We start from the raw sequence: 57,671 nt of genomic DNA, 5'->3' as shown, positions 1-57,671 counted from the left end.
CTAGACGGAACAGCAGCTTGCCATCCTTGGTCAGGGGCTGGTTCACGTCGGCCACGGCGCGCAGCGCGCCATAATTGCCCGCCTGCAGCTCGACGCGCCCGAATGCCGACGCCTCTGGTGTCTTGCTGGTCAGGTTCACCAGCCCCCCCGGTGTGGAATTGCCATAGAGCACCGATGCCGGCCCCTTGACGATATCGATCCGGTCGATGCGGTTGAAGTCGGTTTGCGGCATCGAATAGGGACCGGCGAGCAGGCGCATCCCGTCGAGGAAGACGCCCGGCGTGAAGCCGCGCAGCAGCAGCTGGTCGTACCGGCTGACGGTGCCGCCACGCTGGTTGACGGCGACGCCTGCGACATAGCCGAGCGCCTGGTTGATCGACAGCGCGTTGCGCAGGGTCAGCTCTTCTTCGGTGATCACCGTGATCGTCTGCGGCGTCTCGATCAGCGGCGTATCGGTCTTGGTGCCGGAAGCCGTGCCCTTCGCTGCCACCCCGGTGACGACGATCGCTTCGCCCGCACGCTGCTGCGCATCCTCCTCCTTGGTTTCGTCCGCAGCGGTGCGCGCCAGCACGCCGACCGGGGAGGTGAGCGCGGCAGCGGTGAGTGCGAGCAGAGAGAGGCGGCCGCGAAGGCGGCTGGCCGAAATGCGCATGAGGGTTCCCCGTTTTGTTATTGATACCGATTCGCAGTTGCGGTTAATGACGTTCCGCGGCGATGGCAAGCGATGCGGGGAGCAAGCGTGGATGCACGACGAACATGACAGGACACGCCCTCCACGGGGAAGCATGGCGCTGGCCGGCCGGGGCGTCACGGCGGCGATCGGCGGTTATGCGGCGGCGGCCGCAGGCTGCGCCCTCGCCGCGCGCATCCTTCCCCTGCCCCGCGTCGAAGCGACCTTGTGGGCGATGCTGGCTTCCTTCCCCGTCTATGCAGCGCTGGCACTATGGGCGTTTCATACACGCAGCCCGGGTCGGGCGATGGCATTGGTCTGGGGCCTAGCGGCAGCCTGCACCGCCGCGCTCTTCCTGCTGGGCGTGCGGCCATGAGGACGCCGTCGTTCCGCCAATCCATGGCCCGGATCCATGGCTGGATGGGCCTGATCGCCGGCTGGATCCTGTTCGCGATGTTCCTCACCGGCACCGCCAGCTATTTCCGGCCGGAAATCACGCGCTGGATGCAACCAGAGGTGCGCGCGACGCCGGCGACACCGCCGGTCGCGGCAGGCAGCGCGTTCGCCTATCTCCAGCGCACCGCCCCGCAGGCCGCGCGATGGACCTTGTACCTGCCGGACCAGCGGACGATCGCGACCCGTGTCTTCGTCCGCGACGGCGATGTCGTCAAAGCCAAGCCCCGCGCCAAGCGCCCCCCGCGCCGCGAGGTGCGACTGGATCCGGTGCAGGGCACACCGCTCCACGCCCGCGACACCCGCGGCGGCGAACATTTCTACCGCTTTCATTTCCAGTTGCAGCTGCCGCATCCCTGGGGGCGCTGGCTCGCGGGCGCCTGCGCGATGTGCATGCTCGGCGCGATCCTCTCGGGCGTGATCACCCACAAGCGCATCTTCGTCGACTTCTTCACGCTGCGCTGGGGCAAGGGGCAGCGCAGCTGGCTGGACGCGCACAACGTATCGGCGGTCGTCGCACTGCCGTTTCACGCGATGATCACCTATACCGGGCTGGTCACGCTGATGGTGATGTACATGCCCTGGCCGATCGTCGCCAATTACGCCAAGCCCGCCCTGTTCGCGAGCGAGGCGGTCGGCGCCGCGCCCGAGGCGCCCCGCAGCGGTACCCCCGCGCCGCTCACTCCGGTCGCGCCGCTGGTGGCAACCGCGACCCGGGCCTGGGACGGCAGCCCGCCAGCGCAGATCGTGGTGACCAACCCCAATGACGCGAACGCCCGCATCACCCTGTTCCGCACCGCCACCGACCGGCTGAGCGCGCGGGGCGGTGCGATCACCTTCTCCGGCGTCGACGGCCACACGATCGCATCCTCCCCGCCCCCCGGTCCCGCAGCGCGAACGGCGGCGGTGCTGCTGGGGCTGCATCTGGGCTGGTTCGCCGATACCGGCCTGCGCTGGATCTATTTCCTGCTGGGCGCGAGCGGTGCGGCAATGGTCGGCACCGGGCTGGTCTTGTGGAGCAGGAAGCGGGTCGAGGCGCGCAGCGGCGTATGGGGGCAAAGGCTGGTCGAGCGGCTCAATGTCGCGGTGATCGCATGCCTGCCCGCAGGCATGGCCGCCTATCTCCTCGCCAACCGGCTACTTCCCGCCGACCTTCCGGGACGCGCCGACCTGGAGGTCGCCGCAATGTTCTACACTTGGTTTGGCCTCGCCCTGCTCGGATGCCTGCGCCCGGCCTGGCGGGCATGGCGCGAGTCCTTCGCCATCGCAGGCACTGCCTGGGCAGCAATGCCGGTGGTGAACGCCCTGACGACCGATCGGGGCCTGCCGCACGCGCTGGCGGCGGGCGACCGCCTGTTCGCATCCTTCGACTTGGCGTGCCTTGCGCTGGCCGCCCTTCTCTTCTTCGCCGCCCGCAAGACGGGAAAGGCGAGGCGAACGGTATCGGCATCTCCCACGCGTCGTGCCGAAGCGCAGAATGCCCTCGCCCATGCCGGTTGATGTCGTCGCACTATCCTATGCGGGCCTTGCCGCGCTTGCCTTCTCCACCCGGAAGCACGCGTTGAGCGCGCCATGGTCCGCCCCTTTCTGGCGGATGCGATGGCGCCGGGCGGCTATCCTCCTGCTGGTGCTCGCCTGGACGCGAGCGTCGACGCGCTACGGCGTTGCGCTGGGGACGGTCGCCATGCTGGGTATTGCGAGCGTTATGGGCATCCTGCTCGTGCTGGCGCTATCGAAAAGTTCGCGGGCAGCACTCGCTTTAGGTGCAGCCTGTATCGCGGCTGGCATCGCTTTATCGATCGTGCCCAATTCCTGAGCCGAACAGGCCCCATTGCCTTGGCGGCCGGGGCAGGCGCCCCGCGGACCTACGATGGCAGCATGCCCGCTTCTGCGGACCTTGCGCTCGCGCCCCTTGCTCATTGAAGGATGCCCCATACATGATCTGGCGCTGCCGTTCCGTGGCTAGGTGATTCTTGAAGGTGCGCGGCTACCTGTCGGGGCCACAGCACTGGGTACTTACCGATCCTACGGCCTGCGTGGCGCCGGTCGGCTGATGATGAATGCCGCGCACTCCACCAATCCAAGACCGACGACAAGGTCGAGCAGGAGCGTCGGCCGCGCGCCCCACCAGAACAGCGCATAGCCTAGCACAATGCCTGCGCACGCCATGCCCTTGGCGCGGGCGCCGATCGCGCCGTCTTCCCGCCAAGCACGGAGCGTCGGCCCGAACCGCGGATGGCGGAGCAGCCACGCCTCCAGCCTCCGCGAGGAGCGCGCGAAGCAGCCCGTCACCAGGATCAGGAAAATCGTGGTGGGCATCAGCGGAAGCAGCGCGCCGATGAAACCCAGCGTCACGAACAAGAAGCCGATTGCCGCCCAGGCCCCCGCGACAGATGGGCGACAACTCGGCGATGACGCGGCTCAGCCAAAGGTAGCTCCGGCGAGTTCGTGGACTCGGGAAAACGCGGCCCGCGCTCCAGCGATTACGCGCGCATCCTCCTCTTCCGAAAGATCGAGCGTGTCGAGGGCGGCGGTGAACTCCCGCCAATGCTGCGCGCGGCCGTCCGGATGGCCGGCAAGATGCCGCGCGCCGTGGCTGGCATCCAATCCCAATGCTGCGGCCGCCTTGTAGAGGAAGGCCGCGCCGAGATTTGACCCTTCGGCCACGTAGAGCCAACCGAAGGCGGTCGGCAGGTCGATCGGTGCGGACCCAAAGGCCGGGGCTTCATTATGATCGGGGATCGGTATCGCCAGATGATCAAGATCCCGGGCGATGGCTTGAAGCCGGCGGCGACCCGCAAGATCCGGCAGCAGGGCATCGAGCACCGGGTGCTGGTAAAGCGCATCGATGTCGCGGTGGAACCGATACTGCATGTGCAGAAAGCGGCCGTACCGATCGCGATCCCGAAACGGCTCTGCCGCCATGATCCGATGATCCAGCGTTGCGTGGACCGGACTGGTGGCGGCCTTCAACCGCTTCGCGCGGCTCAACTCGGCCGCCGCGGGATTGTTTAGGATGGTGGTGGTCATGCAACGCCCTTTCTTTAGAGGAGGTGTCAGTGTCGGAGCGAGAACAGGATGGGAATCGTGACCATCACCGGGTCTCCGGGAATGTCGGCGGTGGGTGGCGGCACCGGCGATCCCCGACGGGTCATCGCCGCCGCTTCGCTGTCGAGCATCGGATAGCCGCTGCCGCGCGCGATACGGGCGCCGAGCACATGGCCCTGGCGGTCCACGGTGATCGTCACCTGTGCGATTCCTTCCTCGCGGGCACTCTGCGAGGGGCGCGGATACCGCAGGAACCGCTTGAGATGCCCGAGTAATTCGCTCTCCCAATTGGCGAGCGCAGCCTGCGCGTTCGACGCGCTGTTTACGTGCGCGGCGGCGGTCGAAGCCTGGTTCGCGATCACCGGCGGCGCGGTGGTCTGATCGACACGCCGCGTCGGGCTCGATGCCTCTTCTGCTGAAACCGCTGCCGCAGCAGGCAGTTCGCTAGGCACCGGCGTCAACACGCGCTGCTGCTGCGGGGTTACCGACCGGCTGACGCTGGCGGCTTCCCGTTCCTGTTGGCGCGGGCCCGGAGCTACCTCGACCGGCGGCGCGGGTGGTGCGGCAGCCATTGGGGCGAGTTCAAACGTGACGGCCATTCGCGACGATGGCGCGACTGGAACCAACGGTGCTTGGGGTACCCAGGCGAGGATCGCGAGCACGGCACCGAAGACAAAAGCCGTGCCGGAGACACCGAGCCCGCGGCAGGCAGGCGGTACTTCGTAGCGGGACCGCTGCCACGCCACCTCGACGGTTGCCAGCGACGGGTGGAAACAGCGCGGGTCGAGCAACAGCGGCGCGCGGCCAAGCCGCGACGGGCGAGGGTTAGAAGGCATATTCAAGCCTCAGTGCGGCGGTGGTGCGCTTGTAGGAGTAGAGCCAGTCGACATTGCTCTCGACCCGGTTTCGCTGGACGAGGAAGTTCGGGGTCAGCCCTGCGAAGCGCAGCGCTGGCAGCTTGACGATCGCGACGATGTTCTGCTCGCGATCGTGGCGCTTCGCCTCGAGGAGTTCGCTGTACGCGCGGTAGTCGCGCCAGCGGAGCGACGTGAAGATAAGCAGACCAACGGCCTTGCCGAAGGACTTGTTCATGCCGAGACGGAAGCCGAGTTGCCGATAGGCATTGGCGGCATTGCTCGCCGTCTTGTCGACGAAATCGGGTCCGCCGAACAGTGACAGGCCACGCGACACGCCATACCAGCCGGTTAGATAGGCTTCCGTCTGGGCACCGTCGAAATTGCGATATGCCGGCAGCCGATAGTCGAGAATCTTGCGGCTCAGCTCGATGCGGAGCGCCGTATGGTCGTTCGCGTTGACCACCGCCTCGCCCCGCACGCCCCAGGCGGTATAAAGCGTCGCCGATCCCAGGCTTCCGATGTCGAAGGTGGGGGCCAGGGCGAAGCTACCGCGCGCCGATTGGTGGTCATAGCCGATCTGGGTGGAGAGCGTTGCCTGACTATAGCTGACGTTCCCTGGATAGATATCGCCATAGAGCAGGGCGCGGCCGGCGATCCCGCCATTGCCGCCGATCGGCACGCGGCGGCTGAGCATGCCTTCGAAGTTGATACCGGCAGCTTGGATCGCGTCGGGCACCTTGCGATCGATCAGGCACGTGCCATCGTCGCCCTTTAGGAGGCAGGCATAGCTCGCCGAACTCTGGTTGAGATTGCTGCTGTAGCCCGGGCCGATCGCGAGAGATCCCTGCCATGCGCTCCGCCGCCGCAGCACCTTTACGAAGGTATCGACCGTTTGGCGGATGCCGGCGGCCTTGTCGCCCTGCGATTCTAGCATGGCCTGGGCTTGTCGGAACTCGGCGAGTGCTGCCCCATCCTTGCGGTTTTCGAACAGGACACGGGCCAGTTCGAGCAGACCGGGCAGAAAATCGGGCTGAAGTGCCAGCAACGCGCGGTAGTAGCGCTCCGCAGAGGCGAGATCCCGGGCCTGCCGCGCCAGCGCGCCCTCGGCATAGAAGACCAGCATGCGATCGCGCTCGGGCAGAGCCAGATAGGCCTTGAGAAACCGGCGCGCGTCGGCCCATTGCCGCCGTGCCACCGCGATATAGAGCGCCTCCCCCATTTCGCTGGCATTGCGAGCGACTGTGTAGGTTCGCCCGTCGATGCTAATCGTTGTCGGTCCGGTGCCGAGATCCTCGACACCTTCCAGCAGCTGTAGCTCGGCAGCGTCGGAGCGTCGATCAATGCTCTGGTCGAGGCGCAGGCGCGTGTCGTCACCACCGATGGTCTGGGCGCGGGCAGTTCCTCCCGCCGCGATGGCCGCACTAGTCACGAGCAGCGCACCGGCAAGGCGCTGTCGAAGAAGCGAAGGTACGCGCTGCACGGCCGAAAGGCTTTCCGTTGGCGGTCGAAGGAACGCTCGTTGCAAGCGAAGGGAAACGAGGGGATCCGAAGATCCCCTCGCCCGAATGGCGGAACCGACGGGGAAGGTCAGTTCTTGGTGCCACCGAAGGCCGTGTCATACTGGCGGCTACCGAACGCGACGACGCCAGCAAGCGCCGCGGCGTTGCTGCCGTAGAAGCGGCCGCTGACCTGGCCTCCCGAGGCAACCTGCACCCCGGACTGGGTTGCGGTCGCGTCGCCGCCACCGATGATGTTGGTGCCATCGATGTCGGCGGTACCAATGTTCACGCCGAAGCCGGTGCCGGCATTGGCGATGCTGCCGGTGAGCGTCGCCGCGCCGAAATTCGCGGTGAACGTGCCGGTCAGCAGGCCCTTGTTCGCATAATCGCTGATGCCCTTGACCGAGTAGGTTGCCGTGCCACTGGTGGGTACGGTCGTACCGGCGCTGTCACCGGCATAATAGACGGTGTGCGTGCCGTCGCCGACGCTCGACGTCTGCGCCCATTCGCCGAAATAGAGGTTGGCGGTGCCGACCTTGGCGAAGTGGAACACGCCCAGGCTGCTGTGGTTCGATGGTGCGTCCGATGGCGCGTTTACGGTCGAGACCGCGTTGGCGTCGACGCTTACCGAGGACTGGAGGCCCTGGAAGTCGACGAGGCGGCCGAGGCCCGTCGACGGGACGGCGATGCCCGGACGGCCCGAGGCGTGCGGACCGCCATTGACCGTGCTGGTGCCGACCACGACCTTGCTCGTGTCGGTCGATACCCCGACGATCTGCGCATTGGCAGCGCTGCACCAGGCAAGCGATGCGACGGCGGCGGCCGCAAGCGCCTTGCGATGTACGATCTTCATGATAGTGCTCCTGCAGTTGGAGCGCCTGAACCTTCAGGCGCCTTCTTCCAGGGCGCGTCGCCATCCCACAGGTCTTGCAGGGTTTGTCGGGATGGGCGGCGGCCCTGAATCTCCGTCATCAGAACCGGCCCGTGAGGCTGAGCCGGACTGTCCGGCCTGGGGCCGGCATGAGGGACCGCGACAGCGGGTCGAGATAATAGCGGTCGTTGAGGTTGGTCGCGACCAGCTCGGCCGAGTAGCGATCATTGAGCCGAAACTTCACATAGGCGTCGACGGTCAGGATCTCGCCCCAGCTATAGGGGACGTTGAGACCATAGCCGCTGATGCGATCGGCGACCGGGCCGCTGATGAACGCGTCGAGCTGCGGATTATCGTAGCCGCTGTACCAGGTCAGGCGGCTGCCGACCTCCAGCCGCTTCCGGAGGAAGCGTCCGCCCAGGCTCCAGTTGATCTGGTCCTCGGGCGTCGCCTGGGTGAGCAGGTAGCTCGAGACGAAGCCGTATTTGACGCAGTTGGGAACGCGGCCCTGCACCGGATCCTGCTCGATGGCGAAGCTTTCGTCGCACACCTTGTTCTTCGTCATGTGCGCCGCGCCCAGTTCGGTGAAGAACCGGCCATTGTCATAGCGGGCCTGCAGCTCGAGACCCTGGATCTCCTGCCGGTCGAGATTGAAGAACAGGAGCTGCGTCGAGCGCTCGATCACGTCCCTAGTGAGGTTGTTATACCAGGTGAGCTTGATATCGGCGCGCTGGTCGGCGTCGTTGAGGCCGAAGACCCTCTTCAGATCCTGCACGAACCCCGCCTCGATCGCATACATATGCTCGGGCTTCAGCACCTGGGTCGGGTTGAGCGACGCCGAGAAGCCGATCGTGCTCTCGAAGATGCTGGGGAATCGATACGCCTCGGCGTAGCGGAGATAGGCCCTGCTCGCGACGCTGAAATAGACGGTGGCCGAGGCGTTCGGCGCCCAGTCGTGGGCGCGCTTGTCGGCGGACTGCGTCACGGCGGCGTCTGTCATGACCGGCGTCATCGCGCACGAACCCGCGACATAATTGGACATCGCAGTCAGCAAGCCGTTGATGCAAGGATTGTCGGCGCGCCGGAAATCGCCCTGCGCATCGGGCGACCAGACGGCATTGTGGGTGACGGTGAACGGCACCGGATTGGCGATATAGGCCGCCAGTCGACGCTGGATGATGTTCTGATTGGTGAACTGGGTTCGCAGCCAGGCCTCGTACGCCGCCGCCCCCGTCTCGGTAGTCTGATAGCTCGCATTGTAGCCCGAGATGACCGACTGCCCGATGGAACCGCCGCGGATCTGCAGCAGGTCGTCGAGGAAATCGTCATGGGCCCAATAGCCCGAATAGGTAACGCCGGCATTGAGCTTCAGGAAGCTGGTCGGGCGCCAGTCGCCGCGCAGATGGAGGCGATATTCCTCGCGCCGCCCGGCCCGGGGATATTGCCGCCAGCCATTAGCGATCGCGTCGCTATACTGGTCCTCCGAGCTGAGCTTCTCGTGCTGCCAGCTCCCCTCGAGCATCACGTCGAGGCGGCGGCTGAGCTCCACCTGATTGCTGGCGGTAAAGCCGATGCGATCATTGTGGCTGTTGCCCAGCGCCGTGTTGATGAGGATGGGATCGACCGTGGAAGCGGCGTTGGGGAAGCCGCCGGCGCTATAGGTGTCGCTGACGGTGTGCGTCCCCCACAGGCTAGCCTTCAGGTCGATCCATTTGCTGTCCGGCTGCCACTTGTACTCAGCATTATAGGCCTGGGCGTGGACCTTGCTCAGCGGCCATTGGATGTTGCCGAAGGTGGAGGTCGAGGTAGAGATGATCCGCGAGGGGATGATCTCGCCATAGGTCGACTTGCTGTCGCGGAAGCCCAGCTGGAGATATTGGTCGGCGGCGATGTGCCAGGTGCCCTTGGCCAGCCAGGACTCCATTTCGCTGGAGGTGTTGGGCACCTCTTCACCGGGCTTGTAGTTCAGCCCCAGCAGCCGGACATAGGTGTCCGGCGCCAGCTCGAGCCCGGATTGCTGATAATAGCCCGCGCCGTTTTCGCCCGAATAATAGTTGCCGCGCTGACGATAGGCATAGGCGGCGATCAGGTCGAAATCGCCGAGGCGCCCGGCCGCCGCGAGCCGCACCGCCTTGTCGCCCATCGAGAAGGCGTCATTGTCGGCCGCCTTGTGGATCGGCACGCGGACGGTGGGATCGTTATAGGGAAAGTTGGGCAGGCCCGGCGTGCCCGGACTGCCGGGGAAACCCGCAATGGTCCGATAGTCCTGCCCGGTGCGCAGGGTCGGCAGCTGCGGCGACACCGCATTGTTGCCGCCCTCAAGGTGCAGCTCGATGCCGAGTTTCCGCCCCGGCTTGAGGATGTCGGCCACGTCGAGCGTGTTGATCACCACCGCGCCGCCGGTCGAGGCGTTGACGCCGCGCGCCGAGACCGGCCCCTTCAGCACCTCGACGCCGGCGATCAGGCTGGGATCGATATAGTTGCGGTTGCTGGCGCCGTTATAGCCGCGCCACACCGTCAGCGCCTGTTCGGTGCCGTCGATGATGACCGGCACGCGGCCGGGGCCCTGAATGCCGCGAATGCTCGGATCGAGCGCACCGCTGTTGCGGGAGTCGCCGCTGAACACGTTGACCATGCCCTTGAGAATGTCGGCCGGGTTGACACCCTTGTAGCGCTCGACCTCGTCCTTGCCGGCGAATGCCGAAGAGAGGTCGCGGTCGAAAACCGCGTCGTGCCGCCGGGCATCGCGCTCCGCGCCCGTATCCTGCGCGCCGGCGGCGCCTTCGATCTTGAGCGCTTCGGTGACGATTGGGGACTGCTGTCCATCGCCGCCGTCGGCGGCCTGAATGCGCTCGAGCGTGACGAGATTGCCCGACAGATGCCAGCTGCACCCACTGCCCGCGAGCAGCCGCTGCAGCGCTTCGGCGATCGAAAGCCGGCCGCGCACGCCGGGCGAGCTTAGGCCGCGCACGATGGCGGCATCGACACTGATCTGGAGACCCGACTGCTGCCCGAAACTTGCTAGCGCGTCGGCCAACGACGTCGCCGGGATGTCGAAGCTGCGCGACGGTGTCTCGACCTGCGCCTGCCCCATGGCGGCAGCCGGCGACAGGGTCGTCGCCGCGCCTGCCAGAAGGACGCTCCCCATAATCGACCGGCGCCTTGACCGCGCCCACGAACCCCCGGAAACCACCAAGCTGACCCCTATCCTTCTGCCTATGAGGAATGCAAATGCGAGTCATTTGCATTCCTCTGTTTAGTCAACGGATCGGCTTCAGGTTTTTTCGGAGTTTTTTTCGAGGAGGCTTGGGGCTCAGTCCGAGGTGACGATGGTGATCCAGGGCGTAACCTGCGTCACGCGCACCATATGGGCGGCAGCAAGCGCGGCGAGGGCCTCCTGGGGGTGGCGGAGATCATAGACGCCGGTGACGCGCCGCGTCTCCAGGCCTTCGCCGCGCGCGACGATGATCCCACGGTACCAGGGCCGCAGCGCATCGACGACGTCACGGATCGGACGGTCAGTCGCAACATATTGGCCATCGATCCAGCTCGCGATCCGCTCGGGCGGGGTATCGGCGCGCAGCGCCTTGCCGGCGTCGCACGCCATGTCAGCCGATTGGCCGACCGACAGGATCGCGTCGGGTGCCGCAGTAGCGCAGGCGACACGCACCCTCCCCCGCCGTACCGCCACGCCCACGCCATCCTCCCGGGCCTGCACCTCGAAGGCAGTCCCCAGAACAGTGACGGTGGCGCCCGATGCGCCCATCCGGAAAGGCCGGGACCGGTCATGCACGACGTCGAAAAAAGCCTTGCCGCGCAGCAGTCGCACATGGCGCTGCCCGTCCGAATAGTCGACCGCCAGCGCACCGCCCGGCGCCAGCTTGACCAGCGTGCCATCGGCGAGGTGGATTGTCCGCACCTCGCCGGTCGGCGCAACATGGTCGGCGCGCAAATTGGTGAGGAGGCTTGGTCCGGCCCAGAGCAGAATGCACGCGGCGGCGGCCACCGCGCCGCCCGCAAACAGGCCTCGGACGAGACGGTGCCGCTGGCGCCGGCGATCGAGAGCGTGCTCGATTGGTACGACCCTGGGAGACGGCGCGAACGCGAGCGAGAGGACATCCGACGCGTGCGCGGTATCGCCCCAGGCCTGCGCGTTGGCGGGACTGGCTGCGAGCCACGCTGCGAAGGCGATCCGCAACGCGGGCGATTCCGGTTCCTCGTCGAGACGAATGAGCCAGTCTGTTGCCTCGCGGTAGGCACGGGCCTGCTCGATGGCGTCGCCCTCCCGTGCTTCGCCCTCCTTGCGGCTGTCCATTAGCTCGTCCTCATTGCCCGCGGCCAATCGCCCGTCGCACGATCGAAGGGTTCTTACCTGCTCGACGATCCGGATGTCGGTTTTTTCGAGTGGGTGACAGGCGCCACCACCTATTGCCTGTCGCGGAGCGCTGCGCGGCAGCGGGTAACGCCCTCGGCGACCAAGCCATGGGCGCTTGTCACCGATATCCCGAGTTGCTTCGCGATGTCCTTGAGCTTGATGCCCTCGATCCGGTGCATCCGGACCGCGGCCCGCATGCGTTCGGGCATCCGCGCCAGCGCATTCTCCACGGCGCGCAACTCGAATCCGGAGATGACGGCGGCTTCCTGCGATGGCGTTTCGCTCGGCACCTGCAGCGGATCCGCGTCGCCTTCAGTTTGGAAAAGCCGACTCTCCAGACCGCTGCGGCGTGCGCTGTCGAGCGCTAAGTTGCGCACGATCCGCGAGAGATAGCCGAGCGGTTCATCCATCTGGCGCTCGGCAAGAGCGGCACGAAAGCGCAGCCATGCTTCTTGAAGCACATCCTCGGCCTGCGCGCGATCGCGCGTGATACGATTCGCCTGCCGCAGAAGTTCGGATCGGTAGGAAAGAAAGAGTTGCAGGGTCTCGGACTGTTGGGACAAGCCTACCACCATATGTCGCTATTGATGCCCCTGGTTATCTGCCTGGGAGGTAAGCGCCCGCGACTCCTGCGATCGATTCGCAAATACTGCCGGATAGTCGCAGAGGCAAGCCATTGCACACCGGTGGAGGTCCCGGCGGCTGTCGAGGTTTGAGTCGGTCATGGAAGTGCAAACCACCCCGCCTGGACCGGTTCTTCGCGCGCAACAATCCGGCGGCGCGAATCAACCTTATCCGGACGATGCTGAACGCAATCGATCGCGGCGACTGGCACGCGGACGCCGCGACCCGCGAGAAACTCGAACGGCTGGACCGTCCAGCGGTGCTGCAACGGGGATCAAAGGTTTCCCAAACCTCAAACGCGCAGAGCCTGCGGAACGGCTCGCCAGGCAGGGGGCCGGGCCGAGGCATGACTGCAATGGGGCGCCTTGCCGCCGGAAACCGGATCTCCGGTTATGAGCTGACGACCGCAAATTCGATGCGCACACTACCCGCCACCGATTCACACCGAACCGCCGCTTGGCATCTTGTCGGCATCCTGCTGCTGGCCATCGCAGGATGCGCACTGCGCCCAAGATGGTAGACCTGCCGCCCTCGGAGTACCCTGCGATACGGGCCGACCTGGGCAGCCGGGGCAAGTAGGTCAGGCGTGCAGGCCTGTGTCCCGCCCAACCTTTGGGCTCCCTCCCTGCCCCATCGGATGGCAGAACATGATATGAATGATGATGGTACTTTTGATGGCATCAAGCAACTCCATAAGAATATTATACTTTTTCTACAGATAGATACATACGTTTCTCGGCAACCTTAGGGGTCACCAGCGATTTCAATCGCTTAGCTGCCGAATAGTTGCACAAACGTGCAATTTACTGCAAATTTACTGCAAAACCGTAGCTGGAAATCGGCGGACTTCACGGATTGTTCTAGGGCCAGTGGCGTTTGCATCCGAACTTGGTGAAGCGCTGGCGAGCGTCTGATTCGCACCGAAAGCTCAACCTTTCCACCTTTCTTCGATGCAGTCGCGGGCCATCGCCAATGGGCTCGCTCCCGGCAGCTGGCGACCACCTGCCGCCATTCCGGCACGACCGCGCGTACGTCGGCTTACATCGAACTGCTCACTCCTAATTTTGACAGCTGCCGATCGGCTATGCGCCCATCCATGTCGTTCAATTGGAAAAGCAACTCGCCTATGAGCGGCCAGTCCGCTCATGACTGGGACCGGGACATTTCCGCCATTCGAGCGGCCTTCCTTAAATGGGGAGTTCGGCCCAAAGCGCTCATTCCTAGCGAAACATATCTGCACCCCCATACGCGACCATCCTTGTGTGCTCAGGAAAGGCCGGTTTCGAAGAAAAGGGGCAGGAAAACCATGTCGACCCGCACGCATGGTTCGTCGACGTCCTCGCCCGCATCGCCGAGGGCTCTAACAGCCGCCTCGACGAACTGCTCCCGTGGCACGGGCGCGCTGTTTAGCGCGAAATCTTCGCTTGATCCCACTACGCCGCGGCCTTCGGCGTACGCTTACCATGAACGGATAAATGCTTGGCCCGCCTTCGTCGCACTGCCACTGGGAGTGACAGAGGTGGCTCGGTTTGTCTGCACATGCTCGCGGCTTGGATAAGTGGACCACCGCTGGTTGTTCATGCCGCTGCGAGTAGCGGCTGGCCGAGGTATATCTGGTCAGGCGTGCGGCCGCCAAGCGCGGAGTGCGGTCTGACGGCATTGTAGAAGCCGAGATAGTGGCCGATGCCGGCGCGAGCCTCGGGGACGGAGGCATAGGCGTTGAGGTAAACCTCCTCGTATTTCACCGAGCGCCAGAGGCGCTCCACGAACACATTGTCAGGCCAGCGCCCCTTTCCGTCCATGCTGATGGCGATCTTCTCGCGGTGCAAGACGGCGGTGAACGCGGAGCTGGTGAACTGCGAACCCTGATCGCTGTTGAAGATTGCCGGCTTGCCATGGCGCGCCAGCGCCTCCTCCAGCGCCTCGATGCAGAACGCTGCATCGAGCGAGATCGATACCCGCCACGCCAGCACCCGCCGGCTGAACCAGTCGACGATGGCGACGAGGTAGACGAAGCCGCGTGCCATCGGCACATAGGTAATGTCGGTTGCCCAGACCTGGTTGGGCCGGATCACCGCCACATTGCGCAGCAGATAGGGATAGACCTTGTGCTCGGGTGCCGGCTTCGACGTGTTCGGGCACCGGTAGAGCGCCTCCAGCCCCATCCGCTTCACCACGTGGAGCCGCCCCGCCGCAACGCCCTCCTGCCGAAGCAGATCGCGCAGCATCCGGCTGCCGGCAAACGGGTAGAGCAGGTGCAACTCGTCGATCCGTCGCATGATCGCCAGGTCGGCTGCGGATACCGCCCGCGGCTTATAGTAGATGCTGCCCCGGCTGATCCCGAGCTGCCCGCCTGAGCCGTCAGCGGCAGCGCATGACCACGGTCGATCATCGCTTTGCGCTCGGCAACAGACCTGCCTTACCGAGCGCACCGGCCAAAAATCATTCGCCAGCGTCAGTTCGCCGATCTTAGCGTGCAGTACCGTCACGTCGACTGCCGCCTCTGCCGCGACCGGCTCCGACCCGAACACGTCAGCCGCACCCTCCAACAGCCGTGCACGCCGCTGGTTGATGAGGTTAGGGTGCACGTCATATTGCTGTGCCAGCTCGGCCAGCGTCTTCTCGCCCTTCACCGCTGCAAGTGCCACTTTCGCCTTGAACGCAGGGTTGTGGTTCCGCCGGGGTCGCTTGCTCATCTTGCCTTCTCCTTGCGGCCAGCATGGCCGCTCTCCGATCGGCAATCCACTTATCCCCGCTGTTCAGATTCCCCGAGCCACCTCTCTCCGAACCGGCCCCTCTCGGCCGCCCAGCAACATGTTTTCCGTTACCATGAGCGGTCCTTCCGATTCCCGGCTCTGGATACTCAAGACCGGATGCCGGCAGCCGTGATAATTTTTCATCCCCAGGCCGAACGCACGGAAGCACTCGAGCCAGATGAATCAAGTCTCGGACTACCTGCTGTCCGCGGAGTGTGTCCAAAAGAAGGGCCGGGAGCAATCCCGGGCCCCTACGGTCTGGCATAAGCCTCAGGCGAATGACCGCGCGCGATCGGGCCGCGCCCCTCGCACGTGTACGTCGCGCTGAAACGATCGGAGGTTCGTCCCAACCCTGTCCACGGTAAACGTCGCCGCCTGTGCGCTCAACGATGTCACTTCGATCGATAGATTGCGTGCCGCCGCAGAGGTCTGCTCCACCATCGCCGCATTCTGCTGCGTCGCTTGGTCCATTGCGCCGAGTGCGGCGCTAATCTCCGTCATTGCTGCGGATTGCGCTCGGCTGTCCTCCGCCATTGTGCCGAGCAGGCCGTGCACCGACTCTACGTCTTGAGCGATGTCGACAAGCGCGGTATCCACCCGGCGCACTGCCTGCACCGCCGCAGTTATGTCGGTCTGGGTCGCGGTCAGCTGGTCGCGCGCGATCCGAGCCTCCTCTTCCGCCCGCATCGCCAGCGCCGAGACGAGATCGGCGACCACCGCGAAGCCGCGGCCGGCATCGCCAGCTCGCCCGGCCTCCACCGCTGCGTTCATCGCCAGCACGCGAGTCTGGAACGCGATCTTGTCGAGCCCCTCGATCACATTGTCTATGCCCTCGGCGCTGCTGCTCACCCGTCCCATCGCCTGCATTGCTTCGTCGGCAGTTGAGCGGCCGCCCTGCACCGTCAGGATCGCCTGGTCCGCGCGTTTCAGCGTCTGGTCGGAGGCGCTTGCACCAGCGCGCAACCGCCCGTCGATCTGCACCAGCGCGGCGCTGGTTTCCTCCAGGCTCGCCGCATTACTTTCGGTACGGCGGGCAAGGTCCTCGGAGGCCTGGGCGATTTCCTGCGATCCGGTGCGGATCGTCTCGGTGCTTTCGCCCACCGCGCCGATCAGGTCGCGGAGGCTAGCGAGCGCGGTGTTGAAGTTCTGCTTCAGCCCCTCATATTCGCTCGGAAAGGCCTGGGCGATATCGACGGTGAGGTCGCCCTTGGAAAGGCCGCCCAGGCTGGTGGAAACCGTCTCGACGACGAACTCGGTCTTGGCCTGCTCGTCCACCCGCCGGGCGAGATTGGCCTTGATGTCCTCCTGCATCTTGCGCAGCGCCTCGGCCAGCGTGCCCACTTCGTCCGCCTGGTGGATCGCCAGATTCTGGTCCAGCTGCTCCTTGGCGATGCCGTTGGCGAACTGGGCGCACTGGCTGATCGGCGTCGCGATACGCTTGGCGGCCAGGCCAATCGCGAACACCGCGCCCACCGCGACGCCGATGCCGATCAGCAGCTGCAGCACCATGCTGGTGATCGCCTTGGCGCTGAGCGAGCCGCTGAGCGTTTCCGCCTGCGCCATCACCAGCGCGCGCGGGACCGAGATCACCACGGACCAGGGCGTCTTGCTGCGGCCGAGCGTGATCGGCGAATAAACGTCGATATTCGCCTGCTTGGGATCGTCGATCACCCGCGCCTCGCCGGTCTTGACGATGTCGGCGAGTTGCGCCCAGTGCGGATCGGCGCTGGCGGCGGCCTTGCCGATCGTCTCGGGCGCGGCGCTGTTGGCCGCGATCAGCCCGGTATTGTTGACGATCAGCACCACGCCCTTGCCCGAGAATAGCGACGCGTTGGTCTTGCTCGCCACCTTCTGGAGAAAATCGAGATCATAATCGGTGCCGGAGACGCCCACGAAGCGGCCATGCACGGTGATCGGCACCGACATAGTGGCCAGGAACACCTGCTTGCCCTGCACGATGTAGGGCAGCGGGCCGAGGATGCTTTCCTCGCCATTGGCCTTGGGGCCGAGGTACCAGCCGCCCTTCACCAGCCCGTTCGGATGGCGTTCGGCGCTGTCATATTCGACGAGGGGCTGGATCGCGACATTGCCGTTCGCGCCACGCGTCCAATAGGCGAGGAAACGGCCGGTGCTGTCCGATCCGGCCGCGTGATTGTTGGCAAAACCGGCATCGTTGCCGTCGATCGCATTGGGCTCCCAAGCCGAATAGGTGCCGTTTAAGCTCGGATTCTGTTCAAGCACATGACGCAGCAATGCATTGAACTGCGCGCGGCGTTCGCCAGGCGCGGTGCGTTCTGCGAGCACCGAAAAGCTGTGCGCGTCCGTGCGCGCGGCATCGAATGCGACGTCGAGGGCGCCTTTGATACCCTGCGCCTCTACCGCAGCGCGGTTCTGCAGCATGTCCTTCGCTTGGGCGCTCACAATGGTGCCGACCTCCCGACCGACGAATGCATGCGAGTTCCAAGCAAAGAACGCGCTTGCGAGCACGAGGATCATTACTGTCATTGTCAGGAAAAAACCTGCTATCAAAGCAATCTTACGCTGTAGCGAGGTCATTCTATTCAGATATCTTATCACGTTCATTAGTGACATCCTTCCAGGCCCGTAAATTGGCACGTACCGGCGGAAACCCCTCCCTTCTCTTGTAGGCACATGGGGTGGAAGGAATTTTCTGTGAACGAAATCTCGGGATGAATGCGTCTCGCATTTGAGACAACGCGTTGGATATTGATTTTCTATCCAAATGAAGGCATTGCGGTGCACTAATACACGGAGGTAATTTTCCGCGCGAACTCTGTATCTTGGCAATTATTTCTCAGAGAGAGTCCAGATGATGAGCTTGGCTTGGCCACAACTCGGGCGCTCAATCTATCCAACCGGAAGCCGAAGAGTGAAGGTGGCGCCGCGGAGCACGTCACGCGGATCGTGCCACGCTCCGCCGCAATGGACCGAACCCGACAGCTGCGCCGATCAGCCGTCAGCCTTGGAAGGTTCCACCTTGGCGTTTTCTGGTGACTGACCGGCGGCCTTCGTCAAACCGTGCATCCGGCCAAGCAAATCAGAGCGTGGTTCTTTGGCGATACTTCTATCGAGCGCTGACGCGACGATGCCTCCGGGAGCAGTTGCAATGCCGGTGTCACCGTCCGGCTGGTTCGTTCATGCCCTCTCGCAGTTGCTGCACCACCGTTGGGTCCGCCAGCGTAGAGATATCGCCGATCTGATCAGCCTGACCTTCTGCCAGTTTGCGCAATATGCGCCGCATGATCTTACCCGATCGGGTCTTTGGAAGCCCTGGGACGAACTGGATTACATCCGGTGTGGCTATAGGTCCGATTTCCTTGCGCACCAGGGTCCGCAGTTCCCCCCGTAGCGCCTCGCTTCCCTCCTCCCCTGCATTCAGCATCACGAAGGCATAAATTCCCTGCCCCTTAACGTCGTGCGGCATGCCTACGACGGCGGCCTCACTCACCAGTTCGTGCATGTCCAGCGCGCTCTCCACTTCCGCGGTTCCCATGCGGTGCCCGGAGACGTTGATGACGTCATCGACCCGACCGGTGATCCAGAAATAGCCATCTGCGTCGCGGCGCGCCCCGTCGCCGGTGAAATAGGTGCCCGGGAAGGTGCTGAAATAGGTTTGGAAAAACCGTTCGTGATCGCCGAAGACGGTGCGCATCTGGCCCGGCCAGCTGCGGGTGAGGACCAGATTGCCCTCGGCCGCGCCGGCCAGCGCATGGCCTTCGCCATCGACCAGCTCGGGGCTGACCCCGGGCAGGGGAAACGTCGCGCTGCCCGGCTTGGTTGCCGTCGCGCCCGGCACGGGAGCGATCAGCGCCCCACCCGTTTCGGTCTGCCACCAGGTATCGACGATCGGACATTCTCCCCGACCGATCCTCTCGTGATACCAGTCCCATGCTTCGGGGTTGATCGGCTCCCCCACCGTTCCGAGCAGGCGGATCGACGACAGATCGTGGGGCGTCACCCATCGGTCGCCCTCGCGCATGAGCGCGCGGATCGCCGTCGGTGCGGTGTAGAAGATCGTCACGCCCAGGCGCGCGCTCGTTTCCCACAATCGGCCCGGATCCGGGTAGTTCGGCACGCCATCGAACATGACCGTCCGCGCGCCGTTTGAGAGCGGGCCATAGACGACATAGCTATGCCCGGTGATCCAGCCAATGTCCGCGGTACACCAGAACAGGTCGTCGGACACGTCCCGGCCGTGCTCCGGTCCGAACAGCAGGTCATACGTCAGCGTGGACCACAGCAAATAGCCCCCGGTGGTATGGAGCACGCCCTTCGGTTTGCCGGTCGAGCCGGAAGTGTACAGGATGAAGAGTGGATCTTCGGCATTCATCGTCTCGGGCGCGCAATCGTCGGGGGCGGCGGCGCAAGCCTTCTCCCACCAAATGTCGCGCCCCTCCCGCATCGACACCGGGCCACCGGTCCGCCGCATGACGATGACCGAGCGAACCCCGCTTGCACGTTCCAGCGCGCAGTCGACATTGTCCTTGAGCGGAATCCGCTTGCCGCCGCGGGTTCCCTCATCGGCGGTGACAACGAGAGTCGCGCCGCAGTCGATGATCCGGTCGGCCAGGCTTTCGGGCGAAAACCCGCCGAACACCACCGAATGGACCGCGCCGATCCGTGCGCAGGCGAGCATGGCGATCGCCGCCTCCGGCACCATCGGCATGTACAGGGCTACGCGGTCCCCCTTGGCGATGCCGTTCGCTTTCAGGACATTGGCGAAGCGACAGACCTCGCGATGCAACGCGCGATAGGTCAAACTACGCCCTTCACCCGGCTCGTCACCCTCGAACACGATCGCCTGCTGATCGCCGCGCGTCATCAGATGGCGGTCGAGGCAGTTGACCGACACGTTCAGTTCGCCATCGGCAAACCAGCGTATGCCGAAATCGCGCTTGTCGAAGCTGCTCTCGTCCGCCTTGGTCGGGAAGACGCTCCAGTCGAGGCGGCGCGCCTCCGCAAGCCAGAAGCCGTCCGCATCCCGACCGTGCGCTGCCTGCATCGCGCGAAGCCGATCTGCCCGGTGCAGCATGGCGATTTCCCCTTCGTCGTAGGCGCGGCTCCGCACGAGGAAGCGCCGGCCCGTCCCGTTGTCGAGGCTGAACATGCCGCCCCGCCCCTCCACCACGTCCAGGATCAGTTGCGTGTGCTTCCATGCCGCGAACTGCCCCGCCCCGATATAGACCGGGGTGGTGTCGATCGTGCCCAGCAGCACGTCCGCGCCGCCGAGGCGGAACTCGCTGCGCGGATAGACCATGGGACTGGAGCCGTCACAGCACCCGCCGGACTGGTGGATCAGCACCGGACCGTGGCGTGCAGCGATTTCGGCCAGCAGCATCGCGGCTGCTTCCGTGGCAAGCACGCGGTGGACAGGGCGAGCCTGTGAAAGGACCGCCCCGCCCATCGGCGCACGGCTCGGCATCATTGCGTCAGGTCGAGCACGACGCGCCCGTTGATCTGTCCCTTGCGCATCCGCTCGAACACCGAATTGATATCGTCCAGTTTGGCGGTGGAGATGGTCGCCTTCACCTTGCCGTCACCGGCGAAATCGAGCGATTCCTGTAGGTCCAGTCGCGTGCCGACGATGGAACCGCGCACGGTGATGCCGTTCAGCACCATGCCGAAAATGTTGAGCGGGAAGTCGCCCGGCGGAAGTCCGTTGAGCGCGACGGTGCCGCCACGCCCGACCATGCCGACGGCCTGCTCAAAGGCCTTCTCGCTCACCGCCGTGACCAGCACGCCGCGCGCGCCGCCGCCGGTCATTCGCTTTACCGCGGCGGCGGGGTCCTTTTCGGTCCGCGCGTTGACGGTCTCCTTGGCGCCGAGTTCGCGTGCAAGCGCAAGCTTGGCGTCGTCCACGTCCACGGCGACCACGTCCAACCCCATCGCGACCGCATATTGCACGGCCATGTGGCCCAGACCGCCGATGCCGGAGATGACCACGGCATCGCCCGGCTTGGTGTCGGTCATCTTCAGCCCTTTGTAGACGGTGACGCCCGCGCACAGTACCGGCGCAATCTCGTTGAACCCGATATTGTCGGGCAGGTGACCGACGTAATTGGGGTCGGCCAGGACATAGTCGGCGAACCCGCCATTGACCGAGTAGCCCGTGTTGCGCTGGCTTTCGCAAAGCGTCTCCCATCCGCCCAAGCAGTGGGTGCAATGGCCACAGGCGGTGTAGAGCCAGGGCACACCGACCCGATCGCCTTCCTTCACATGAGTTACCCCCTGCCCCACCGCGGACACGAAGCCCACGCCTTCATGCCCGGGGATGAAGGGCGGGTTGGGCTTGACTGGCCAATCCCCCTCCGCCGCATGCAGATCGGTGTGGCACACGCCCGATGCCTGGATCGCCACCTGGATCATGCCTGGCCCGACTTCGGGCACCGGCACCTCCTCGATCCGCAGGGGTTCGCCGAAGGCGCGCACGACGGCGGCTTTCATGGTCTTCGTCATGATGTCTCTCCTGGATTCTCTTTTGGGCACGGCGCGGCGAGGATTCACCGCACCGCACCGCTCCGCGGCCCGCCTCAGAAAAAGCCGAGTCTCTTCGGGCTGTAGCTGACCAGCATGTTCTTGGTCTGCTGATAGTGATCGAGCATCATGCGATGGTTTTCGCGCCCTATGCCGGACTGTTTGTAGCCACCGAATGCGGCATGGGCGGGATAGGCGTGGTAGCAATTGGTCCACACGCGCCCTGCCCGGATCGCGCGGCCGAAGCGGTAGCACGTGTTCGCATCACGGCTCCACACCCCCGCCCCCAGGCCGTAGAGCGTGTCGTTGGCGATCTGCAGCGCCTCTTCATGATCCTTGAAGGTGGTCACGGCGAGTACGGGGCCGAAGATCTCCTCCTGGAAGATGCGCATCCGGTTGTTGCCCCGGAACACGGTCGGCTTGACGTAGTAGCCGCCCGCGATTTCGCCGTCGAACCGCGCGGCCTCGCCACCGGTCAACAGTTCGGCGCCCTCCTGCTTGCCGATGTCGATATAGGACAGGATCTTCTGCTGCTGTTCGGACGAGGCCTGCGCGCCGATCATGGTTTCCATGTAGAGCGGGTTGCCGGCCTTGATTGCCTGTACACGGGCGATCGCGCGTTCCATGAAGCGATCGTAGATGCGTTCATGCACCAGCGCGCGGCTGGGGCATGTGCAGACCTCGCCCTGGTTGAGCGCGAACATCACGAAGCCTTCGATCGCCTTGTCGAGATAGTCATCGTCGTCGCGGCACACATCCTCAAAGAATATGTTGGGGCTCTTGCCGCCCAGCTCGAGCGTGACCGGGATGAGGTTCTCGCTGGCGTATTGCATGATGAGACGGCCGGTGGTCGTCTCCCCGGTGAAAGCGATCTTGGCGATGCGGCTGCTGCTGGCGAGCGGCTTGCCCGCTTCCACGCCGAAACCGTTGACCACGTTCAGCACGCCGGCGGGCAGCAGGTCGCCGATCATCTCCAACAGCACCATGATCGAGGCCGGAGTCTGCTCGGCAGGCTTCAACACCACGCAGTTGCCTGCGGCCAGTGCCGGCGCAAGCTTCCACACCGCCATCAGGATGGGGAAGTTCCACGGGATGATCTGGCCGACAACGCCCAGCGGTTCGTGCAAATGATAGGCGACCGTATCCTGGTCGATTTCCGAAATGCCGCCTTCCTGCGCACGGATGCAGCCAGCGAAATAGCGGAAATGATCGATTGCCAGCGGGATGTCGGCCGCCACCGTCTCGCGCAGCGGCTTACCATTGTCCCAGGTTTCCGCGACCGCGAGCTTGAAGAGATTTTCTTCCATCCGGTCGGCGATGCGATTCAGGATCAGCGCGCGCTCGCCGGCACTGGTGCGGCCCCAGGCGTCCTTGGCGGCATGGGCTGCATCGAGTGCGGCTTCGATGTCGGCCGCCTGACTGCGCGCAACCTTGCCAACGGGCTTGCCGGTGACGGGCGAGATATTGTCGAAATACCGCCCGTCCTTGGGCGCCATCCACTTGCCGTCGATGAAGTTGTCGTACTTCTCTGCGAAGGGCGCGCTCATGGAAGCCGCCGGATTGGTTCGCATGTCCATCGTTTATCCTCTCACGTTGCCGGATGCTCCCGGTCTTGAAGAGGATGGTTTCGTGAAACAGCGGCGCTGAAAAGAGGGAGCAGCGCGAAGGGGGGCGGCACTGTCTCGCTGTCGAGACAGCTTGACGGCACCTCGTGTCAATCGCGCGTCAAACCGACCTTCTCCATCCGTCGATAGAGCGTGGCGCGTCCGATCCCGAGAGCCCTGGCGGCACGCGTTGCGTTTCCATCCGCCTGCGCCAAAGCGCGTCGCAATACCGCGCGTTCCGAGTCGCGAAAGGATGCGGCCTCGCCGCCACCGAGGATGTCGGCAGCGCTTCGACACCCGGTCAGGCATGCATCGGTAAGATGAAAGCGATGGCGCGCGGCGTGCGTGGCGCCGATAACCAGATCGTCGCGATCGACTGCCAGCAAAGCCGAATCGCCCCCGGGAAGGTTTGCATCGATGATGCGATGACCTTCGAAGTATCGACGAAAGATGCCGCTTTCGATCCGCCGCGCGGCGTCCTGAACGATCTTCTGGATCAGAGAGCCCATCGCCATCGTGTGATCGTCGCGGCAATTGGAGATATCGAGCGCTCCTACCAACTGTCCCGCCGCGTCTCGAACCGGAGCATCCATGCAGCTGATGCCGATGTTCCGACTGGCGAAATGCTCATCGCGGTGGATCGTGATCGGCCGACCTTCCACGAGGCAGGTCCCGATCCCGTTGGTGCCTTCGCGGCTCTCGCTCCAGACGCCACCCGGCGTCAGCCCGACCTTGTCGAACATCTCCCGATCACCCGCGCTGCTCCGCGCTTCGAGGATGACGCCTTCATTGTCCGATAGCATGACGGCGCAACCGGTGACTGCGACGATCTGAAACAGCTGGTCGAGCAGAGGGCGCGCGACCTCGAGCATCAGGCCATGACGCTGCCGCCGCTGCGTGAGATCGCAGCCCGATACCAGATCGGATGCTCGCGCGGCACCCGCGTCCAGACCATGCTTGAGGCCCGATCGACACCAGCTTGCCGCGACGAAAGATCTCGCGGCACTCGAGGACGAGTGCAACACCTCCGCCACCGAGTCTTCGTGCTGAGCTGCCATAACATTCTCATAGCTAGTTTCGCGCAGGTTGACGACGGAGAAATCGGCAACAAGCTTGCCTCCGCTGCCGATCCTCAATCCTCCGGCTTCATCATGGTGCGCAGCTCAAAACGAGCTCCACTCCCCAGCGCCGGAAGAGGATGTGTTCGAGCGCACGGGCTTCTGCTGCGCGTAAGCCTCCGGCTTGTTCCAGCCGGAACGGACTGCGCCCCGCTCTGATGGCTGACCGATATTGAAATGCGAAGCAGCTTGGGTCAGTTGCATCACTTCGCTTGCGAGATTGCGCGCCGCGGCAGATGTCTGCTCGACCATCGCTGCATTCTGCTGCGTCGTTTGATCCATCGCGTTGACCGTTTCGCTGATCTCGCTAACAGCGTTCGCCTGCGCGTTGTTGTCTTTAGCGATGTTGCCAAGGAGGTCATGCACCTCGCCAACGTCATTCGAGATTCCAACAAACGCGCCGTCGACCTTACGCACCATTTCCACGGCAGATAGAATCTCGGATTGTGTGGTGGTAAGCTGATCACGAGCCCGTCCGGCTTCCTCCTCCGCGCGCATCGCAAGAGCGGACACGAGATCAGCGACGACAGCAAAGCCGCGTCCGGCTTCGCCTGCGCGACCAGCTTCGACAGCAGCGTTCATGGCGAGGACGCGCGTTTGGAAAGCGATCTTGTCCAAACCTTCGATGACGCTGTCGATTCCCTTCGCGCTATCCGAGACTCTCCCCATGGCCGACACCGCATCATCGGCGATAACTCGCCCATCTGCGACCGTCGAGATCGCAGCATCCGCACGCGAAACCGTCTTGGCCGCCGCAGCAGCCGTTTGCTTCAGGCGGCTGTCCATTTGGGTGATTGCCGCGGTGGTTTCTTCCAAATTCGCGGCGTTCGCCTCCGTTCGCCGCGCCAAATCTTCAGAAGCCGTTGCAATCTCGTTGGCGCCACTCTCGATGGTGGTGGCACTAAGAGAAACTGCTCCGATCAGTTCCTTCAGACCTTCCAGCGTCAAATTGAAATCATCTCGCAGCGAAGCGTAATCGGAGGGAAAGGGGTGATCGATCTTGGCTGTTAAATCTCCCGACCGCACGCGACGGAGGTGCTCACCAAGCTCCTTTACCACATCGGCTTGTTCGATCGCCTGCTGCTGCTGTTCGACCGCGGCATCGCGGAAGGTAAGCATCGCCTTTGTCATGCGCCCCACGCAATCTTTGTAATGCGTGAAGGCAATAGCGCTGCTGAGATCGCCGGCAGCTAGACCTTCCATGCGCACGACGGTTTCCACATAAGGGTCGGCGATCGCGGCTCGGAACTTCATCGCGAGATGCGTCGCCAGGATGAACAGCGTCAGATCGACGCCAAGGCGGACCCACCCCGCTATGAAGAAGGACAGGAACTCGAGCAACGCCATCAGCCCGATCATCGTGCCAAATGCGATCTGCAGCTTCTGCCTTATCGGCGCCTCAGCCCTGAACCGTTCCATGCCACTCTCCTTTCGCACCCGTTTCGATATGGTGAGGTTTGCAGAGCCTATAGAGGCTTGGTTGACGATCCTTCCCCTTGGACCATAAGTATTTTCCCAACTCACATACGCAATTTGAGAAGCGACAGTTTAGAATCCAAACATCATTGCCGCCGGACTTCGTGAGAAGACGGGAATAAAGCGTTGTGATCCGCATTTTATGTCAGTGGTTGTGAACGTTCCTCTCATATCGATCCCTCGGAGATCATCACCTGTCACTGCTACAGGGCTGCGGTGAGCAGCGAGCAGCCCATCGCTACAGGTGCTTCTAGAAGCAGACGCTGCGGAACGGGTACCAGAGGCGCCGCTAGGTGGTGTCCAGGGTAAAATTGGGCACCGGGTGCGAGAGGCGATCAATTGACGTGACAGAGGTGGACCGGGCCGCGCGATGCAACAGCTAGCAGGGCCTGCTTCCAGCTTGTGCGCTAACCATCCAGCAGGCGGCATCGAATTGAACCGCACCATCGATCAGGAACTCGACGAACGCGGCGTCCAATACAGCCAAGACTCTGTCTCGTAGGCTGCTCTCGAGGCTGGGCAGGATCATCCCAACTGGGCCCAAGCAGCGAGCGTAACGATGAAGATCCGCTTCCGTCATGCGGCAGCGAACGTCCAGTGAAACAACGTCTACGCTGTGCCAACCCGCGGCCCTCAGCAACCTGGCGACCCGATCTGGATCTGACCAGGCGAATTGGCCCGGTTCATGAGGATCGACCGGAGCGCCCCATCCGAGTAGGGGAGCTGCGGCACGCTCCGCCGCGGTCATGAAAGGGTTTTCCTCCCGACTCCGCCACACAAGCGATGTTAGTCTGCCGCCAGGGGCAACTGCGTTTCCGATATTCGCAAAGGCGGCCTCTGGGTCATCAAAGAACATGACACCGAAGCGCGAAACTACCGCGTCGAACGATCCGGTCTCAAAGCGATAGCGCTGGGCGTCACCAGCAAGGAACCGCGCGTTCTTCGCGCTTTCAGCCATAGCCCTGTGGCGAGCGTGATCCAACATTGCTTCCGAGATGTCGACGCCGCAACACGTTCCCAACGGCGCAAGCCTTCTGGCTATGGCGAGGGTCGTAGCGCCTGTGCCACAGCCGACGTCCAGCACGTTTCGCGGAGATTGCGTCACCGCCGCGTCCGCTAGGATCTGCTCCAAAGGAAAGAAGAGCCGATCCAGCATTGGCTGAAGGTCGACCCACGCATTCCCCCGCCGCCCGTCCCAAGCCAGTTCGCTCCCCTTACGCTGTTCCATCGCCTCCTCCTTGCTACCGTTGATGATTCGCGGCATTGTGCCACTTCAAGTCAACTTGAGGTCAAGTATGGCCCTGATCGACATCGCGGAGCTTGCGCGCCGCAGTGGCATGCCAGCGTCGACGTTGCGCTATTACGAGGAACTAGGCCTCATCGATTCACTCGGCCGGCGCGGATTGCGGCGCACCTTCGATGAAAACGTCATGAATCGACTGTCGCTCATCGCTCTTGGGCAAATGGCTGGCTTGTCCCTGACGTCTATCGGTCAGATGCTTGGTTCCGGTAGCGAGGTAGCAGTCGACCGGGCCCTGCTCACCGCAAAAGCCAATGAAATTGATGAGGCGATCAAAAGGATGACAGCCGTTCGTGACGGCCTGCGCCACGCTGCGGATTGTCCTGCGCCAAGCCATGCCCAATGTCCCACATTTCGACGCCTGCAGCGCGCGGCGCTCGGCCGTAGGCGTGCCCCAATAAGGTACTAGCTGCCGCAACTTGCGAAAGCTGGTTGGTGCTCGTTCGCCGCTGGTGTGTGCCGCTGACAATCGAAGGATCGATGAAGGGGCATCTGCCCGTCCCACTCCAAGCGGAAAATGCGCGCAACTCGCTGCCATAGCTTTTGCGCAACGCGAGCGGCAGGTGTTGGTAAATGCGCTCGTCAAAAGTCCGAACGACTATACCTGACGCCAGCTTTGAGGAGGTTTGGTATAGAGGTCGTGCAGAAGCTGGGCAGACGGTCTACGATAAAAATCTACGTCTAGAGCGGCCGGATCGGGTGTCGTCTTCCCGCCCCTGCTGCCCTGCACAATCTCGCCGGCATTGATGGGCGGCGTCAGTGTACGGCCGGCATCAGCGTACATCGTCTACGTGGTAGAAGATGGGATTGTGCATCCACTCGTTGACCGCGGACTCCCGCCAGCCGGCGCAGCGGGTCGCGATGCGAACCTGCTTGGGGAAGGTCCCCTTCTGGATCTTCCGGTAGAGCGTCGCGCGGGAGAGGCTGGTGCGGCGCAGGACCCCCTGGAGGCGGAGGAATCGGTCAGGTTGCTGTTGCAGCATGGGTCAGTCTCCTTTGTCTTGCGGGGTCCTTTTGTGCTTGTCGGAGACAGAGTTGGGGTGACGATCGCGGTCGTCAACAGCGTCAGATTTGGCGGTTCTACGGCAGTTTGTTCCTAGACGTTCCTATTCGTCCGCTGCCGTTCCAAAACTACGCGAGAATATTTTCAGGCGGATGACGTGGCGTCTCAGGCTGTTCCAGCCTGACCGCGCTCTACTTCCGCTTGGCCGCTCCAGCCGAGCCGCCTTGCGGCGTCTCGTCGGCTTTGCCGTGACGATCGCATGACGTGGGGCCGGTCCGCTTAGCGGCCCGGTCGGCATGGGGGCCATGCCTCTGGCGGTCGCCGCGCCGGTGGCGCGGCGGCGTCGTGCCTTCGGCGTCATGGTGGCGGGGGGCGTCACGGTCCTGTAGCCCCGCCTCGGCGCGGCGCAACCCGGCAGCCTTGCTGCCGGGTCATCCACCTTCGTTTCTGCCCTCCGGGTGCGCCCCGCCTGTGTCCGGCGGGGCTGTCGGTCCGCTCCTGCCGCCCCCCGCCACCCCGGCGCCGGTCGATGGCGGTTTTAGGAAGGAGCAGAGGAGATGCAGAGCAACGCGCGTCAGAGCCTCTATGGCGAGGTGACGGCCCGGATCATCACGGAGCTGGAGCAAGGCCGGTTGCCATGGGTGGAGCCCTAGGATGCCACGCGGTGCCCATGTACCATGCCGAGCAACGCAGTGTCTGGCCGGTCCTATTCAGGGATCAACGTGCTGATCCTGTGGGCGGCGGCGATCGATGGCGGCTATGCTGGTCAGCGCTGGCTGACCTATCGGCAGGCGGAAGCAGCAGGCGGCCATGTCCGGCGCGGCGAAAAGAGCACGGTGGTCTGCTATGCGGATCGCTTCACTCCGAAGGACGAGGCCGAGAGGACGCAGGGCGAAGACCCGGAGGCGCGGACGATTGCCTTTCTGAAGCGGTTCACCGTCTTCAACGTCGACCAGTGCGACGGCGTGCCCGAGGCGATGACCAGCATTCCGGTTCTGCCCGATCCCGTTTTGGCGATTGCCGAAGCGGATCGGGTGATCGCGGCCAGCGGCGCGGGTTTCCGGATCGGCGGGAGCGAGGCCTATCATTCGCCGTCGCAGGATTTTGTGCAGGTACCGCCACAGGTTGCATTTCATGATCCGGTGAACTGGTACCGGACGGCGCTGCACGAGCTTGGGCATTTCACCGGCCATCGCAGCCGGTTGGACCGCGACCAGTCCGGCGCCTTCGGATCGGCGTCGTACGCAAAGGAGGAACTCGTCGCGGACGAAACCCGCTCTCCGGTAATTTACGCTGCGATCTGCGCCACATGTTCTGACGACGGACAGCCGGCATCGCCATGGCGCTCGCGCGCCCTCCTTCGATCAAATGCGATTGACTCGCATTATCTCATTTGCAATGCGCTCCCGAAAGAGGGGGACATATGACAAAGATCGGTCTGTTACTTTCCAGCGTCGCCGCTGCGGCGCTCGCGTTTCCCGCGCACGCGCAGCAGACGGATACGCCGGCAACCGAGGTGGGCGACGAGATCATCGTCACCGGAGAGAAATCGGCGCGCGCGCTGCAGGATACGCCGACCAGCATATCGGTCACGACGCCCGAGCGCATGCGACGCGAGGTGCTGATTTCGATTCAGGACGTATACAACCGTACGGCCAACCTCTCGGAAACCTACGGCTCTACCGGGTTCACCATTCGCGGGATCAGCAATACGGGTGCTGGCGCTGGCGGGCAGGCCGACGCGGCCAGCGTCTATGTGGACGGCGCGCCGATTCCGCGCTCCGCCTTGTACGGCGGCCCCACCGACCTGTGGGACGTGCAACAGGTTGAAGTGCTGCGTGGCCCCCAGTCGACCATCCAGGGCCTCAACGCACTGGCTGGCGGCGTGGTGATCACGACGAAGGATCCGTCGCTGACCTCTTGGACCGGCGATGCACGCGTCTTGTGGACCGAGCATTCCGATCGCACCTTCTCGGCCGCGCTCGGCGGCCCGCTTGTGCGCGACGAACTCGGCTTCCGCCTGTCCGCCGAACGACGCGCGGACCGCGGCATCATCCGCAACATCACCCGTGGCGGCTATGACGACGCGCTGCAATCGCTCAACCTGCGGGCCAAGCTGCGGTGGACGCCGCGCGCCCTGCCCGGCCTGGAAGCGATCGCCAGCTACAATCGCGTTCGCCGCGAGGGCGGCTACCTCTACGAATATGCCCGAACCGACCAGCCTGACTTCTACGATCATCGCGTCTCCACGAGCGACCAGGCGAGCCGTGGCAACATCGCCAGCGACATCGCCGTGTTCCAGCTGCGCTACCCCCTGGCGAAGCGGCTGCAGCTCTCCAGCATCACGTCCTGGAACCGCTCGCAGACGAGGTCGCAGGTCGATACCGACGGCACGCCGCAGGACATCCAAGCGGTCGACAATCGCTATCTCTACCGGACGCTGACGCAGGAGCTGCGGCTGAACTATGATGGCGAGCGGCTGCGCGGGCTGCTGGGCGCCTGGTACTATCGCCGCACCGGCCAGCTCGACCAGCATAGTCGCGTCAACATCGAAACGCCCACCGGCACCATCGCCTCGCTGTTGCGCGCCAATGGCGCCTCGGCGGCACAGGCGCAGATGCTTTCCACCGCCTATGCCGGACAGCTCGCGGTGATTCCCGTGCGCTACGATGCGGTCCAGCCGGAGCGGATCGAGACGATGGCACTGTTCGGCGACGCCCGCTTCGGACTTACCGATCGCCTGTCTCTCATCGGCGGCTTCCGGTTCGATCACGAGCGCAACCGCTACACGGCCGAGACGGTAGCCGCGTTCAACGGCACGCTTCCCGATGCGAACTTTCTCGGCGCAGCGTTCGCGCCCGTTATCCGCCTCATTAACCAGGGCGTGGTCGGCCTCGTTGACGATGCATCCTCGCCGCTGGCGTCGAACAGTCGCAGCTTCGACGCTTTCCTGCCGAAGATGGGTGTCAGCATGGCCTGGACGCCGGACCTGACCACCGCCTTCACCGTGCAGCGCGCCTATCGATCGGGCGGGTCGAGCCAAAATCCTGCACGCGCCGAGCTGGTGGCCTATGATCCCGAATATAGCTGGAACTATGAAGGCTCGCTGCGCTCCAAATGGCTGGACGGCACGCTGACGATCAACGCCAACATCTTCTATATGTCGTGGCGGGATCAGCAGGTGACGGCCTTTTTCGGGCGCAATGCCTATGACTATAATACGGTCAATGCCGCCGGCTCACACCTGTATGGGTTCGAAGTGGAAGCCAATGCACGGCTGGGCAGCGCGGTGGACGTCTATGCCTCGGCCGGCCACACCCGGACGAAATTCGACCGGTTCCAGCTGCCGACCGGCGCCACCAGCACGGTCGATCTCACCGGCACCGAGTTTCCCTTTGCGCCGCGCTGGACGCTGGCAGCGGGAGCCAATGCACGGTTTGCGGGTGGCTTCTCGGCCAATGTGAACGCGAACTATCGCACCTCCGTGTTCACCATCGTGGGGCGGAACAGCGACAACTACCGGGTGTCGCCCCGCACGGTGGTGAACGGCCGGCTCGGCTATGCAACCGGCAAATGGGAGCTGTTCGTCTTCGTACGCAACCTGCTCAACGCCAAGTACAAGCAATATGACTATGCCGAGAACCACCAGGCGATCCTGGGAGATCCGCAGACCTTCGGCCTCGGCGCGGGCATCCACTGGTGACGAGCATGTTCCCCCTTCTGCTGGTGGCAGGCGGCGCGGCGGGAGCCTGGTTGCTGCGCCGGTCCTGGCGCCATCGCACCGGCGCGGTGCCGTCTTTGCTGTGGAGCGGATGGACCTTGCTGGTCGCTCTGGTCCTCGCTGCGGCGTGGAGCATTGGGCCGGTCAAGGGCGTGGCGCTCGCGCTCGTGCTGGAGGCGATCGGCGCGCTGCTGATCGTTTTTGAAGGGCGCGTCCGGCGCAATGGTGCGCGGGAACGGATCGGCGATGCCTCTGCGGAGCCGCTGGACGAACCCGGAAGGCTTTGGCGCGGCGTATTGCGGGCGCTGCTGGCCGGGCCGCTGGGAATGCTGGCCGCGATGGCGGTTGCCTTTTCCGTGACCGTCTATGTGCCCGGCGATCCACGCACCCGCATCGTCATCGGGGGAATGCTGATGCCGGTATTGTGGGGCCTCGCGATGACGTGGACGCTTGCCGACCGCCGGCTGCTCCGCGCCACCGCGGTGCTTATGGGCACCATCCTTGCCGGCTTCGGCCTGGCCTTGGTCGGCGGCATGATCCTGGGAGCTGGGGCATGAGCAACACCCGCAAGAAGCAGTGGCGCTGGCCGATCTCGGCCGAAACGGTGCGCGCGGTGCTCAGCAGCCATTCGGTGCTGGGGCTCGCCTTCGCCGCGATCATCTATCTGGTATGTCTCACCGGCACGATCGCCGTGTTCGCGCCCGATCTGCAGCGGTTGGAGCTGCCGGGCACCCCGGTCGCGACCAGACTCGCGCCCGACGCTGCGGCGCGCGCGCTGGCGGCGGCAGCAAAGCAAGTGCCCAGCGACGTCTCGCTCAACCTCACACTGCCCAGCGCGGCACGCGAAGGCGCGACCCTCGTCGCCTACAAGGGCAAATTCGATCGCAACTGGGCGGTTGCGGAAGACGGCAGCCTGTCCTCGCTGGACGCCGCCTGGACAGACTTTCTGCTGTATCTCCACATCTGCCTCCATCTGCCGCGAACCTGGGGCGGCTTCCTCGTCGGGCTCACCGGCGTGGCACTGCTCTCGTCGCTCGTATCCGGCATACTTGCGCATCCGCGCGTGATCCGCGACGCATTTCACCTGCGCTTGGGGGGCTCGCGCCGCCTGCAGGAAGCCGATCTGCACAACCGGCTCGGCATATGGGCACTGCCCTTCCATTTCACCCTCGCGCTCACCGGCGCGCTGCTGGGACTGAGCACGCTCATCGTCGCCGTACTCTCGCTGCTGCTCTACCGGGGGGATACGCGCCAAGTATACGCGCTGTTCATCGATCCGCCGCCGCCGGTCGATGCGCGCGCGGCCGCGCTGCCGGACGTCGCGGGCCTGATCGCCCGCGCACAGGCAAGGATGCCCAGCGCCGCCATCGAGAGCCTGGCGGTCGCACGTCCCGGGCGGGCCGACATGCGCATCACCGTGCATGGACGCGGCGCCAGACAACTCGTGTCGCAGGACGAGGTTCAGTTCGATGGCAAGGGGCAGTTGCTTCACGAGGAGCATCCTCGCGACCTCGCACTCGGTACCACATTGCTGGGCGGAATCGGTCAGCTGCATTTCGGCTGGTTCGGCGGATTCCCCATACGGCTGGCCTATGGCCTGCTCGGACTGGCGCTCTGCGCGGTTACCTCCAGCGGCGTGACGATCTGGCTTGCCCGCCGTCGCGACCGTGGCCGCCCGGCGCCGGCATGGGAGAGGATATGGATGGCCGTCTGCTGGGGCCAACCGGTGATCCTCGCGCTCACCGCGATCCTGGCGTTCTTCGTGCCGACCGCGCCGCTACCATCGTTCTGGGTGACGGGCACGATCCTGGCGGTTGCCGGCGCCGCGGCCTGGAACCGGGCGTCGATGGCGCAGCACGCCCGGGCATGGCGCCTTGGGCTGCTGCTCTGCTGCGGGATCGTCGCCATGCTATATGGCGGTCGCCTGCTGGTATAGCCGGTCGGCCGCCCGGCATTACGGAGGACGCTGCCTTCGTCGCGATGCTCGCCGCCCAGCCTGCGCCGGGGCCGGCACGCACGCGGGCGCCGGCAGGGCATGTGCCCCGCCGGCGCTGCACGGCGCGACCGCGGCGCGGCGATCCTATCCGCCCCGCTTCACCACCAGCGCACCGCCGTCGTACCGAACCTCGGTATCGAAGCCGTTATCGTCTGTGACCGACTTGCCGGCGCTGACCCACTTCACGCGGAAGCTGCGGGCAGCCGGCATGCCTGCCCAGCCCTTGCCCTCGCGCGCGCCGATGGTCAGCGTGCCCGCCTTGTCGTCATAGGTGAGCGGGATGCGGCTGAACGCGCCCGACTTGTACTGCTCGCTGCGGCCGTCATCCTCGTAGAGCGAGAACTGGCCGTTGGCGCCGGTATAGACGGTGATGGTCAGCGGCGCATCGCGCTGCTGGTCGACATATTGCGTCACCGGGCCCATCGGCACGATCGCGCCCGCCTTGACGAACAGCGGCATGCGCTCCGCCGGTGCGGCGATCCCGGCGACGGTGCCGCCGCGATAGGTCTTGGCGGTAGCGAAGTCGTACCAGGTGCCCGTACCGGGGAAGTAGACGGTGCGGCTGCGTGCCTTGTACGCGGTGACCGGAGCGACGAGGAAGGCGTCGCCGAACAGATACTGGTCGTCGATGGTGCGCGCCTTGGCATCGGACGGGAAGTCCATCGCCATGCCCCGCATGATGCTGCCGTCCTTCATATAGGTGTCGGCGCCCAGCGTGTAGATGTACGGCATCAGGCGGTAGCGGAGCTGATCGTACCAGACCATCGAGGCGCGCATCGGCGAGCCTTCGGGCGAAATCTCGTAGATCTCGCGGTACGGGAACTCGCCGTGACTGCGGAACAGCGGGCTGAACGCACCGAACTGGAACCAGCGCAGGTTGAGCTCGCGCCATTCGGCGAGGTCTTCCGGCTTCGGGTTCTTGGTCTCGAAGCGCGGCTCCACCGCGAAGCCGCCAATGTCGTGCGTCCAGTTGGGAATGCCCGACATCGAGGCGTTGACGCCGGCCGAGATCTGCGCGCGCAGATCATACCAGCGGGTCGCCACGTCGCCCGACCAGATTGCCGCGCCGTAGCGCTGCAGCCCGCCGAAGCCCGAGCGGGTGAGCAGGAACGGCCGCACATCGGGCTTGAAGCTGCGCCAGCCCTCGAAGAAGGCGCGCGCGTTCATCAGCGGGTAGCTGTTGAAATACTGCTCGGCCGGACCGATCGCGGTGGGCCCCATGGTGTCGATCCGCTCCTCGATCGACAGGTTCGAGTGCATGTCGGGCTCGCTGGCATCGGCCCACCAGGCGTCGGTGCCGAGCACGCCGAGGCGCTCCTGGACTTGGCGCCAAAAGATGCGGCGACCCTCGGCCGAATAGGGATCGTAGAAGGTGTTGGCATAGCCCGGGCCGACCCAGTCCCTGTTCCCCTGGCGGAGATTGCCCTGATAGACCGCGCCCGCCGCGTTCAGCTCCTTGTAGGTATCGGTGGTCGGATAGAATTTCGGCCAGACCGATATCATGAAGTTCGCGTGCTGGTCGTGCACCTTGTCGATCATCGCCTTGGGGTCGGCGAAGCGGGTCGGATCGAACTTGTGGCTGCCCCAGTCGTCGTCACGCCAGTAGCGCCAGTCGAGCACGATATTGTCGAGCGGGATGTTGAGCGAGCGGTACTTGTCGACCACCCCGGTCACCTCGGCGGCGGTGTCGTAGCGCTGGCGCGACTGCCAGAAGCCGTACACCCACTTCGGCATCATCTCGGCCTTGCCGGTGAGCTGGCGATAGCCGGCGATCACGCCGTCGAGATTGTCGGCGGGCACGAACCAATAGTTCTTGGCCTGGCCCACTTCGCTGGTGAACCACACCGAATGCCGGTCCGGCGCGGGCAGCGGATCATTGTGGAGCAGCGCCATATAGCCGGCGTTGGGCTCCCACTCGATGCGGATCTGGACCGGCTTGCCCTTGACCATCGGCAGGTCGAAATTGGCGTACCAGGGGTTCCAGTTCTGCCGCCAGCGATCGAGCACCAGCTTGCCCCCGGCATAGACCTTGTAATAGCTCGAGCCATAGAGCTGGAACTTGTGGGTGCCGGTCACCTCGGGCTGGACGTCGCCGGTCCACACCACGGTCTGCTTCTGCACCGCGTTGCCCGCGGTGTTCTGCCCGCCCGTCGCGGCGACGGTCTGCGCCTTGGCCGCCTCGGGCCAGTTCTTCTGGTCCTTGATATACTGGTAGTTGATCGTCGCTTCCTGGCGGGTGACCGCGGGCTTGCCGTCGAGGAAATATTCGGCCTTCCAGCCGGGCTTGCCGCCGCTGGTGACCTTCAGCCCCTCGCCGACCAGCGTGTAGGGCTTGGGGTTGCCGAAGCGGCTGATGCTCGCATTGTCCCAGAGCAGGCCGTAGCTGCGCGTCGAGACGACGAACGGCACCGCGATGTCCATGTTGTGCTGGGCGAGTTCGACGTCCTCGCCATTATAGTTCATCTGGGCGTTCTGGTGCTGGCCCAGCCCGTACAGCCCCTCGTCGGTGCCGCGGTTGAACTGCTGGCTGACCGCGACGAACGGCTTGCCCTCGACGGTGACCGGCTTGAACGCGGCCTGGCCGGATTCGGCGAGCAGCTCGCGGCCCTTGGCATCGGTAAAGCGGACGCGGCCGGTGGCGAGCTCGATATCGGCGGTGGCGCGCTTGGCCTTGACCAGCACATGGCCGTTCGCGCTGCTCACCTCGAACGCGCCGGCGGCCGGCGGATTGGGCGCCATCAGGCTGGGCGCGAGCGTGCCGGTGTCGACGCCCTTGGGCGTTGCGATGACATGGAAGATGCCGTCGCCATGGACGGTCACTTCCACCTTGGCGGCAGCACCGCCGGTGGGCGTGACGACCACGCCGCCCTCGGTGCGGCTATAGCCGTTTTCCTGCGCGGCCTGCGCCGACGCCATCGCGCTGCCAGCCAGCAGCGCCGCGATCCAAACCCTCTTCATGCCCAAACCTCCTGCGTTTCTTCTATTTCTGCCGCTCAACGATAGCGGCCCATGGTGATCTTCAGAACCTGCGGCCGATCGATCAGGTTGAGCCCGTAATCGGCCTGGTCGCCGTTCCACACGCGCGTCGTCCGCCATGTGCCGTCGACGAAAGTCCCTTCCTCGGCGCGCAGCATGATGCCGTTGGGGGCGCTGCCCTCCGCTGCCGAGAAGGTGACGCGGACATGGTCGCCCACCACCAGGAACTCGTTGTCGGAGAGCTGCGCGACCGCGACGCCGCCGATCTTCTCCGCGCCCCAAGGCGCCGGATCGGACTTGAGGAAGGTCCATTCCTTCATGCCGAACTGCCATTCGCCCCAGCTAGCGGTGATCTGCCAGCCCCCCAGCGTGGTGCTGCGCGGCTTGTCGTCATCGGGCTTGGCGACGCCCCAGGTCGGGCGGGTGAAGGCGATCCGCGCCCAGTCACGCGCGATCCCCTGCAGCATGCCATAGGGCAGCGCGAAGGCGTCCATCGTCGCCGCATCGAGCGCGCGTGCGCCGAGCGGAAAGTTGAAATAGCCGGTTGCATCCATGCCGAACGGAGCGAAGCCGATCGCGCCGTGCCCCAGCGCCTCGTAGAAGAAGCGGGCGAAGTCGCGCGCATTGCCGATCTCCGGCACCATCAGCGCATTGTCCGCCCGCGCATATTTCTCGAGATAGAGCGAGACGTTGGCGCTGCTGCGATCGTACAGGTCGGGCGCGGCGAAATCGAGCGCGGGCGCGGCCGCCTTCCAGATGTCGAGCACGTCCTGCTGCGGGCCGCCGCTCGCTACGCCATCGGGATCGGGCACGTTGGAGGGGCCGGCGAGTGCTGCGTTGACGTACATCGGCAGCGGCTTCACCGCCTTGCCCGCCGCCGCGATCGCGTTGACGTAGCGCGCGACATACCAGCTGTTGAATGCGCGATCGGCCTGCGTGCCGAACGCCTGCGCCCAGGTGCCGCGCTTGCCCGTCTTCTTCGCGAGTTCCGCAGGGATGGCCTGCGCGAACAGCCGATTGCCCTCGGCCGAATAGTCGCGCGGGTTGCGGTAGCTGCCGGTCTCGTTCTCCGGCTGGACCAGGATGACCGTGTTCTGCGGATCATGGTCGCGCAGATACTCCATCACCTTCACGAAGGCCCGCATGTCCGCCTTCAGCGTCTCGGCGCCGTGCGCGCTGAGCACGCCGTGATCCTTGCCGTCGCGCGTCTTCATCCGCGGGAAGCGCTTCGAATCGAGCTTCACCCAGTCGGGCGTGTAGCTGTAGCTCGTGTTCTTCCAGGTGCCGAACCACAGCAGCACCACGCGCTTGTCGTGCGCGCGGGCCTGGTCGAGCAGCGTCTGGAGGAAGCTGAGGTCGAACTGGCCTTCGCGCGGCTCCACCTGCTGCCAGGCGATCGGCACTTCCACCGTGTTGGCGTGCATCCGATCGAGGACGGGCCAGGCGGTAGCCAGCGGCTCGGCATAGTTGCTGGAGTTGTTGACCTGCGCCCCCAGCATCAGGAACGGCGCGCCGTCGACAATCAGCGCATGGCGGCCGTTCCTGCTCTCGATATGCGGCACCGGCGTCGCGGTCTGCGCCGTGGCGGTGCCGGCGAGGAGCGCCGCCAGTGCGATGCCGCTTGCAAAATAGTTCCTCATTCCCCCTCCTCTGCCGGATCGCCATAGAACAGCCCGCGCCCGTCGGTGCCGAGATATACCCGGCCGACGACGCGCGGGTCGCCCGAAATCACGCGGAAGCGCAGGCCCCATTGGTGCCCGTCATCGTTGATCCGCTGCCAATGTTTCCCCAGATCGTCCGAGCGCCACACCGCGCGCAGCCCGTCCAGCGTGCCCACCGCATAGAGGCCGGGTATCCGCCCCCACCCCTTGCCCAGGCCGAACAGCTCCACCTGCAGCGTGCCGCTCGCCGGCTGGAACGAGGCGCCGCCATCGGTGCTCCGCCACAGCTGCCCGCCCAGCTTCAGCCACAGCTCGCCCGCGGCAAAGGGCGAGGCGACCAGGGTGGACTGCTGCTCGCGGTTGCGGATGCGCGCCGCCGAAAGATCCGCGGGCAGCCCCTGGCCGGCAAGCGGCACGAAATGCGCCCCGCCGTCTCGCGAGCCCAGCACATGACGGTCGCTCACCGCATAGAAGCGCGCCGGATCGACCTTGTCCGCCGTCGCGCGGGTGCTGCCCGGCAGCCCTTGCACGCGCAGCCAGGTCTTGCCGCCGTCGCGGGTGCGCAGCGGCTCGGGCGTTGCCACCAGCATCGTGCCGCCATCGGCGGAGACGCTGATCGCCGCCTCGCCGTTCAGGTCGGCGCGGGCCGGCGGGTTGCCCATCGCCGGCAGCTTCACCGGCACCCAGCTGCGCCCGCCATCCTCGGAGCGGCCGAGCGAGGCTTCGCGCGGGCGATTGGCATAGAGGCTGCCGCTGCGCACGATCACGCTCGGCTTGCGGCCGGCATAGTCCAGCGTGTTGGTGTTGGAGAGATAGGGGTTGGCGAAGCTCGGCTGCGGCGAGGCCGCGAAATCGTCATGGACGAACCCGGCGAGGTCGCCGAAGCCCGAGACCAGATGCGCGCCGCCGGTCGGCGAGGTGAGCGTGATGATCGCGGTCTGCTCGATGCCGCGCACCCAGGGCGCCCAGTCGACACGGGCCTGCCCCGCCGCGCCGGTCGCATAGACCGTCGCCCCGGTCGTATAGGCGACGTGCCCGGCATCGAAGGGATCGATCGCGAGGCCGGTGATCCAATGGCCGAAATCCGCGCCCTTGCCCTCGTGGAGCAGGAAGGGCGATGCGCTGACGTCGCGCCGGCTGCGCGGGCCGAGATCGTCCCAATGCGCACCGCCGTCCGGCGACAGCCACAGCGTGTCGCCGAGCTTGTAGCGATCCAGCGTGCTGATCGCCACGGTACCCGGCACCGACGCGGCAACCGCGACACCCAGGACACCTCCCTCGCGGTGATCCGGCGGCGTGACATCCTGACCCTTGCCATCGGGCGTGAAGCGCCACACCGCCCCGTCCAGCGCATCGCTCTGGCCGATGCCGGTGGCATAGCCGACATAAAGCGTGCCGTCCGCCGCGATTGCCGCCTTGACCGCCAGCATCTCCGGCCCCGGCCCCGCGACAGCCCGCCAGCGCGCGCCGCCATCCTCGGAACGATAGAGGTGCACGGCGCCCGGATCGGCGATCCCCGCCCAGATCCGCCGCGAACCTCTGCCGGGCGTGCCGCTGGCGGGGTCGAACAGCACGAACGCCACGCCGCCATGGGTCTGGCGCGGCGCGGGCTTGCCCAGCCCCGCCACCGGAAAGGTGGCGAGCTTGGTCCAGTGCGCACCCGCATCGTCGCTGCGCCACAGTCCGTCATGCCGGGAGCCGAAGAACAAGGTAGTCGTGCGATTGGGATCCACCGCCAGCCGCTCGCCCAGCCCGCGCCCGGCCTCGTTGCCGCCCATCGCGAAGGGCACCGGCGTTATCGACCAGCTTGCACCGCGATCCGCCGATCGCAGGATCGCCGCCGGCGCGTTGGCGCCCATGCCCGCCGCCATGGTCACCACCGCGGGATCGCGCGGATCGGGGGCGATGCTCTCGATCCCCATATAGCTTGAGACAACGTTGCCATCCTGCAGCGGCAGCCAGCGCTTCGCCGCGGCATCCCAGCGGTACGCGCCGCCCATGTCGGTACGCAGATAGGCGAGGCCGCGCTCCGCCGGGCTGAACACGATGCCCGGCGCATAGCCGCCGGCGCCCACCGTCACATTGGTCCAGCGATAGGGGAGCTGCGGGTGGGCCACCGCGGGCAGCGGCGCGACCAGCACCGCGAGCCCCGCGAACATGCCGAACGACATGGAATGCCCCATTCCTCTCCCCTCCCGCAGCGAACCAACAGGCTGTTTTTACGATCGCACACCAACAGGTTAGCGCTACCAGTTGCAGAAGGGAACCGCCGTATTGAAATTTACTTTTACTGATAAATTGCTGGGATCGTAATCGGTGCCCGCGTGAATTCATGCACATCAGGAGGAATATCGCTATGGTGCAGAGACTTGCTCGTTTTCCTTCGTTGGCGGGATCGCCTGCGGCATGATCCGTGTCGTCGCACCTTTGCTCGCCCTGCTGGTGGCCGGCGCTGCCGATCCGCAGCAACCCTATCGCTCCAGTCCTGAACGACGCACCGTCGACGATCGTCGCGAATGGGGTCCGTGGCTCGGCCCGTTCCGCGCCAAACTTGCGCCGAGCATGCTGCAGGATTTCGGCGAACGCTACCTCTACGCCGCCGCCAACGCCGCGCTGCCCCCGCCGAAGCGAGGCGAGGAACGCGTCGTGTTCATCGGCGATTCGATCACCGACGGATGGGATCTGGCCCGCAGCTTCCCGGGCAAGCCCTATGTCAATCGCGGCATCGGCAGCCAGGTGACCGCGCAGATGCTGGTACGATTCGAGCAGGACGTCGTCGCGCTGCATCCACGTGCGGTGGTGATCCTCGGCGGCGTCAACGACGTGACCGGTTTTCTCCAGATCGAGACCGTCGACTCGATCGTCGCCAATGTCGAGGCGATGGCCGATATCGCCACGGCGCATGGCATCGCCGTGGTGCTGTGCTCGATCCTCCCGGTAAACGACTATGGCGATGCCGCGCGCGCCGTCGTGAAGGAGCGCAAGCCTGCCGAGCTCCGCCGAATCAACGCCGCCCTCCGCGCCCTCGCCGCCAAACGGCATTTCGCGTTTGCCGACTATGATGCCGTGCTCGCGGACGATACCGGCAGGATGCGCGCCGCCTATACGCGCGACGGCATTCACCCCCTGCCCGACGGCTATGCCCGCATGGCGCCAGTAGCGGCGAAGGCCATCCGCATTGCGCTCCGTCCCCCACGCACAAGCCGCTGATTTGGCGGGAAACCAACACTGTTAACGTGAACAGCTTTCATGGGTAAACCCTTGTTTCACATTATTGTTGCGATAAATCGGAGCAGATGGTAGCGCGAACATCGGGATGCCGGGACCACACCGGCACCGTCGCGCGGCCATGCCATTTCATGCTGCCGCCAAACCATCTGCGATCGGCGCCGACAGGCGCTCAGGGAGGGGACTCATGATCAACCGCTTTTCACCTATCCATGTTTCGTCGTTGACCACAGCGCTGCGCGCCGGCGCGTCACTGGCAACGCTGTCATTGCTCGGCCTGTCGGGCACCGCGCTCGCCCAGACCGCCGCCGCGGCCCCCCAGGGCAGCGAAGCCGCGACCCAGGACGCGACCGCTGGGGACGGCGCCCAGGAAATCGTCGTCACCGGCATCCGCGCCTCACTGCAGAGCGCGCGCAACCGCAAGCGCGACGCCGAACAGGTGGTCGATTCGATCACCGCGCAGGACATCGGCGCCCTGCCCGACCGCTCGGTCTCCGAAGCGCTGCAGCGCGTCCCCGGCGTCACGCTCCAGCGTACCAACGAGAATCGCGATCCGGCGCGCCTGTCGTCGGAAGGCGGCGGCGTGTTCATCCGCGGCCTGTCCTGGGTCCGTTCGGAGCTCAACGGCCGCGACGTCTTCTCGGCGAACAACGGCCGCGGCCTGTCGTTCGAGGACGTGTCGTCGGACCTGCTGGTCGGCGTCGACGTCTACAAGAATCCCTCGGCCGAGCTGGTCGAAGGCGGCATCGGCGGCATCGTCAATCTCCGCACCCGCAAGCCGTTCGACGCGCCGGGCTATGTTTTCGCGCTGTCCGGCGACGCAAACTATGCCGATCTGCGCAAGAAGACCTTCTGGTCGGGCAACGCGCTGGCCAGCGGCCGCTGGCAGACCCCGCTGGGCGAAATGGGCCTGCTGCTCAGCTATTCGATCAACAACATCGGCAACCGCACCGACAGCATTACTGCCGGCCGCTATGACCGCGGCACGCTGAGCGCGCCGCAGGACGGCCTCGCCGCCGGTACGAACGTCTACATCCCCGCCGGCATGGGCTTCCGCCGCATCGACTGGCAGCAGAAGCGCACCGCATTCGACGGCTCGTTCCAGTGGAAGCCCAGCGACACGCTGCAGCTGACCTTCGAGGCGCTGATCTCCAAGGCGACCCCGCACGACATCGAATATGCGGTGGGCGACTATGACACGCCCTCGTCCGACAACAGCAGCTACCAGTTCGGGCCGAACCGCGAGCTGCAGTCGGGCACCATCGCCAACCGCAACCTCAACCTCGACACCCGCGCGGGCAGCCAGGACAAGAAGACCCAGGACTTCTCGGGCAACCTGCGCTGGACGCCGAACGAGAACTGGTCGGTCAGCGCGGACCTGCAGTACATCAAGTCCACCGCCAAGGTGTACAGCATGACGGCGTTCACCGGCGCCAGCATCCCGACGACGATCGCCTTCGACTTCAGCGGCGACGATCCCTCGATGACGTTCTCGCCTACCAACAGCGCCCAGTCGCTTACCAACAAGAACGACTATTGGTGGGCTGCGGCGATGGACCACATCGAGAACAACGAAGCGCATGAATGGGCGAGCCGCGCCGACGTGGAGTACACCTTCACCGACAGCGACGTCCTGAAGTCGTTCCGCGTCGGCGGCCGCTTCACCGATCGCAACGCCACCACCCGGCAGAGCACCTATAACTGGGCGATGCTCTCGGCGCAGTATTGGGATCAGAGCAGCCCGGTCTTCCTCAACCAGACCGGCCGCGCCGGCGGCACGCAGAACGCCGGCCTGCCCAACCAGACGTCGCTGATCAACTACAACAACTTCTTCCGCGGCAAGGTACCCCAGCCGGGCGCCGGCTTTTGGTTCCCGGCGGCCAGCCTCGTCCAGAACGGCACGGCCAATGCCTACAGCTACCTCAAGAGCACCGAGATGCTCGATGCGAACGGCCAGCCCACCGGCTGGAAGCCGCTGAGCGACGACTACACGACGACGCCGGGCGGCATCAACAACCAGATCGAGCGGACCTACGCCGGCTATGCCCTGCTGCGCTTCGGCATGGACCAGAGCGCGATCGGCAAGTTCGACGGCAATATCGGCGTCCGCGTGATCCGCACGGAGAACGAGGCGAGCGGCACGCCGATCTCGATCGCCGCGCCCACTTCGTCGCCCAATCTGTGCGTCGTCGGCACGCCGATCACCACCGGCCCGCGCGCCGGCCAGACGGTGAACGCCACCGATTGCGCCAATTATGCGGCGGCGTTCCGCTTCGCCGGCGGCACGATCACGCAGGCGACGGCAGGCAGCGGCTCGTATACCGACGTCCTGCCCAGCCTGAACCTGCGCTTCTTCCTCAAGGACAATCTCCAGCTGCGCTTCGCCGCGGCCAAGGCGATCGTCCGCCCGACCTTCATGCAGCTCAACCCCTATGTGCAGCTGGGCTTCAACTTCGATTCGGTGACGGGCATCGCCACCGGCGTCGGCAGCAACGGCAACCTCACCGGCTTCACGGGCAGCGCCGGCAATCCGAACCTGAAGCCGACCCGCTCGAACCAGTTCGACCTCAGCCTCGAATATTACTTCGGGCGTTCGAACAGCATCACGCTGGCCGGATTCTACAAGGACATCTCGAACTACATCTTCGCCGGCGCGACGCAGCAGACCTTCACCTCGAACGGCCAGACGTTGACCTTCGACGTGACCCAGCAGACCAACGGATCGAAGGGCAAGATCAAGGGTTTCGAGCTCGGCTATACCCAGTTCTTCGACATGCTGCCGGGTGCGCTCGGCGGCCTCGGCTTCAGCGGCAACTTCACCTTCGTCGATTCGTCGGGCGGCAAGAATACCGCGGTCAACGTGTTCGACTCCAACCAGACCACCAACGCCGGGCTCAGCCTGCCGCTGGAGGGCCTGTCGCGGACCTCGTACAATGCGGCGCTGGTGTACGAGAAGTACGGCGTCTCGGCGCGTGCGGCGTATAACTGGCGCTCGCACTATCTGCTGACCACGTCGGCCGCGAACCTCAACTACCCGGTCTGGTCGGAGAGCTATGGCCAGCTTGACGCCTCGATCCTCTACTCGCTCAACAAGCACATCAAGATCGGCGTGCAGGGCTATAACCTGCTCAACTCGCGCACCTTCCTGGACGTGGGCGATCCCAGCCTGAAGCCGCGCTACAGCTGGACCGACACCGACCGGCGCTTCGCCTTCCTGTTCCGCTCGGTCTTCTAAGCTTCCTCTGCCTCGCCCCCGGACCCGCATGGGTTTCGGGGGCGGATTTTATCGACGGCGGATCGCGCCTAGGCTCGGCCGCACCAATCACGAGAATCGAGAGGGTGCCGCGATGGCGCAGCACATTCTGATCGCGGGCGGCGGCAGTGCCGGCTGGATGGCGGCGGCGCTGTTCGCACGGCTGCGACCGGCGCCGGAGACGCGGATCACGCTCATCGAGTCCGAAGCGATCGGCACGATCGGCGTCGGCGAGGCGACCGTTCCGATCCTGCGCGACTTCAACCGGCTGCTCGGCCTGGACGAGCCCGACTTCGTCGCGGCCACGCAGGGCAGCTTCAAGCTCGGCATCGAGTTCGTCGGCTGGGGCGAGGCCGGCAATCGCCACTTCCATGGATTCGCCGATTTCGGTCCGCCGATCGAGGGCGTCGCCCCGCACCACCACTGGCACCGCGTGCGCGAAGCCGGGCGCATCGCCGACCCCATCGACGCATGGTCGATGCCCGCCTGCGCCGCCGCCGAGGACCGTTTCGCGCCTCCCGAGGCGCTGCGGGGCGAGGCAGGCGAATATCGCTATGCCTATCATTTCGACGCCGGCCTCTACGCACGGCTGCTGCGCAGCTATGCGGAGGCCCGCAGGGTCGTCCGGGTCGAAGGCCGCATCCTCGGGGTCGAGCGCGATCCCGGAACCGGGGACCTCGCGACGCTCCGGCTCGACGGCGACCGCGCGATCGCGGCCGACCTGTTCATCGACTGCACCGGCTTTGCCAGCCGCCTGCTGGGCGAAGCGCTCGGCACGCCCTTCGTCGACTGGTCGCGCTGGCTGCCGGCGGACCGCGCGCTGGCGCAAGGCTGCACCCGCGCCGGCCGGTTCACACCCTTCACCCGCGCCACCGCCCATACCGTGGGCTGGCAGTGGCGGATCCCGCTCCAGCACCGCACCGGCAACGGGCTGGTCTATAGCAGCGCCCATCTTTCCGATGACGAGGCCGCAGCACGGCTCGCGGCGAACCTCGACGGCGATGCGATCGGCGATCCGCGCCCGCTGCGGTTCACCACCGGGCGCCGCGAGCGGTTCTGGGCGCACAATGTCGTCGCGATCGGGCTGGCCGCGGGGTTCATGGAGCCGCTCGAGTCCACCAGCCTCCAATTGGTCCAGACCGGCCTCGGCCGCCTCGCCGAGCTGATGCCGAGCCAGGGGCCCACCGATCCCGCCATCGTTGCCGAATATAATCGCCAGACGATCGGCGAATATGCGCGGATCCGCGACTTCCTGATCGCGCATTACTGCAGCAGCCGCCGCCCCGAGCCGTTCTGGCGCGACATGGCGGCGATGGCGCTGCCCGACAGCCTCGCCCACAAGCTCGCGCTGTGGGACGCGATGGGGCGGGTCCCGCTCCACGATCTCGAATCGCATGCCGAGGCGAGCTGGGTGGCGGTGCTGCTCGGCCAGGGCCGCATGCCGCGCGGCCATGATCCCGCCGCCGACCGCCCGCCGCTTCAGGCGGTGGAGAAGATGTTCGCCGCGCGCCGCGCGGCACTGCTGGCGGCGCTGCCGCGCCTGCCCGCGCACGACCATTTCGTCGCTCGAACCTGCCGCGCGGATGCGGCGCGAGAGCCGCGAATCCAATGCCGATATCCGAAGGGGGAGACGATCTCTTGAAGCGACTGCACCGGATCACCGCCGCCGCCGGACTGCTGCTGGGGCTCACCGGCGCCCCCCTGCGCGCACAGACGGCGCCGCGCACGGTCCGCGTCGACGTCGCCACCGCCAAGGCGCCGATCGATCGGTTTTTCGACCTGTCGATCGGCTCCGACTATCCGGGTACGCTGCGCCGCGACGATGCCATGGCCCAGCTCAAGACTGCGCATGACGAGCTCGGCTTCCGCTACGTCCGCTTCCACGCGATCTTCCACGATGTGCTGAGGACGGTGCAGCGCAAGAACGGCGCCATCACCTATGACTGGACCGGCATCGACGCGCTGTACGACAAGCTGCTCGCCCGCGGGGTGAAGCCGTTCGTCGAACTCGGTTTCACGCCCGAGGCGCTGAAGACCTCGGACAATTCGATCTTCTACTGGAAGGGCAACACCTCGCACCCGGAGCTGGGGGCATGGCGCGACCTGCTCGTCGCCTTCGTTCGCCACGCGCAGGCACGCTATGGCCGCGACGAGGTGCGCAGCTGGTTCTTCGAGGTGTGGAACGAGCCCAATCTCGACGGCTTCTGGGAAAAGGCCGACCAGAAGGCCTATTTCGACCTGTACGACGCCAGCGCCCGTGCGATCAAGGCAGTGGACCCCGCGCTGCGCGTCGGCGGCCCGTCGACGGCAGGCGCGGCCTGGGTGCCCGAATTCCTCGCCGACATGCACAAGCGGGGCACGCCGGTCGACTTCGTGACGACGCACACCTACGGCGTCGAGGGCGGCTTTCTCGACGAACAGGGCAAGCAGGACACCAAGCTCTCCCCCTCCCCCGACGCGATCGTCGGCGACGTGCGCAACGTCCGCCGTCAGATCGACGCCTCGCCCACGCCCGACCTGCCGCTCTATTTCACCGAGTGGAGCACCAGCTACACGCCCCGCGACCTGGTCCATGATTCCTATGTGAGCGCGGCGTACATCCTCACCAAGCTCAAGGCGGTGCAGGGCCTCGTCCAGGGCATGAGCTACTGGACCTTCAGCGACCTGTTCGAGGAACCCGGCCCGCCGACCGCGCCGTTCGAGGGCGGCTTCGGGCTGATGAACCCGCAGGGCATCCGCAAGCCCGCCTGGTTCGCCTACAAATATCTCGACGCGCTGCGCGGGCGCGAGATGCCGACCGGCGACCCGCACAGCATTGCCGCCGTCGACGGCGCGAAGCTGGCGGTGGTGCTGTGGGACTGGCACCAACCCGACCAGCCGGTGAGCAATCGCTCCTTCTACGGCAAGCGCGTTCCCGCCAGGGCGGCGCCGCCTGCGACGGTGCGGCTGGCCCATCTGCGCCCCGGCACGTACACGCTACGCCTGTTCCGGACCGGCTACCGCCACAATGACGCGTTCTCGGCCTATATCGACCTCGGCATGCCGAAGGCGCTGACCGGCACGCAGGTCGCCGCGCTCCAGCGCCTGACCCGCGACCTGCCCGAACGGGACGAGACGGTAACCGTGCCGCAGTCCGGCACGCTCAGCGTGCCGATCGCGCTGCAGACAAACGACGTGCTGTTGCTGCGGCTGGAACCGCTGGCACGCTGATGCCGATCGGCGCTACGCTCGACACGCCATCGATTCACCTCGCCGACGAAGGATGTCCATGATGCTCCGTACGCTCGCCCTTCTGCTTTCGCTGCCATTGGCGGCCGGCGGCCAGGACTCCAAGGACCTCGCCCGCGCCCTCGCCGGCCCGACCAACGCCGCGCCGCAGCGACTCATGCTGGTCGATCTGCCCAGGCCGGCGGGCGCGCGCATCCGGCTGTTCGACGGCAAGTCGCTGGACGGCTGGCAGCCTTGGCTGGGCTATGCGGACCCCGGCATCACCTACAAGGGCGATCCGGTCGCGACTCCGATCGGCACGTTGCGGGACACCAGCGGCGACTTCGCGGTGCGCACCGTCGATGGCGAGCCGGCGATCTGGGTGAAGGGCGAGACCTGGGGCAGCCTGGTGCACCGCGCCGACCTGCGCGACTATCACCTGCGGCTCGAGTTCAAATGGGGTCCCAAGCGCTGGGCACCGCGCGCGACGCTGCCGCCGAACAACGGCCTGCTCTATCATACCCATGGCCGCCCGGGCGAGGTGTTCGGCACCTGGCAGCCCTCCGTGGAGTTCGAGATCATGAAGGGCTCGACCGGCATGCTGGTGATGGTGGGCAAGGCGCTCCGCGCCCACACCAATGTCGCCTTCGACGACGCGCTGATCGCGCCGCATCTGCGCTTCCGCCTCGATGGGCGCATGGTCGACATGATCAACGGCACCCCGACCTGGAACGTCGAGGCCGCGGTCGACGCCGAGAAGCCGGAAGGCGAATGGAACGTGCTCGACCTGTACGTGCTGGGCGATCGCGCGGTGCACGTCGTCAACGGCGTGCCGGTCGCCGAGGCGCGCGACCTGGCCGTGATCGGCGCCGACGGCAAGCGCACGCCGCTGACCCATGGCCGGATCCAGCTGCAATCCGAAGGTGCGGAGACCTGGTTCCGCCGCATCACCGTCGAACCCATCAAGCGCTTGCCGAAGATCGTCTCGGCACGGGGCTGAGCAAGCGAGATCGTGCCGCTCCACGGAGAGGCACAGGCTGGGGACGGATCCTCCGATCGCCGCGGACGGCGCAGGGCCACCGCGAAGCGGCGGGCCCGTCACGGCGGGTTAACATCACGTCATCCTGCTCTAATGCTCAGGCACATCCAGCAGCGCCTCGAAGCGAAAGTCCCGAAAGCGCGCGCGTCCCGAGCCGGCGCAATATAAACCCGGGCGCAGCATCAGGAAGCCGCCGCGCACATTGTGATGATAGCCGGACACCTCCATGCCGCGATCGAAGCGCCGCCAGCCTTGCCCTTCCTCGCCGCGCGTCCAGAGCGAGACGATGTGACGGCGGTTCACGACCCGCATCCGCAACATGCGGCCATGCGGGTTGGGCGGACGACCGCGCTCCGCCCCATATTGATGCGTGACGAACCGTTCCGCGTCGAAGCCCAGCCCGCAATAGAGCCGATCGTCATAGAACAGCAGCAGTCCGGCGGTGGCGCCCGCATCGATCTCGATCGTGCATTCGAACTGGTACGCCTGATCCCCCGCAGTGAGCAGCAACGGCGCGGAGTCCCGGGGCGCGCTGCCGCGGCCGGCGAGTTCGAGAACGCCGCCGGAGACACGCACGCGATCGGCCTCGTCTGCCGCCGGCCGGAAGAAGTTCCATTTCCGCCCCAACGCCAATGTCTCGAAGCGGTCGGAAAGCGGTTGCCCATGGGGTACCGCGCTCCCACCGCGAGGCTTGGCGATGGGGGCGGAAAGGTCGCCGCCGGTCATGCGGAACCAGCCATCGGCGGTCCAGCGGACGGGATCGAGCAGCGCCTGCCGCCCGAGCGTCCAGAAGCCGTTCTCATAGCCGTGATAGACCGACCACCAGGATCCGTCCGGCGCCTCGACAAGACTGGCATGGCCGCGGCACCACCAGCGCTCCGTCTCGTCGCGGGTGCGTACGACAGGATTGCCGGGATCATTCTCCCAAGGCCCGTGGATCGATCGGGCGCGGGCGACGATCACCATGTGCCCGGTGGGTGGTCCTGCGGTGCCGCCAACCGCCGTGATCATGTAGAACCAGCCGCCCCGGCGCACGATCTTGGGGCCTTCGGGCGAGAAGCTCTCGACGTCCCATTCCTCGGGATAGCGCCAGGGATCATAGACATGCTCGACCGGGCCGGCGACCGACAGCCCGTCCGCCGCCAGTCGCACGCGATCGCCGCCAGACAGGAACAGCCAGCGTGACCCATCCTCGCCGACCGCATGGCACGGATCGATATGCGCGTGCAGCCCGAGGTCGATCGGGTCGCTCCACGGGCCGTCGATATGGTCGGCCCAGAGCACGTAGATCGTGTTGGGTGAGGCTTTGACCGGCACGTAGAGGAAATAGCGGCCGCCATGCTTCTCGAGGCTGACTGCCCATACCGAGCCTATGTTCCGGGTGAGCGCGGACGCACGCGGCTGCCAGTTCACCAGATCGCGGCTGTGCCAGATCGTCAGCCCCGGATAGCTGTCGAAGCTGGAAAAGGTCATGTAATAGTCGGCGCCGTCCTTCAGGATGGCAGGATCGGGATGATCGCCGGCGAGCAGCGGGTTGAGGAAGCGCCCGTCGCCCAGATCGGGCTTGCGCTGACCGTCGAAGCCGCATGCCCATGGCGAGTCGCGTTCGGGGCCAGCCGCTCGCGCGAGCGCGGGCGCCCCCGCCCCGGCCACCGCGCCCGCCAGCAAATCTCGTCGGCCGATCCGCATCACGCGAGCCCGCGCGCCTCGGCCCAGCGCCGGAACAGCTCGGGCCAGACGGCCACGGGCTTTCCGGCGGCCAGGCGGAGCCCGAAGCCATGCCCGCCCTCGGGGAACAGGTGCGTCTCGGCGAGCACGCCGGCCGTCCGCAACGCCGCGCGCATCTCCAGCGTGTTTTCCACCGGCACGCTCGCATCGTCCTCGGCATGGAGCAGGAAGCAGGGCGGCGTCCGCGCCGTGACGTTCCATGCGGGGCTGTGGGCGCGTTCCAGCGCCCGGTCGGCATGCGCACCCAGCAGTTGCATGCGCGAACCCGGGTGCGCTGTCGGCAGCGTCATCGACTGGACCGCATAGAGCAGCGCCGCGCCGTCGGGGCGCGCAGAGAGGCGGTCCGCCGCATCGATCGCGGCATAGGTGGGGGCATCGAAGCGGGTCGCGAGATCGCCGCAAAGATGACCGCCCGCCGAGAAGCCCATCGCGACCATCCTGTTGGGCCGGATGCCATATTGCCCGGCGCGCGATCGGAGCACCCGTATCGCCCGCTGCGCATCCGAAAGCGCCACGTCCGGGCCCGCGCCCCAGCCCTCGCCCGGCAGCCGGTAGAACAAGACGAAGGCGGTATAGCCGCGCGCCGCCAGCCAGCGGCCCGTCTCATAGCCTTCCTTGTCGACCACCACCCAGCGATAGCCGCCGCCGGGAAAGATGAGCACCGCCGTACCGTTGGGCCGCTCCGGCCGGAACACGACGAGCCTCGGGTGGGTGACCCCATGGACGGCACGGTCGGCAAGCTGCAGATCCTTGCTCCGCTCGTCGACCGTCTCGACCGGCGGCGCGGCGGGAAGTCCCGGCGCACCGTCCGGCCAAAGGTCGATCGTCTCGCGCGGGTCGGGGCGACCCGGCACCCGCTGGCCGGCCACCGCAGGCGGCGAGGTCTGCGCTGCAGCGGCCCCGCCGATGCCGAGGGCGAGCGTTCCGAGCAGCGCCCGTCTGCGATCGATACCCATCGCCTCCTCCCCTTTCGCGCTGCTCACATCTTAAAGCGCGCACCGATCAGGATCGTGCGACCGAAGTGGTTATATTCATAGTTCCGGTTGGCATCGAGATCGGTGTAGCGATCGCGATAGTCGTCGGTGAGGTTCGTGCCTTCCAGCGACACCTCGACGTTCGGCGTGATCTTGTAGCGGATCGAGGCATCGACGTTGAGCGACGAGTTATACCCCTCGAAGATGTTGCCGGTGCCGGAGCCGCCATCGATATACGGCCCGCGATAGCTCACCGAACCGCGCGCGCTGAACTTCTGGTCCTCATAGTAAAGCGTGCCGTTATAGGCGCGCTTCGACAGCCCGTAGAGCGTCTCGGTCCGCGTTACCGCGACCAGCGCGCCGCCGGGTGCGATCGCCGGCCCGCTCTGCGTATATGCCGCATCCGAATCGATGAAGGTCGCGTTGGCGATCATGCCGAAATTCTTGAGGAAGCCCGGCAGGAAGCGGAAGGCGGTCTGGAACGAGACTTCCATGCCCTTCAGCGACGCGCCGGTCCCGTTGGTGATCGTGCTGATCTGCCAGATCTGCCCCTCTGGGTTCGACGCTGCAGGCGAGCTTGGCGGGATGATCGACAGCGGCAGGCCGGTCGAAGCGTAGCTGCCCGAGGTGGTCACCGAAACGGGGAAGCTCTCCACATTCTTCTTGAACAGCGCGACCGAGACGATCGATTGCGGCGCGAAATACCATTCGGCGGCGATGTCATAGGAGGTCGCGCGGAACGGATCGAGCTGCGGGTTGCCGAAGTTGATGCGATAGTTGAAGCCGTCGACCGAGCCGCCGGGAGTGAGATTGCCGAGCGTCGGCCGGGTCATCACCTTGGAAACGGCGCCGCGCAGGATCACCTGCTCGGTCGGGAACAGCGCAACGTTGATCGCCGGCAGCCAGTCGTCATAGTTGCGCCGCACCGTGACCGCCACGCCGTTGTTGAGACCGGTGGAGGTCTGGTCGGTTCGCACGTAGCGCATGCCGGCATTGGCGGCGTAGCGAAGCCCGAACAGATCGCCCTTCACATCGAATTCGAGATAGCCGCCCTTTGCAGCCTCGACCACGTTGCGGATGTTGCCCGGATCGATCGCCAGCGGGCGATCGTAGAGGCCGGTATACTTCGCCGAGGCGTCGATATTGGGGATGAGGAAGGTGCTGGTCGTGCCGGACGGCTGGCCGGCATTGCCGAGGTTGAACGTCTCGCCCAGCCCCGCTACCGGGAAGCCATAGATGGCGCCCGGCGCGAAGACCTGGCTCGATGCCGAGCAGGTCACGTTGCCCAGCACCGCGTCGCGCGCGGCGGCGGCTTTGGTCGGGCACACCACGGCATCGCGGGTATAGGCGACGGAGTCGAAGGAGAAGCGGCGATAGACACCGCCTGCCTTGACCTGAAACCCGTCGGTCACGTCCCATTCGGTGCGCAATTGCGCGGTGCGGAACTTGTTGGTGACGTTCGAGGGGCGATCGCGGATCTCGGCCAGCTGGAAGTTCGCCGGATCGGTCACGCTGGTGCCGAAGGTCAGCTTCGGCTGCCACATGTTGGAATAGTCGTAGCTGTAGTTCTGCGCGGTGCGGTTGTCGAAGACGAAGGTGGTCTCGACCGGGATGCTCGCATCCGATTTCGAAATGCCGCCGAGCAGGGTGAAGCGGAGCGTGTCGGTGACGTCCTGGTCCCAGCTGCCGCCGATCTGATAGAATTCCGTCTGCGACTTGCGCAGATAATGCTCGGTGCGGACCCAGGCGTCGTTGAGCGTGGCCGACACCATGTTGCCCTTGGTGTCATAGGTCGGGTTGAGCAGGTCGATCGAGCGCTCGTTCGAGCGCAGCAGCACCTCGCCCCATTTCTCCTCGCGCGTCTCCTTGAAGCGCGAATAGAGCCCGTCGATCGAGATCTTGGTGCGGTCCGTCGGCGCGAACTGGACACTGCCGGTGATGCCCAGCCGCTCGCGATCGTGCCCCACCTCGCCATAGCGCGGGATGCGCGGGTGGAAGGCCAGCGCCGCCTCGTTGCACGCCGCGCTGGAGCGATAGGTGCCGCCGCTGTTGCGCACCGGCGTCGTGCCGGTCGCGCTGTTGTAGAAGCAGGGCGTACCGTTCACCGAGTCGAAGCGCGCCTGCGCCCAGCGCACCGTGTTGTTGCCCAGCTCGAGATTGTTGGTCTTGCTGTACGCCGCCGAAACCGACGCGCCGAAGGTGCCGGCGGCGTTCTTCCAGGAGAGCAGGCCGGCAAGCCGCGGCCGCACATTCTTGGAGAGATCATTGTAGCTGGCCTGCGCCGAACCAACCGCGGTGAGGCCGGTCTTGCCCGCCAATGGATTGCCGGTGTTGAGGTCGACCACGGCGCCGAGCGAGCCCTCGTCCAGCGACGCCTCCGCGGTCTTGTGGACGACGATCGAGGTGAACAGCTCGGAGGCGAACACGTTGAAATCGAAGGCGCGATCGCGGTTCGCGCTGGCGCCGTCGGTCGAGGTCGCCACCGTCTCCATGCCGTTGACGCGAACCCGGGTGAACTGCGCGCCGAGACCGCGCACGGTGATCGCCCTGCCCTCGCCCGCATCGCGCTGGATCGAGATGCCCGGGATGCGCTGCAGCGATTCCGCCAGATTCTGGTCGGGGAACTTGGCAATGTCTTCCGCCACGATCGCATCGACCGCCGCCACCGAATCGCGTTTGACGTTCAGCGCCGCATCGAGCGAGCGGCGAAAGCCGGTGACGATGATTTCCTGATTTTCCGCCTGCCCGGCGTCGATTCCGGTCGACGGCACCGTCTGCGAGCCATCCGACGCCACCTGCGCCGCGGCCGCCAGCGGCGCGGCCAGCGCCAGGATCAGTGCGCCTGCCGAAACGCCCCGCAAGTGCTGCATGCGTGCCTGTCCCGGCACCGAGAACCCCTCAGCCATCTCTCTCTCCCTTCGTCCCCGCGGGACAGTCCGTTCTGAAAGCGGCTGCGCGCGCCTGCACGCTGCCGTCGTCCGATCCGTGGGAAGGGTCCTGCACGCGATGTCCGCGCGTCTGTTCGATCCTCCCCGGGGTCCACGGGTCTTCGCCCGCTGTTCCCGTGCCTTTTCTGCGCGCGATGGTAACCGGTGTCAACAGGCGTTTCGCGTGGCGGATGCAGTGTTTTTCGTCGCCGACCGGAGCGTTGTGAACACGCCGGATCGCACCGCGGGCACGCGCCCGCGATGCGGTCAGCCGTCCGGGCGTTCCCGCCTTTGGTCGCCGGTCAGGTACCCGGCTGGATATAGGGGACGCGCGCGAACAGCTCGCGCTGCCAGCGACGCGGATCGTTCTCGATATGGCTGTGCGTGTCGAACATCATCGTCGCGCGGGTTGCGAGGTCGTAGCGTGGCCAGCGCGGCATGCCCGCAGCATTGGGATCGCCGGCCCGGGCGAAGGCGACGAAGCGTTCCTGCATCGCCGCACTGGCCGCCCGCGCGTCGGCCGCCGTGCCGGTTTGCGAGCCCTTTGCGGCGAGGGTCCCGAACACCAGCGGAATGTCCATCGTGTGGAAGGCGCCGCGCCGCGGATCGGTGCGCGAGGTGAAGTCGACCTGGTAGACGAAGGTAGGCGCACCAGCGGCGGCTCGCGCCTCGGCCTCGATCACCTGGCCGCGCCAGCTGCGGCCCGCGGTGGTGGCGGCATAGAATATCTCGGTGGGCGACCAGTCCGGAAAATGCGCGCGATATTGCGCCACCACCCATTCGGGTAGGATGTCGATCTTCAGCTCGGGCGCCATGCGCGCGGCGAGATTGTCCCAGTCGAGGCCGCGCACCTTCTCCGAATCCGGCGAAAGGAACGCCCTGGTTTCGTCGCGGACATTGCCCAGGATCATCGGGATGGCGTTGCCCAAAGGATTGGCGTCCGGCCAGAACGGATGACGCGTGAGCCACTTCATGTCGAGCACCGGTCCGAAATACAGGCCGCCGCCCAGGATCGGGTCCGTGGTGTCCAGCCCCTCCACGAGCCGCGCCACCGGCAGGTCGAGCAGCGGGGAAAGGTCCCGCTCCGAAAGCTTCAGCCCTGCCAGATAGGCGCGCGCCCGTGCGGTGGCGTTGAGCGGGCCCGAGGCGGTCACCTGCTGGCCGCTCATCGTCGCGGCGCGGTGGAACAGCCCCTGCGCGGCCGGCATGCCCAGCATCGTCGCGATCTTGGCCCCGCCCCCGGACTGGCCGAACACCATCACCCGCTGCGGGTCGCCGCCGAACGCGGCGATGTTGGCGCGCACCCAGCGCAGCGCCAGGATCAGGTCCAGCTGCCCCGCATTGCCGCTATCGGGAAAGCGCGGATCTAGCCGCGCAAGATAGAGATAGCCGAGCGCATTGAGCCGGTGGTTGACGGTGACCACCACCACGTCGCCCCGCGCGGCCAGCGCCTCGCCGTCGTTGAGCGGATCGGTGACGCTGCCGTTCGAATAGGCGCCGCCATGGACGTACAGCATCACCGGCTTGCGCGCCCGACTGTCCGCTTCGGTGGTCCAGATGTTGAGATAGAGGCAGTCTTCGTCCTGCGGGCCATAAGGACCGCGCTGCGGGCAGACCGGGCCGAACTTGTCGGCAGCGATCGTCTGCCCCGGAGCGGCGAAGGCGACAGGCGCGCGAAAGCGCGGGGCGGTGCCATATCGGATGCCGCGAAACGCTCGCACCCCGCTGGAGCCGGTACCGACGAAGTCGCCCGCGGCAGTGCGGACCACACCGTCCGGGGCTGCGCGCGCGGCCGCCGCGGCGACCAGCGCCGCCCCCGCCCCGAGCGCGCCGCGCCGCGTCCAGCCCTGGCTCACCGCGCGAGCCATCCGCCGTCAACCGCAAGGATATGCCCCTGCACATAGGCCGCCGCATCGGAGGCAAGGAACACCGCAGCGCCGCCGAGATCTTCCGGCGCCCCCCAACGCGCCGCCGGTATCCGGTCGAGGATCGCGGTGTTGCGCGCCGCATCCGCCTGCAGCGCGGCGGTGTTGTTGGTAGCGATATAGCCCGGTGCGATCGCGTTGACCGTTACCCCGTGTCGCGCCCATTCATTGGCAAGCAGCTTGGTGAGCCCACCGACTCCCGCCTTGGACGCGGTATAGCTCGGCACCCGGATGCCGCCCTGGAAGGTGAGCATCGACGCGATGTTGATGATCCGCCCCTTGCCTTGCGCGATCATGTGCCGCCCCGCTGCCTGGCTGAGGAAAAACACCGATTTGAGATTGGTGTCGATCACCGCATCCCAGTCCGCCTCGGTGAAATCAACGGCGTCGGCGCGGCGGATGATGCCCGCATTGTTGACCAGGATATCCAGCCGCCCGAGCCGCGAGAGTGTCTCGTCGACCACCTGCCCTATTGGCGCGATCGTCGACAGGTCGGCGGAGACGATCTGCGCCCGGCGGCCGAGCGCGACGATCTTGGCTACCGTTTCCTCGGCAGGGGTGCGGCCGACACAGGCGACATCCGCTCCCGCCGCCGCCAGCGCGACGGCAATCGCCTGCCCGATGCCGGTGTTCGCGCCGGTGACGACGGCCACTCGGCCGCTGAGATCGAAGGGGTTGGTCATGGCATGTCCCTCTCCCCCTGCGGGAGGGGGTCGGGGGGTGGGCCCCCGCTATCCAAGGATTGCATCGCGCGCGAAGGCCGGGGGCCCACCCCCCAGCCCCCTCCCGCGCGCGGGAGGGGGAGTTAAGGGGTCAGGCCAGCTGGCAGATATCCAGCACCTGCATGTCGGTATAATCCTGGTTCTCGCCCGCCATCGCCCAGATGA

At 65.7% G+C, this 57,671-nt stretch carries 41 protein-coding genes (1 of these 41 running past the window's edge); 15 read left to right on the top strand and 26 right to left on the bottom strand.

Annotation, left to right across the window (positions count from 1 at the left end):
* Positions 1-652, bottom strand: the 5' portion of a protein-coding gene (locus GGR89_RS19140) for a TonB-dependent siderophore receptor (RefSeq protein ID WP_164542686.1). Its footprint begins 1,670 nt before the window's first position; 652 of the gene's 2,322 nt are visible here — the first part of the coding sequence; it begins with the start codon at positions 650-652; its stop codon lies beyond the left edge, outside the window.
* Between the two features lie 91 nt (positions 653-743).
* On the opposite strand from GGR89_RS19140, the gene GGR89_RS19135 reads away from it, so the two are divergent.
* From GGR89_RS19135 to GGR89_RS19125, 3 genes are read left to right on the top strand one after another with little or no spacing between them, the layout of a single operon-like run.
* Positions 744-1,046, top strand: a complete 303-nt coding sequence (locus GGR89_RS19135; protein WP_206431103.1) for an iron transporter — start codon at positions 744-746, stop codon at positions 1,044-1,046.
* On the top strand, positions 1,043-2,623 hold the full coding sequence (locus GGR89_RS19130; protein ID WP_125976779.1) for a PepSY-associated TM helix domain-containing protein: 1,581 nt from the start codon (positions 1,043-1,045) through the stop codon (positions 2,621-2,623). The genes GGR89_RS19135 and GGR89_RS19130 overlap by 4 nt, the downstream gene beginning before the upstream one ends.
* The gene (locus GGR89_RS19125) at positions 2,613-2,939 is read left to right on the top strand and encodes a DUF3325 family protein (RefSeq protein WP_164521730.1); all 327 of its coding nucleotides are present in this window, start codon (positions 2,613-2,615) and stop codon (positions 2,937-2,939) included. The genes GGR89_RS19130 and GGR89_RS19125 overlap by 11 nt, the downstream gene beginning before the upstream one ends.
* A 209-nt stretch (positions 2,940-3,148) precedes the next feature.
* Here the strand turns inward: GGR89_RS19125 and GGR89_RS19120 are convergent, their stop codons facing one another.
* The 8 genes from GGR89_RS19120 to GGR89_RS19085 form a co-directional block, all read right to left on the bottom strand.
* Positions 3,149-3,493, bottom strand: coding sequence for a YbaN family protein (locus tag GGR89_RS19120; RefSeq protein ID WP_125976781.1), 345 nt, complete (start codon positions 3,491-3,493; stop codon positions 3,149-3,151).
* Between the two features lie 51 nt (positions 3,494-3,544).
* Positions 3,545-4,153 carry a biliverdin-producing heme oxygenase gene (locus tag GGR89_RS19115; protein WP_125976782.1) on the bottom strand — a complete coding sequence of 203 codons (609 nt, stop codon included), beginning with the start codon at positions 4,151-4,153 and terminating at the stop codon, positions 3,545-3,547.
* Between the two features lie 26 nt (positions 4,154-4,179).
* Positions 4,180-4,962, bottom strand: coding sequence for an energy transducer TonB family protein (locus GGR89_RS19110; RefSeq protein ID WP_164542687.1), 783 nt, complete (start codon positions 4,960-4,962; stop codon positions 4,180-4,182).
* Between the two features lie 34 nt (positions 4,963-4,996).
* Complete coding sequence (locus GGR89_RS19105; protein ID WP_241213308.1) at positions 4,997-6,457, bottom strand: surface lipoprotein assembly modifier; 1,461 nt, start codon at positions 6,455-6,457, stop codon at positions 4,997-4,999.
* 158 nt (positions 6,458-6,615) lie between these two features.
* Complete coding sequence (locus GGR89_RS19100) at positions 6,616-7,380, bottom strand: Slam-dependent surface lipoprotein (RefSeq protein WP_125976784.1); 765 nt, start codon at positions 7,378-7,380, stop codon at positions 6,616-6,618.
* Between the two features lie 118 nt (positions 7,381-7,498).
* Complete coding sequence (locus GGR89_RS19095) at positions 7,499-10,546, bottom strand: TonB-dependent receptor (protein WP_241218010.1); 3,048 nt, start codon at positions 10,544-10,546, stop codon at positions 7,499-7,501.
* 165 nt (positions 10,547-10,711) lie between these two features.
* Positions 10,712-11,713, bottom strand: coding sequence for a FecR family protein (locus GGR89_RS19090; protein WP_125976785.1), 1,002 nt, complete (start codon positions 11,711-11,713; stop codon positions 10,712-10,714).
* Positions 11,714-11,823: 110 nt separating this feature from the next.
* A complete protein-coding gene (locus tag GGR89_RS19085; protein WP_241213311.1) occupies positions 11,824-12,336 on the bottom strand; it encodes a sigma-70 family RNA polymerase sigma factor in 513 nt (170 codons plus the stop codon).
* A gap of 239 nt (positions 12,337-12,575) precedes the next feature.
* Here GGR89_RS19085 and GGR89_RS19080 point away from each other — a divergent pair, with 239 nt between their 5' ends.
* A complete protein-coding gene (locus GGR89_RS19080) occupies positions 12,576-12,917 on the top strand; it encodes a hypothetical protein (RefSeq protein WP_125976787.1) in 342 nt (113 codons plus the stop codon).
* 740 nt (positions 12,918-13,657) lie between these two features.
* Positions 13,658-13,807, top strand: a complete 150-nt coding sequence (locus tag GGR89_RS19075; RefSeq protein ID WP_164521732.1) for a transposase domain-containing protein — start codon at positions 13,658-13,660, stop codon at positions 13,805-13,807.
* 167 nt (positions 13,808-13,974) lie between these two features.
* On the opposite strand, the gene GGR89_RS19070 is transcribed toward GGR89_RS19075, so the two are convergent.
* From GGR89_RS19070 to GGR89_RS19035, 8 genes are all read right to left on the bottom strand, one after another.
* Positions 13,975-15,093 carry an IS3 family transposase gene (locus tag GGR89_RS19070; protein ID WP_241218015.1) on the bottom strand — a complete coding sequence of 373 codons (1,119 nt, stop codon included), beginning with the start codon at positions 15,091-15,093 and terminating at the stop codon, positions 13,975-13,977.
* 330 nt (positions 15,094-15,423) lie between these two features.
* Positions 15,424-17,736, bottom strand: coding sequence for a methyl-accepting chemotaxis protein (locus GGR89_RS19065; protein WP_245201729.1), 2,313 nt, complete (start codon positions 17,734-17,736; stop codon positions 15,424-15,426).
* A gap of 553 nt (positions 17,737-18,289) precedes the next feature.
* Positions 18,290-20,599 (bottom strand): acetate--CoA ligase, encoded by a 2,310-nt coding sequence (gene acs, locus GGR89_RS19060; RefSeq protein WP_425338780.1) that lies wholly within the window; start codon positions 20,597-20,599, stop codon positions 18,290-18,292.
* The gene (gene adhP / locus GGR89_RS19055) at positions 20,596-21,630 is read right to left on the bottom strand and encodes an alcohol dehydrogenase AdhP (protein WP_125976788.1); all 1,035 of its coding nucleotides are present in this window, start codon (positions 21,628-21,630) and stop codon (positions 20,596-20,598) included. The genes acs and adhP overlap by 4 nt, the downstream gene beginning before the upstream one ends.
* A gap of 74 nt (positions 21,631-21,704) precedes the next feature.
* A complete protein-coding gene (adh, locus tag GGR89_RS19050) occupies positions 21,705-23,225 on the bottom strand; it encodes an aldehyde dehydrogenase (RefSeq protein WP_125976789.1) in 1,521 nt (506 codons plus the stop codon).
* A gap of 137 nt (positions 23,226-23,362) precedes the next feature.
* Entirely contained in the window at positions 23,363-24,388 is a 1,026-nt protein-coding gene (locus tag GGR89_RS19045; protein ID WP_342449852.1) for a helix-turn-helix domain-containing protein, read from the bottom strand.
* 27 nt (positions 24,389-24,415) lie between these two features.
* The gene (locus tag GGR89_RS19040) at positions 24,416-25,789 is read right to left on the bottom strand and encodes a methyl-accepting chemotaxis protein (protein WP_125976790.1); all 1,374 of its coding nucleotides are present in this window, start codon (positions 25,787-25,789) and stop codon (positions 24,416-24,418) included.
* Positions 25,790-26,225: 436 nt separating this feature from the next.
* Positions 26,226-27,110 carry a class I SAM-dependent methyltransferase gene (locus tag GGR89_RS19035; RefSeq protein ID WP_245201728.1) on the bottom strand — a complete coding sequence of 295 codons (885 nt, stop codon included), beginning with the start codon at positions 27,108-27,110 and terminating at the stop codon, positions 26,226-26,228.
* A gap of 31 nt (positions 27,111-27,141) precedes the next feature.
* On the opposite strand from GGR89_RS19035, the gene GGR89_RS19030 reads away from it, so the two are divergent.
* Positions 27,142-27,555, top strand: coding sequence for a helix-turn-helix domain-containing protein (locus GGR89_RS19030; protein ID WP_125976791.1), 414 nt, complete (start codon positions 27,142-27,144; stop codon positions 27,553-27,555).
* A 364-nt stretch (positions 27,556-27,919) separates the two neighbouring features.
* Here the strand turns inward: GGR89_RS19030 and GGR89_RS19025 are convergent, their stop codons facing one another.
* Positions 27,920-28,129, bottom strand: a complete 210-nt coding sequence (locus GGR89_RS19025; protein ID WP_125976792.1) for a helix-turn-helix transcriptional regulator — start codon at positions 28,127-28,129, stop codon at positions 27,920-27,922.
* A gap of 697 nt (positions 28,130-28,826) precedes the next feature.
* On the opposite strand from GGR89_RS19025, the gene GGR89_RS19020 reads away from it, so the two are divergent.
* From GGR89_RS19020 to GGR89_RS19005, 4 genes are read left to right on the top strand one after another with little or no spacing between them, the layout of a single operon-like run.
* A complete protein-coding gene (locus GGR89_RS19020) occupies positions 28,827-29,576 on the top strand; it encodes an ArdC family protein (RefSeq protein ID WP_277600114.1) in 750 nt (249 codons plus the stop codon).
* Positions 29,573-31,852, top strand: a complete 2,280-nt coding sequence (locus GGR89_RS19015; RefSeq protein WP_125976793.1) for a TonB-dependent receptor — start codon at positions 29,573-29,575, stop codon at positions 31,850-31,852. The genes GGR89_RS19020 and GGR89_RS19015 overlap by 4 nt, the downstream gene beginning before the upstream one ends.
* 5 nt (positions 31,853-31,857) lie before the next feature.
* Complete coding sequence (locus GGR89_RS19010) at positions 31,858-32,427, top strand: hypothetical protein (protein WP_241213643.1); 570 nt, start codon at positions 31,858-31,860, stop codon at positions 32,425-32,427.
* Positions 32,424-33,806 (top strand): PepSY-associated TM helix domain-containing protein, encoded by a 1,383-nt coding sequence (locus GGR89_RS19005; protein ID WP_125976795.1) that lies wholly within the window; start codon positions 32,424-32,426, stop codon positions 33,804-33,806. The genes GGR89_RS19010 and GGR89_RS19005 overlap by 4 nt, the downstream gene beginning before the upstream one ends.
* 144 nt (positions 33,807-33,950) lie before the next feature.
* Here GGR89_RS19005 and GGR89_RS19000 read toward each other — a convergent pair whose 3' ends face one another.
* Genes GGR89_RS19000 through GGR89_RS18990 form a run of 3 tightly spaced genes read right to left on the bottom strand, consistent with a single transcriptional unit; the run spans position 33,951 to position 40,674 of the window.
* Positions 33,951-36,824 carry a TIM-barrel domain-containing protein gene (locus GGR89_RS19000; RefSeq protein WP_125976796.1) on the bottom strand — a complete coding sequence of 958 codons (2,874 nt, stop codon included), beginning with the start codon at positions 36,822-36,824 and terminating at the stop codon, positions 33,951-33,953.
* Positions 36,825-36,859: 35 nt separating this feature from the next.
* Positions 36,860-38,482: a DUF5597 domain-containing protein gene (locus GGR89_RS18995; protein ID WP_125976797.1), complete on the bottom strand. Its 1,623-nt coding sequence runs from the start codon at positions 38,480-38,482 to the stop codon at positions 36,860-36,862.
* The gene (locus GGR89_RS18990) at positions 38,479-40,674 is read right to left on the bottom strand and encodes a WD40/YVTN/BNR-like repeat-containing protein (protein WP_125976798.1); all 2,196 of its coding nucleotides are present in this window, start codon (positions 40,672-40,674) and stop codon (positions 38,479-38,481) included. Before GGR89_RS18990 ends, GGR89_RS18995 begins: the two co-directional genes overlap by 4 nt.
* A gap of 235 nt (positions 40,675-40,909) precedes the next feature.
* On the opposite strand from GGR89_RS18990, the gene GGR89_RS18985 reads away from it, so the two are divergent.
* The 5 genes from GGR89_RS18985 (at position 40,910) to GGR89_RS18965 (ending at position 49,191) form a co-directional block, all read left to right on the top strand.
* Complete coding sequence (locus GGR89_RS18985) at positions 40,910-41,713, top strand: GDSL-type esterase/lipase family protein (RefSeq protein WP_125976799.1); 804 nt, start codon at positions 40,910-40,912, stop codon at positions 41,711-41,713.
* Between the two features lie 241 nt (positions 41,714-41,954).
* Positions 41,955-44,966 carry a TonB-dependent receptor gene (locus tag GGR89_RS18980; RefSeq protein WP_245201727.1) on the top strand — a complete coding sequence of 1,004 codons (3,012 nt, stop codon included), beginning with the start codon at positions 41,955-41,957 and terminating at the stop codon, positions 44,964-44,966.
* A 112-nt stretch (positions 44,967-45,078) separates the two neighbouring features.
* On the top strand, positions 45,079-46,626 hold the full coding sequence (locus GGR89_RS18975) for a tryptophan halogenase family protein (protein WP_125976800.1): 1,548 nt from the start codon (positions 45,079-45,081) through the stop codon (positions 46,624-46,626).
* The gene (locus GGR89_RS18970; RefSeq protein WP_241213645.1) at positions 46,623-48,194 is read left to right on the top strand and encodes a GH39 family glycosyl hydrolase; all 1,572 of its coding nucleotides are present in this window, start codon (positions 46,623-46,625) and stop codon (positions 48,192-48,194) included. Before GGR89_RS18975 ends, GGR89_RS18970 begins: the two co-directional genes overlap by 4 nt.
* A 58-nt stretch (positions 48,195-48,252) precedes the next feature.
* Entirely contained in the window at positions 48,253-49,191 is a 939-nt protein-coding gene (locus GGR89_RS18965; protein ID WP_241218020.1) for a 3-keto-disaccharide hydrolase, read from the top strand.
* 129 nt (positions 49,192-49,320) lie between these two features.
* Here GGR89_RS18965 and GGR89_RS18960 read toward each other — a convergent pair whose 3' ends face one another.
* From GGR89_RS18960 to kduD, 5 genes are all read right to left on the bottom strand, one after another.
* Positions 49,321-50,919, bottom strand: coding sequence for a family 43 glycosylhydrolase (locus GGR89_RS18960; protein WP_125976803.1), 1,599 nt, complete (start codon positions 50,917-50,919; stop codon positions 49,321-49,323).
* On the bottom strand, positions 50,919-51,914 hold the full coding sequence (locus GGR89_RS18955; protein ID WP_167713050.1) for an alpha/beta hydrolase: 996 nt from the start codon (positions 51,912-51,914) through the stop codon (positions 50,919-50,921). Before GGR89_RS18955 ends, GGR89_RS18960 begins: the two co-directional genes overlap by 1 nt.
* Before the next feature lie 23 nt (positions 51,915-51,937).
* Positions 51,938-54,838: a TonB-dependent receptor gene (locus tag GGR89_RS18950; RefSeq protein ID WP_125978390.1), complete on the bottom strand. Its 2,901-nt coding sequence runs from the start codon at positions 54,836-54,838 to the stop codon at positions 51,938-51,940.
* Between the two features lie 323 nt (positions 54,839-55,161).
* Entirely contained in the window at positions 55,162-56,727 is a 1,566-nt protein-coding gene (locus tag GGR89_RS18945; RefSeq protein WP_125978388.1) for a carboxylesterase/lipase family protein, read from the bottom strand.
* Positions 56,712-57,467, bottom strand: coding sequence for a 2-dehydro-3-deoxy-D-gluconate 5-dehydrogenase KduD (gene kduD, locus GGR89_RS18940; RefSeq protein ID WP_125978386.1), 756 nt, complete (start codon positions 57,465-57,467; stop codon positions 56,712-56,714). Before kduD ends, GGR89_RS18945 begins: the two co-directional genes overlap by 16 nt.
* Positions 57,468-57,671 lie beyond the last annotated feature (204 nt).

The sequence above is a fragment of the Sphingomonas trueperi genome (genome assembly GCF_011927635.1).
GTDB lineage: Bacteria > Pseudomonadota > Alphaproteobacteria > Sphingomonadales > Sphingomonadaceae > Sphingomonas > Sphingomonas trueperi.
This window is presented reverse-complemented; position numbering and strand designations above follow the sequence as displayed.

Excerpts from the sequence above, each read along its gene's own strand:
- GGR89_RS19135 (WP_206431103.1), top strand. The coding sequence starts at position 744 with ATGCACGACGAACATGACAGGACACGCCCTCCACGGGGAAGCATGGCG.
- GGR89_RS19130 (WP_125976779.1), top strand. The coding sequence starts at position 1,043 with ATGAGGACGCCGTCGTTCCGCCAATCCATGGCCCGGATCCATGGCTGG.
- GGR89_RS19125 (WP_164521730.1), top strand. The coding sequence starts at position 2,613 with ATGCCGGTTGATGTCGTCGCACTATCCTATGCGGGCCTTGCCGCGCTT.
- GGR89_RS19115 (WP_125976782.1), bottom strand. The coding sequence starts at position 4,153 with ATGACCACCACCATCCTAAACAATCCCGCGGCGGCCGAGTTGAGCCGC.
- GGR89_RS19100 (WP_125976784.1), bottom strand. The coding sequence starts at position 7,380 with ATGAAGATCGTACATCGCAAGGCGCTTGCGGCCGCCGCCGTCGCATCG.
- GGR89_RS19095 (WP_241218010.1), bottom strand. The coding sequence starts at position 10,546 with ATGGGGAGCGTCCTTCTGGCAGGCGCGGCGACGACCCTGTCGCCGGCT.
- GGR89_RS19090 (WP_125976785.1), bottom strand. The coding sequence starts at position 11,713 with ATGGACAGCCGCAAGGAGGGCGAAGCACGGGAGGGCGACGCCATCGAG.
- GGR89_RS19080 (WP_125976787.1), top strand. The coding sequence starts at position 12,576 with ATGCTGAACGCAATCGATCGCGGCGACTGGCACGCGGACGCCGCGACC.
- GGR89_RS19070 (WP_241218015.1), bottom strand. The coding sequence starts at position 15,093 with ATGAGCAAGCGACCCCGGCGGAACCACAACCCTGCGTTCAAGGCGAAA.
- GGR89_RS19065 (WP_245201729.1), bottom strand. The coding sequence starts at position 17,736 with ATGAACGTGATAAGATATCTGAATAGAATGACCTCGCTACAGCGTAAG.
- acs (WP_425338780.1), bottom strand. The coding sequence starts at position 20,599 with ATGATGCCGAGCCGTGCGCCGATGGGCGGGGCGGTCCTTTCACAGGCT.
- adhP (WP_125976788.1), bottom strand. The coding sequence starts at position 21,630 with ATGACGAAGACCATGAAAGCCGCCGTCGTGCGCGCCTTCGGCGAACCC.
- adh (WP_125976789.1), bottom strand. The coding sequence starts at position 23,225 with ATGGACATGCGAACCAATCCGGCGGCTTCCATGAGCGCGCCCTTCGCA.
- GGR89_RS19040 (WP_125976790.1), bottom strand. The coding sequence starts at position 25,789 with ATGGAACGGTTCAGGGCTGAGGCGCCGATAAGGCAGAAGCTGCAGATC.
- GGR89_RS19035 (WP_245201728.1), bottom strand. The coding sequence starts at position 27,110 with ATGCCGCGAATCATCAACGGTAGCAAGGAGGAGGCGATGGAACAGCGT.
- GGR89_RS19030 (WP_125976791.1), top strand. The coding sequence starts at position 27,142 with ATGGCCCTGATCGACATCGCGGAGCTTGCGCGCCGCAGTGGCATGCCA.
- GGR89_RS19025 (WP_125976792.1), bottom strand. The coding sequence starts at position 28,129 with ATGCTGCAACAGCAACCTGACCGATTCCTCCGCCTCCAGGGGGTCCTG.
- GGR89_RS19020 (WP_277600114.1), top strand. The coding sequence starts at position 28,827 with ATGCCGAGCAACGCAGTGTCTGGCCGGTCCTATTCAGGGATCAACGTG.
- GGR89_RS19015 (WP_125976793.1), top strand. The coding sequence starts at position 29,573 with ATGACAAAGATCGGTCTGTTACTTTCCAGCGTCGCCGCTGCGGCGCTC.
- GGR89_RS19010 (WP_241213643.1), top strand. The coding sequence starts at position 31,858 with ATGTTCCCCCTTCTGCTGGTGGCAGGCGGCGCGGCGGGAGCCTGGTTG.
- GGR89_RS19005 (WP_125976795.1), top strand. The coding sequence starts at position 32,424 with ATGAGCAACACCCGCAAGAAGCAGTGGCGCTGGCCGATCTCGGCCGAA.
- GGR89_RS19000 (WP_125976796.1), bottom strand. The coding sequence starts at position 36,824 with ATGAAGAGGGTTTGGATCGCGGCGCTGCTGGCTGGCAGCGCGATGGCG.
- GGR89_RS18995 (WP_125976797.1), bottom strand. The coding sequence starts at position 38,482 with ATGAGGAACTATTTTGCAAGCGGCATCGCACTGGCGGCGCTCCTCGCC.
- GGR89_RS18990 (WP_125976798.1), bottom strand. The coding sequence starts at position 40,674 with ATGTCGTTCGGCATGTTCGCGGGGCTCGCGGTGCTGGTCGCGCCGCTG.
- GGR89_RS18985 (WP_125976799.1), top strand. The coding sequence starts at position 40,910 with ATGATCCGTGTCGTCGCACCTTTGCTCGCCCTGCTGGTGGCCGGCGCT.
- GGR89_RS18975 (WP_125976800.1), top strand. The coding sequence starts at position 45,079 with ATGGCGCAGCACATTCTGATCGCGGGCGGCGGCAGTGCCGGCTGGATG.
- GGR89_RS18965 (WP_241218020.1), top strand. The coding sequence starts at position 48,253 with ATGATGCTCCGTACGCTCGCCCTTCTGCTTTCGCTGCCATTGGCGGCC.
- GGR89_RS18960 (WP_125976803.1), bottom strand. The coding sequence starts at position 50,919 with ATGCGGATCGGCCGACGAGATTTGCTGGCGGGCGCGGTGGCCGGGGCG.
- GGR89_RS18955 (WP_167713050.1), bottom strand. The coding sequence starts at position 51,914 with ATGGGTATCGATCGCAGACGGGCGCTGCTCGGAACGCTCGCCCTCGGC.
- GGR89_RS18950 (WP_125978390.1), bottom strand. The coding sequence starts at position 54,838 with ATGGCTGAGGGGTTCTCGGTGCCGGGACAGGCACGCATGCAGCACTTG.
- GGR89_RS18945 (WP_125978388.1), bottom strand. The coding sequence starts at position 56,727 with ATGGCTCGCGCGGTGAGCCAGGGCTGGACGCGGCGCGGCGCGCTCGGG.
- kduD (WP_125978386.1), bottom strand. The coding sequence starts at position 57,467 with ATGACCAACCCCTTCGATCTCAGCGGCCGAGTGGCCGTCGTCACCGGC.